This is a genomic window from Zwartia vadi, assembly GCF_030410375.1.
Lineage (GTDB): Bacteria > Pseudomonadota > Gammaproteobacteria > Burkholderiales > Burkholderiaceae_B > Zwartia > Zwartia vadi.
The window spans coordinates 57,672-115,342 of the sequence record NZ_JAUHHE010000008.1; the positions used below are offsets into that span (position 1 = coordinate 57,672).

At 50.8% G+C, this 57,671-nt stretch carries 52 protein-coding genes (2 of these 52 cut by a window edge); 28 read left to right on the forward strand and 24 right to left on the reverse strand.

The window, feature by feature from the left end; translation table 11 throughout:
• On the forward strand, positions 1-572 hold the 3' portion of the coding sequence (locus QWY27_RS08470; protein WP_290196669.1) for a Bug family tripartite tricarboxylate transporter substrate binding protein. The gene continues 397 nt to the left of window position 1, outside the view; 572 of the gene's 969 nt are visible here — the last part of the coding sequence; its start codon lies off the left edge, out of view; it ends in the stop codon at positions 570-572.
• 23 nt (positions 573-595) lie between these two features.
• Here QWY27_RS08470 and QWY27_RS08475 read toward each other — a convergent pair whose 3' ends face one another.
• From QWY27_RS08475 to QWY27_RS08500, 6 genes are all read right to left on the reverse strand, one after another.
• Positions 596-1,486: a methyltransferase domain-containing protein gene (locus tag QWY27_RS08475; protein WP_290196671.1), complete on the reverse strand. Its 891-nt coding sequence runs from the start codon at positions 1,484-1,486 to the stop codon at positions 596-598.
• Positions 1,487-1,587: 101 nt separating this feature from the next.
• Positions 1,588-2,526 carry a Bug family tripartite tricarboxylate transporter substrate binding protein gene (locus tag QWY27_RS08480; RefSeq protein ID WP_290196843.1) on the reverse strand — a complete coding sequence of 313 codons (939 nt, stop codon included), beginning with the start codon at positions 2,524-2,526 and terminating at the stop codon, positions 1,588-1,590.
• Between the two features lie 134 nt (positions 2,527-2,660).
• Positions 2,661-3,527, reverse strand: coding sequence for a methyltransferase domain-containing protein (locus QWY27_RS08485; protein ID WP_290196673.1), 867 nt, complete (start codon positions 3,525-3,527; stop codon positions 2,661-2,663).
• Positions 3,528-3,567: 40 nt separating this feature from the next.
• Complete coding sequence (locus QWY27_RS08490; RefSeq protein WP_290196675.1) at positions 3,568-4,647, reverse strand: ABC transporter ATP-binding protein; 1,080 nt, start codon at positions 4,645-4,647, stop codon at positions 3,568-3,570.
• Positions 4,644-6,338 carry an ABC transporter permease gene (locus QWY27_RS08495; RefSeq protein WP_290196677.1) on the reverse strand — a complete coding sequence of 565 codons (1,695 nt, stop codon included), beginning with the start codon at positions 6,336-6,338 and terminating at the stop codon, positions 4,644-4,646. Before QWY27_RS08495 ends, QWY27_RS08490 begins: the two co-directional genes overlap by 4 nt.
• Positions 6,339-6,375: 37 nt before the next feature.
• Positions 6,376-7,674 carry an ABC transporter substrate-binding protein gene (locus QWY27_RS08500; protein ID WP_435433466.1) on the reverse strand — a complete coding sequence of 433 codons (1,299 nt, stop codon included), beginning with the start codon at positions 7,672-7,674 and terminating at the stop codon, positions 6,376-6,378.
• Between the two features lie 165 nt (positions 7,675-7,839).
• On the opposite strand from QWY27_RS08500, the gene QWY27_RS08505 reads away from it, so the two are divergent.
• Positions 7,840-8,664 (forward strand): mechanosensitive ion channel family protein, encoded by an 825-nt coding sequence (locus tag QWY27_RS08505; RefSeq protein ID WP_290196679.1) that lies wholly within the window; start codon positions 7,840-7,842, stop codon positions 8,662-8,664.
• A 278-nt stretch (positions 8,665-8,942) separates the two neighbouring features.
• On the opposite strand, the gene QWY27_RS08510 is transcribed toward QWY27_RS08505, so the two are convergent.
• Together QWY27_RS08510 and QWY27_RS08515 are read right to left on the reverse strand one after the other, a co-directional pair.
• The gene (locus tag QWY27_RS08510) at positions 8,943-9,968 is read right to left on the reverse strand and encodes a methionine synthase (RefSeq protein WP_290196681.1); all 1,026 of its coding nucleotides are present in this window, start codon (positions 9,966-9,968) and stop codon (positions 8,943-8,945) included.
• 188 nt (positions 9,969-10,156) lie between these two features.
• The gene (locus QWY27_RS08515; protein WP_290196683.1) at positions 10,157-11,761 is read right to left on the reverse strand and encodes a class I adenylate-forming enzyme family protein; all 1,605 of its coding nucleotides are present in this window, start codon (positions 11,759-11,761) and stop codon (positions 10,157-10,159) included.
• Positions 11,762-11,859: 98 nt separating this feature from the next.
• Between QWY27_RS08515 and QWY27_RS08520 the strand changes: the two genes are divergently transcribed.
• From QWY27_RS08520 to QWY27_RS08530, 3 genes are all read left to right on the forward strand, one after another.
• Entirely contained in the window at positions 11,860-12,837 is a 978-nt protein-coding gene (locus QWY27_RS08520; protein ID WP_290196685.1) for a Bug family tripartite tricarboxylate transporter substrate binding protein, read from the forward strand.
• Positions 12,838-12,861: 24 nt separating this feature from the next.
• Positions 12,862-13,758 (forward strand): NAD(P)-dependent oxidoreductase, encoded by an 897-nt coding sequence (locus QWY27_RS08525; RefSeq protein WP_290196687.1) that lies wholly within the window; start codon positions 12,862-12,864, stop codon positions 13,756-13,758.
• 112 nt (positions 13,759-13,870) lie between these two features.
• Entirely contained in the window at positions 13,871-14,851 is a 981-nt protein-coding gene (locus QWY27_RS08530; RefSeq protein ID WP_290196689.1) for a Bug family tripartite tricarboxylate transporter substrate binding protein, read from the forward strand.
• On the opposite strand, the gene QWY27_RS08535 is transcribed toward QWY27_RS08530, so the two are convergent.
• Entirely contained in the window at positions 14,848-16,203 is a 1,356-nt protein-coding gene (locus QWY27_RS08535) for an MmgE/PrpD family protein (RefSeq protein ID WP_290196691.1), read from the reverse strand. The genes QWY27_RS08530 and QWY27_RS08535 overlap by 4 nt on opposite strands.
• A 104-nt stretch (positions 16,204-16,307) precedes the next feature.
• Between QWY27_RS08535 and QWY27_RS08540 the strand changes: the two genes are divergently transcribed.
• The 8 genes from QWY27_RS08540 (at position 16,308) to QWY27_RS08575 (ending at position 24,918) form a co-directional block, all read left to right on the forward strand.
• Positions 16,308-17,654, forward strand: coding sequence for an MmgE/PrpD family protein (locus tag QWY27_RS08540; protein WP_290196693.1), 1,347 nt, complete (start codon positions 16,308-16,310; stop codon positions 17,652-17,654).
• A 24-nt stretch (positions 17,655-17,678) separates the two neighbouring features.
• On the forward strand, positions 17,679-18,581 hold the full coding sequence (locus QWY27_RS08545; protein WP_290196694.1) for an NAD(P)-dependent oxidoreductase: 903 nt from the start codon (positions 17,679-17,681) through the stop codon (positions 18,579-18,581).
• A gap of 73 nt (positions 18,582-18,654) precedes the next feature.
• A complete protein-coding gene (locus QWY27_RS08550) occupies positions 18,655-19,662 on the forward strand; it encodes an ABC transporter substrate-binding protein (RefSeq protein ID WP_290196696.1) in 1,008 nt (335 codons plus the stop codon).
• A 62-nt stretch (positions 19,663-19,724) separates the two neighbouring features.
• On the forward strand, positions 19,725-20,504 hold the full coding sequence (locus QWY27_RS08555; RefSeq protein WP_435433467.1) for an ABC transporter ATP-binding protein: 780 nt from the start codon (positions 19,725-19,727) through the stop codon (positions 20,502-20,504).
• The gene (locus QWY27_RS08560) at positions 20,497-21,378 is read left to right on the forward strand and encodes an ABC transporter permease (RefSeq protein WP_290196699.1); all 882 of its coding nucleotides are present in this window, start codon (positions 20,497-20,499) and stop codon (positions 21,376-21,378) included. The genes QWY27_RS08555 and QWY27_RS08560 overlap by 8 nt, the downstream gene beginning before the upstream one ends.
• 52 nt (positions 21,379-21,430) lie before the next feature.
• On the forward strand, positions 21,431-22,396 hold the full coding sequence (locus QWY27_RS08565; RefSeq protein ID WP_290196701.1) for a Bug family tripartite tricarboxylate transporter substrate binding protein: 966 nt from the start codon (positions 21,431-21,433) through the stop codon (positions 22,394-22,396).
• Between the two features lie 30 nt (positions 22,397-22,426).
• Positions 22,427-23,206: an SDR family NAD(P)-dependent oxidoreductase gene (locus QWY27_RS08570; RefSeq protein WP_290196704.1), complete on the forward strand. Its 780-nt coding sequence runs from the start codon at positions 22,427-22,429 to the stop codon at positions 23,204-23,206.
• Between the two features lie 86 nt (positions 23,207-23,292).
• Positions 23,293-24,918 (forward strand): MFS transporter, encoded by a 1,626-nt coding sequence (locus QWY27_RS08575; protein WP_290196705.1) that lies wholly within the window; start codon positions 23,293-23,295, stop codon positions 24,916-24,918.
• A gap of 33 nt (positions 24,919-24,951) precedes the next feature.
• Here the strand turns inward: QWY27_RS08575 and QWY27_RS08580 are convergent, their stop codons facing one another.
• Positions 24,952-25,845, reverse strand: coding sequence for a DUF6279 family lipoprotein (locus QWY27_RS08580; RefSeq protein WP_290196707.1), 894 nt, complete (start codon positions 25,843-25,845; stop codon positions 24,952-24,954).
• Between the two features lie 89 nt (positions 25,846-25,934).
• Here QWY27_RS08580 and QWY27_RS08585 point away from each other — a divergent pair, with 89 nt between their 5' ends.
• Positions 25,935-26,861, forward strand: coding sequence for a histone deacetylase family protein (locus QWY27_RS08585; protein ID WP_290196709.1), 927 nt, complete (start codon positions 25,935-25,937; stop codon positions 26,859-26,861).
• A 113-nt stretch (positions 26,862-26,974) separates the two neighbouring features.
• Positions 26,975-27,475, forward strand: coding sequence for a cupin domain-containing protein (locus QWY27_RS08590; protein WP_290196711.1), 501 nt, complete (start codon positions 26,975-26,977; stop codon positions 27,473-27,475).
• 91 nt (positions 27,476-27,566) lie between these two features.
• Here the strand turns inward: QWY27_RS08590 and QWY27_RS08595 are convergent, their stop codons facing one another.
• The 5 genes from QWY27_RS08595 to QWY27_RS08615 form a co-directional block, all read right to left on the reverse strand.
• Positions 27,567-28,520 (reverse strand): TAXI family TRAP transporter solute-binding subunit, encoded by a 954-nt coding sequence (locus tag QWY27_RS08595; protein ID WP_290196713.1) that lies wholly within the window; start codon positions 28,518-28,520, stop codon positions 27,567-27,569.
• Between the two features lie 241 nt (positions 28,521-28,761).
• On the reverse strand, positions 28,762-29,949 hold the full coding sequence (kch, locus tag QWY27_RS08600) for a voltage-gated potassium channel protein (protein WP_290196715.1): 1,188 nt from the start codon (positions 29,947-29,949) through the stop codon (positions 28,762-28,764).
• Positions 29,950-29,988: 39 nt separating this feature from the next.
• The gene (locus QWY27_RS08605) at positions 29,989-30,993 is read right to left on the reverse strand and encodes an extracellular solute-binding protein (protein WP_290196717.1); all 1,005 of its coding nucleotides are present in this window, start codon (positions 30,991-30,993) and stop codon (positions 29,989-29,991) included.
• Between the two features lie 15 nt (positions 30,994-31,008).
• Positions 31,009-32,676 carry an ABC transporter permease gene (locus QWY27_RS08610; protein ID WP_290196718.1) on the reverse strand — a complete coding sequence of 556 codons (1,668 nt, stop codon included), beginning with the start codon at positions 32,674-32,676 and terminating at the stop codon, positions 31,009-31,011.
• A 10-nt stretch (positions 32,677-32,686) separates the two neighbouring features.
• On the reverse strand, positions 32,687-33,760 hold the full coding sequence (locus QWY27_RS08615; RefSeq protein ID WP_290196720.1) for an ABC transporter ATP-binding protein: 1,074 nt from the start codon (positions 33,758-33,760) through the stop codon (positions 32,687-32,689).
• Between the two features lie 119 nt (positions 33,761-33,879).
• Between QWY27_RS08615 and QWY27_RS08620 the strand changes: the two genes are divergently transcribed.
• Together QWY27_RS08620 and QWY27_RS08625 are read left to right on the forward strand one after the other, a co-directional pair.
• The gene (locus QWY27_RS08620) at positions 33,880-34,995 is read left to right on the forward strand and encodes a DSD1 family PLP-dependent enzyme (RefSeq protein ID WP_290196721.1); all 1,116 of its coding nucleotides are present in this window, start codon (positions 33,880-33,882) and stop codon (positions 34,993-34,995) included.
• A 77-nt stretch (positions 34,996-35,072) separates the two neighbouring features.
• Positions 35,073-36,062 (forward strand): Bug family tripartite tricarboxylate transporter substrate binding protein, encoded by a 990-nt coding sequence (locus QWY27_RS08625; RefSeq protein WP_290196723.1) that lies wholly within the window; start codon positions 35,073-35,075, stop codon positions 36,060-36,062.
• Positions 36,063-36,101: 39 nt separating this feature from the next.
• Here QWY27_RS08625 and QWY27_RS08630 read toward each other — a convergent pair whose 3' ends face one another.
• The 3 genes from QWY27_RS08630 to QWY27_RS08640 form a co-directional block, all read right to left on the reverse strand.
• Positions 36,102-37,607, reverse strand: coding sequence for a tripartite tricarboxylate transporter permease (locus QWY27_RS08630; RefSeq protein WP_290196725.1), 1,506 nt, complete (start codon positions 37,605-37,607; stop codon positions 36,102-36,104).
• Positions 37,604-38,047, reverse strand: a complete 444-nt coding sequence (locus QWY27_RS08635) for a tripartite tricarboxylate transporter TctB family protein (protein WP_290196727.1) — start codon at positions 38,045-38,047, stop codon at positions 37,604-37,606. Before QWY27_RS08635 ends, QWY27_RS08630 begins: the two co-directional genes overlap by 4 nt.
• A 73-nt stretch (positions 38,048-38,120) precedes the next feature.
• The gene (locus tag QWY27_RS08640; RefSeq protein ID WP_435433468.1) at positions 38,121-39,098 is read right to left on the reverse strand and encodes a Bug family tripartite tricarboxylate transporter substrate binding protein; all 978 of its coding nucleotides are present in this window, start codon (positions 39,096-39,098) and stop codon (positions 38,121-38,123) included.
• A 265-nt stretch (positions 39,099-39,363) separates the two neighbouring features.
• On the opposite strand from QWY27_RS08640, the gene QWY27_RS08645 reads away from it, so the two are divergent.
• From QWY27_RS08645 to QWY27_RS08665, 5 genes are all read left to right on the forward strand, one after another.
• The gene (locus tag QWY27_RS08645) at positions 39,364-40,209 is read left to right on the forward strand and encodes a putative selenate ABC transporter substrate-binding protein (protein WP_435433469.1); all 846 of its coding nucleotides are present in this window, start codon (positions 39,364-39,366) and stop codon (positions 40,207-40,209) included.
• Positions 40,210-40,217: 8 nt separating this feature from the next.
• Positions 40,218-41,057, forward strand: a complete 840-nt coding sequence (locus QWY27_RS08650) for a phosphonate ABC transporter ATP-binding protein (RefSeq protein ID WP_290196850.1) — start codon at positions 40,218-40,220, stop codon at positions 41,055-41,057.
• An 8-nt stretch (positions 41,058-41,065) separates the two neighbouring features.
• Positions 41,066-41,917 (forward strand): PhnE/PtxC family ABC transporter permease, encoded by an 852-nt coding sequence (locus QWY27_RS08655; RefSeq protein WP_290196729.1) that lies wholly within the window; start codon positions 41,066-41,068, stop codon positions 41,915-41,917.
• Between the two features lie 44 nt (positions 41,918-41,961).
• The gene (gene phnE, locus QWY27_RS08660) at positions 41,962-42,762 is read left to right on the forward strand and encodes a phosphonate ABC transporter, permease protein PhnE (protein ID WP_435433464.1); all 801 of its coding nucleotides are present in this window, start codon (positions 41,962-41,964) and stop codon (positions 42,760-42,762) included.
• Positions 42,763-42,852: 90 nt separating this feature from the next.
• On the forward strand, positions 42,853-43,773 hold the full coding sequence (locus QWY27_RS08665) for a DUF6268 family outer membrane beta-barrel protein (RefSeq protein WP_290196732.1): 921 nt from the start codon (positions 42,853-42,855) through the stop codon (positions 43,771-43,773).
• A 5-nt stretch (positions 43,774-43,778) separates the two neighbouring features.
• Here the strand turns inward: QWY27_RS08665 and QWY27_RS08670 are convergent, their stop codons facing one another.
• From QWY27_RS08670 to QWY27_RS08680, 3 genes are all read right to left on the reverse strand, one after another.
• On the reverse strand, positions 43,779-44,198 hold the full coding sequence (locus QWY27_RS08670) for a VOC family protein (RefSeq protein ID WP_290196734.1): 420 nt from the start codon (positions 44,196-44,198) through the stop codon (positions 43,779-43,781).
• 9 nt (positions 44,199-44,207) lie between these two features.
• On the reverse strand, positions 44,208-46,100 hold the full coding sequence (locus QWY27_RS08675; protein ID WP_290196736.1) for a TRAP transporter permease: 1,893 nt from the start codon (positions 46,098-46,100) through the stop codon (positions 44,208-44,210).
• A gap of 204 nt (positions 46,101-46,304) precedes the next feature.
• A complete protein-coding gene (locus tag QWY27_RS08680; protein WP_290196738.1) occupies positions 46,305-47,381 on the reverse strand; it encodes an ABC transporter ATP-binding protein in 1,077 nt (358 codons plus the stop codon).
• 71 nt (positions 47,382-47,452) lie between these two features.
• Between QWY27_RS08680 and QWY27_RS08685 the strand changes: the two genes are divergently transcribed.
• Entirely contained in the window at positions 47,453-49,045 is a 1,593-nt protein-coding gene (locus tag QWY27_RS08685) for an ABC transporter permease (protein WP_290196740.1), read from the forward strand.
• A gap of 77 nt (positions 49,046-49,122) precedes the next feature.
• Complete coding sequence (locus tag QWY27_RS08690; RefSeq protein ID WP_435433465.1) at positions 49,123-50,190, forward strand: extracellular solute-binding protein; 1,068 nt, start codon at positions 49,123-49,125, stop codon at positions 50,188-50,190.
• Between the two features lie 134 nt (positions 50,191-50,324).
• Here QWY27_RS08690 and QWY27_RS08695 read toward each other — a convergent pair whose 3' ends face one another.
• Positions 50,325-51,701, reverse strand: a complete 1,377-nt coding sequence (locus QWY27_RS08695; RefSeq protein ID WP_290196741.1) for a hypothetical protein — start codon at positions 51,699-51,701, stop codon at positions 50,325-50,327.
• A gap of 251 nt (positions 51,702-51,952) precedes the next feature.
• On the opposite strand from QWY27_RS08695, the gene QWY27_RS08700 reads away from it, so the two are divergent.
• Together QWY27_RS08700 and QWY27_RS08705 are read left to right on the forward strand one after the other, a co-directional pair.
• Positions 51,953-52,564: a YeeE/YedE thiosulfate transporter family protein gene (locus tag QWY27_RS08700; protein WP_290196743.1), complete on the forward strand. Its 612-nt coding sequence runs from the start codon at positions 51,953-51,955 to the stop codon at positions 52,562-52,564.
• A gap of 39 nt (positions 52,565-52,603) precedes the next feature.
• Complete coding sequence (locus tag QWY27_RS08705; protein ID WP_290196744.1) at positions 52,604-53,149, forward strand: YeeE/YedE thiosulfate transporter family protein; 546 nt, start codon at positions 52,604-52,606, stop codon at positions 53,147-53,149.
• Between the two features lie 80 nt (positions 53,150-53,229).
• Here the strand turns inward: QWY27_RS08705 and QWY27_RS08710 are convergent, their stop codons facing one another.
• Complete coding sequence (locus tag QWY27_RS08710) at positions 53,230-54,831, reverse strand: flavin-containing monooxygenase (RefSeq protein WP_290196746.1); 1,602 nt, start codon at positions 54,829-54,831, stop codon at positions 53,230-53,232.
• 193 nt (positions 54,832-55,024) lie between these two features.
• On the opposite strand from QWY27_RS08710, the gene QWY27_RS08715 reads away from it, so the two are divergent.
• Positions 55,025-55,831, forward strand: a complete 807-nt coding sequence (locus QWY27_RS08715; protein ID WP_290196748.1) for an enoyl-CoA hydratase-related protein — start codon at positions 55,025-55,027, stop codon at positions 55,829-55,831.
• On the opposite strand, the gene QWY27_RS08720 is transcribed toward QWY27_RS08715, so the two are convergent.
• Positions 55,825-57,060, reverse strand: coding sequence for a serine hydrolase domain-containing protein (locus tag QWY27_RS08720; protein WP_290196750.1), 1,236 nt, complete (start codon positions 57,058-57,060; stop codon positions 55,825-55,827). The two genes, QWY27_RS08715 and QWY27_RS08720, sit on opposite strands and share 7 nt — an antisense overlap.
• A 198-nt stretch (positions 57,061-57,258) precedes the next feature.
• Between QWY27_RS08720 and QWY27_RS08725 the strand changes: the two genes are divergently transcribed.
• On the forward strand, positions 57,259-57,671 hold the beginning of the coding sequence (locus tag QWY27_RS08725) for an ABCB family ABC transporter ATP-binding protein/permease (protein ID WP_290196855.1). 1,318 nt of this gene lie beyond the right edge of the window; only the first 413 of its 1,731 coding nucleotides appear in the window; its start codon is at positions 57,259-57,261; its stop codon lies beyond the right edge, outside the window.

Genomic DNA, 57,671 nt, shown 5'->3' on the forward strand with positions numbered 1-57,671 from the left:
TTGGTGTGAAATCGGTACAAGGCTTGATTGATTACGCCAAGGCTAACCCCGGCAAGCTGAACTTTGGCTCCGCGGGGACAGGTGGCGCGGCTCACTTGGGTATGGAAATGTTCAAGTCTCAAGCGAAAATCGATGCCGTTCATATTCCTTACAAAGGCACATCACAAGTCATCGCTGACTTGGCTTCTGGTGAAGTACAGGCGTTATTTAGCAGCATGCCTTCTTTGAAGCCACTGATCGATCGTGGCGCTGTCGTCGCAATTGGTATGAGTGGTCCAAGCGCGGGTGCTGAAAAAATGGGCATCCCTGAAATTTCCAAGGCAGGCCTCGCCGAGTTTGGTTACACCACCTGGTATGGACTCTTCGCTCCTACAGGTACGCCTCAGGAAACAGTTGAGAAACTGAACGCAGTATTGAAAAAAGTGCTCGCCAGCCCAGCCTTGGCGGAAAAGCTTAGTCCTCAGGGACTCGATGTGCGGTATAGCACCCCCGTAGGGCTAGGTGAGTTGGTTCAGTCTGAGGGCGCTGCATGGTCCAAAATTATCAAGGATGCCAATATCAGTATTAAGTAAATTAAACGTTGCGACAGTGCTCATCATTGGACTTTAGTCGCGGTGATGACACTGCCCGGAATTTGTTTGATCGTCCCATGTATTCTATTGCCACTGACAATCCCGTCAAAACTCAAACGTTGATTATCACGATCCTGATAGTCGAAGGTGAGTTGGGCACCCCTTAGACGACCTTCGATGCGTTGCTTAAGCGAATCTTCAAAAATTAAGTCCCCATCAAATTTTTGACTTTTTTGTGTGAGTTTTATTTTTGCTTCCGGCCAGCCCGGTAAGCCACTAAACGACCAGTTTCCATCGACCTTGGCTGGCACGATCCATAAATAACCCGACACATCTCCATCTGCGATGATGTTCTCGTCCGGCTCCCAAGAGCCCATTAAGAATGTGTTGGAAACAATTCTGGTCCCCGGCTTCATGGACAACAAGCTTGGTTTGAGTTTGATGTTGAGTTTGGTGAGGAGATAAAGCGTCACGACAGTCGCATTTGAAAAGTCCTCTTCAAAAATATCGCCAGTGACAATTGTGACGCGATCTGAAACACCTGCCTGTTGCGCATGACGTCGAGCAAGAGCTGCGAGATCGGGGTTGAATTCAATGCCGACTGCGCGCGCACCATAGCGTCTTGCGGCCTCGATCGGGATTTTTCCATCCCCTGAGCCAAGGTCATAGACCACGTCTGTTTCATTCACCTTGGCAATCTCAAGCATCTCGGTGACTAAGTTATTGGATGTCGGCATCCACATGACATCTTTGCCGCTTTGGGCAAGCAGCGGTTGATAGAACTCGGTGCCTGACTGCTGCGTGGAACAGCCGCCAGCGATGAGTCCTGTCAACAGTACGATGCTCCAATTCAGACGACGGCAAGAAAGAGCCCGACAAAATCCTTGCGAATGATTCTTGAAAAAGTGGAGCATGTTGATGGCTGCTTATTTAAAAAAAACAGGCATCTCTTTTTGAGAGATGCCCGTGCTAGATAAGACTCTGCGGAGGAAGTAAGCTTGGTAAGGTTAAGCGATCACTTTTGTGCCGCGTTTGAGTCCTCGACTACTTTCTTCCACTTAGCTGTTTCTTTTGCCATGAAGTCCGCGAAAAACTCTGGTGACTTACCAACAGGATCCGCGCCAGCAACGATGAAACGCTGTTCGAGGTTAGGCATGATGGCATTGACTTCTTTGTTCAGCTTGTCAACGATCGCCTGAGGCGTACCCTTAGGTGCAAGGAGTCCGAACCAGGATCCGGAGGAGTAGCCTGGAAAGCCACTTTCAGCGATGGTTGGGACCTCAGGCATGGAGCGTGATCGCTCAAGGCTGGAGACCGCGATCGGGATCAGTTTGCCGGCTTTGATCGGAGTAATGACGGATGGAATCGTGGCAAACATAAAATCAGTGCGGCCAGCCAACAGGTCATTCAAGGCCTCAGCGCCCTTGTAAGGAATGTGCTGTGCATCAATACCCATACGCTGCATCAGCATGAAGCTTGATAAGTGAGCTGACGTACCCACGCCGGTAGAGGCATAGTTCAGTTTGCCTGAGTTGGCTTTGACATAAGCTTCAAACTCTTTGAAGTTTTTGATGCCTTTCTCAGGATTGACTACCAAAACGTTCGGAACGTCGGCAACCAGAATGATTGGCACTAAATCTTTAAGTGGATCGTAAGGCAACTTTTGCAACGAAGGATTGATCGTCAGCGGACCGACAGAGGCCATCAAAATGCTGTAACCATCCGGCGCTGCTTTAACGATGTCAGCCGTACCTATGTTGCCACCTGCACCAGGCTTGTTTTCAACGATGAAATTCGCACCTTTCATGCGCGTGGGCAATTCATTGGCAATCGCACGTGCGATCACGTCAGTTGTGCCCCCTGCAGTAAAGCCAACCATGATCTTGACGGGGCGGTCAGGATAGTTCGCTGCAGATTGCGCCTGCGCGGAAAGGGTAGCGCCCGCAGTCAACATCCCAAGAGCTAAGGTCGTGGCGAAGCGTTTAAATTTAGCGTGGATCAAAACAGTCTCCCGTATGCTTAATAGGTACGTAAATGCAAAACATTAACTCATCGATTCATTGAGTATACGTGAGGATGAATGTATGTTTAAGAGGTTTTTTTTGCTGAGATTGAAAAAGCAGAATTGTTTTCCATATGCCCGCTGATCACCCCATTTTCAACTTTTCCTGTAAATGTCTGAGTGATTCCGTTCATATCCCGGTATTCGAACTTAATGAGATTGCCGTTTAGTCGACCAGTGATTGGCACGCTTTTTGATTGCGTGGGTGCCTGGAGCGACCCCTGGATCATTTGAAACTGTTGCAGGATAGTGAGTTGAACGGGTTGCGTAGTTGGCAAACCAGGCAAACCAGTGATCGTCCATGTTCCGTCTACTCTGGCGGGGACAATCCAGAGGTAGCCCATGTGGCCGCTGTCGCCTTGCACAGTGTCATCGGGTGCCCAATTGCCCATGGTGAACGTGTTTGAAACGACGCGCGTGCCAGGTTTCATCGCCAGTATTGTGGGTCTGAGTTTGATGTTAAGTCCGGGCAGTAAATACAGCGTGACAACACTGGCCTTGGAAAAATCTTCTTTGAAAATATCGCCAGTGATGATGGTGACCTTGTCAGCGACGCCTTCACGCTGGGCATTTTTTCTTGCGTACTCGGCCATATCAGGATTGAACTCAATACCGACTGATGTTGCTTTGAATTGCTTGGCAGCAAGGATCGCGATTTTTCCATCACCAGCACCGAGGTCGTATACGAGATCGTTCTGCGTGACCTTGGCTGCTTTAAGCATCCGCTCGGCGAGATCCGTGGGTGTCGGGATCCACACAACATCCTTGCCTGACTGCGCGATGGTAGGCTTGTACTCGTTTGCGGCTGGCGTGGTTGTACCGCAGCCCACCAGGGCAAGAGACAGCGCGAGTGCGGAAAGTGCCAGTCGAGTCTGTGTGAAGAATGGGCGCATGCGTGTGTATCCGTTAATGTGGGTAGAGTGATGAATTAAATCAGGCAGTCACAAATCTAAGTTCCTGTGAGGGAATGCGCAAATGAATAGGCGATCCAATCTTGAGTGGTGCCGCACCACGGGCGTGGGGGATGTCTGCTTTGACCAAGGCCTGGCCGACTCGTACTTCATAGCGAATAAACTCACCGAGAAATTCAGAGTCTTCTATTACGCCTTGAAGTACCAGATTATCTTGTAGCTGTTCGTTTGCGGTTTCTACAAATTTTACGGCGTGAGGTCTAAACGCCAAGTCCATCTCAGTGCTTTGGAGTTCCAGCCCTTTAGGAAGTGTCAGCATGCCAATGGATGGTGAGTCAAAACGCAAGTGATCGCCCTCGGTTATGAATCGTCCGGCAAAGAGATTGACTGAACCGACAAACTGCGCGACAAAACGATTGACAGGAAAATCAAAGAGGTCCATCGGTGAGCCGACTTGCTGGATGACACCCTGATCCATGACTGCGATGCGATGGCAAGTAGTCAGCGCTTCTTCTTGATCGTGCGTGACGAATATTGTCGTGATTCCAAGTCGTCTTTGAAGTTGAACGAGTTCTTGACGTGTTTGGGTACGAAGCTTGGCGTCGAGATTTGAAAGCGGCTCATCGAGCAGTAACACCTGTGGTTCGATGGCAAGTGTTCTGGCGATCGCCACACGTTGTTGCTGTCCGCCAGAGAGTTGTCCGGGTCGGCGATTAGCGAGACCCGCCATATCGACAAGTTCGAGCGCACTGGCAACTTTCGAACGAATTTGATCCGCGGGCAACTTGCGTGCTTCAAGACCAAAGGCCACGTTTTGGGCAACAGTCATATGCGGCCACAAGGCATAGTTTTGAAAAACCATGCCTACGTTACGCAGCCAAGGTTGGGTACCCGTTACATCTTTACCATCGATGAGCAGTTCGCCATGCTGGTGTTGGTTAAAGCCTGCAATCAAACGAAGCAGTGTGGATTTGCCAGATCCTGAAGGTCCTAACAGTGCAAAAAATTCACCGGGCTCAATCGTCAACGAAATGTCTTTCAGAACGGCAGTTGACCCAAATGATAAAGCGATGTTTTTAATCTCGATACCAACCGATTTCATGTTCGATTCCCAACGTTTTGGTGTGGCGTAGCGGTTGCCGCCAGACGATGTGTAATGTAAGTGCCGAGCGCGACGATAGAGATGGCTACGACACTGAGTGCTGCGCCAGGACCTCTACCCGCGATCGATTGAAAATATAAGTAGATGCCATAAGACATTGGCGCGAGACTCTCTCTGCTGGTGAGCAAGATCGTTTCGGAGATTTCAGCAGCAGCTGTAATAAAGCTCGTCACAAAACCTGCCAGCAGACCTCCCATCATCAGAGGGATCACAATCTTGCGGATTGTCCGTCCACGACCCGCACCGACGTTTTCTGCGGCCTCTTCCAGTGCAGGGTGTACTTGAGTCAGGGCTGCCATACAAGATCGCAGTGCATAGGGGAGTCTACGGACTGAATAGGCCACGACAAAGATCACCCAGCTTGCAGTGAATGCTCCTGCTCCAAACGGCAGTTCGATGCCACGGAATGCACGCAGATAGCCGATACCTAGGACCAGTCCTGGCATCGCAAGAGCGACCGTCACAAGGTGATCAAGGATTTGGCGTCCTGGTATCGTGGTCCGAATGACGATGTAGGCAATGGCACCACCTATCAGGATGTCGATGAAGGCAGCCAGACCGCAATACAGAATAGTGTTCCAGATCATCTGTTTTGCATCGGTAAAGATTGTTGCGTAATGCATGAGAGTGAACTGCTCAGGCAGAACGCTAAAGCTCCAAACCTTGAAGAATGACATCAACAGAATGCCAAGGTGGGGGGAGAGCACCAGCATCAAGACGCCAATGATCCAGCCGTAAGCCAAAGCAGTCTGCCATCCCGTCAGCTTGCGTTTTGGAGCCTGAGCGCCACCGCGTGAGACGAGTGCGTAGTCGCGGCGTTTCACGAACCACCATGAGCCAGCCATCGCGGCAATCGAAAACAACACAAGAATCACACAGATGACGTAACCAATCGGATCCTCGATTCCAATGGAGGTCACGCGCAGATAGGCTTGAGGCGCCAACATGTTGGTGACATTTAGTACAAGAGGTGTACCCAAGTCATCAAATACTTTAATAAAGACTAGCGAGGCGCCGGCGATATAGCCAGGAAGAGCCAATGGGAAAATAACTTTTCTGAAGAGGCGCCATCCCGAGGCGCCAAGGTTTTGACCAGCTTCTTCCATCGAGGAATCAATGGTCGCGAGAGATGCCGAGAGATTGAGCAATATGAAAGGGAAGTAATGCAGAGTCTCGACAAAAATAATGCCACTCAGACCTTCCATGACTGGAATGCTGAATCCAAAGTTATCCATCAGAATCAGATTGACTGCGCCTGAGCGTCCAAAGATCAATTGCAGTGCGGCGGCACCCACAAAGGCGGGCATCACCAAAGGCAACACACCAAGTGTCTGGATCAGCACCGCTCCGCGGAACTGAAAACGCATCGTCAAATAGGCAAGTGGGATGGCGATGATTGTGGCGCAGGCGACCGTTGTACTGGCAACAAACAGGCTGTTTGCGAATGACTCGCGCATTAGTGAGATTTCAGCGAACGCAAGAAAGTGCGTCAACGTGAAACCACCATTTCCATCCGTGAATGCCGTGTAGACGACAGTCAGGATGGGGCCAATCAGAAAAATAAATAAAAATAATGCGATCGCGATTGCGATCGCAATGAGACCGGGGTGGTTACGCTTCACGGTTGTCATGCACCTTTAGAAAAGGCCCCGAAGGGCCTGAGCTGACTTACTTTGCTGAGTTGGCGAGAGTGATGGCGCGAGCGTAATTCGCTTTTGCTCGGCTGGCCCATTCTTCTTCAATCTGCGCTTTGGCCCGGGTAGCGTCGGCATCAGATTTTTTGGCTTTGAACAGAGCGAGCAACTTAGGATCTTTGATCTGGTTTTCATCAACCGCGGGTGAGAAGGCAAGCTTGCGGGCTTCGTCTAGCTGTGCACTCGGACGTCCGCCTAGACGCTTTTCAGCGTCTTGAATAGCTTTAGTCGCAGCGACGAGTTCCTTATGGCGGAAGGTGATCATCTGATCAAACAATGAACGCACCACCATGTAGCGTGACTCAGAGAGATTGGAGTCGAAATTCACTTTGGCTTGAATCTTGCCGCTAAAGGGATTGGGATAGTCGGCCGGAGCGTCTTTGTAAATGGCGGGCAAGACGGGAAGGCGACTAATGTCTTTTTGGAGCAGCAGTTTTTGGCCTTCGTCGGACAGTGTGAATTCGATAAAGCGCTTGCCGGCCTCAGGGGATTTGGCACCTTCGATCAAGGCGATGTTTGCCGGAACGATTGAGGTCACCGAAGGATAGACAAAGTCAACTGGCATACCGGAGTTTTTAGCGGCAAGACCGAAAAAGTCGATCACCAGACCGATGCCGAACTGACCGTTGGACACGCCATCGGGCACGCCAAAGCTGCGCTCAGTAATCGCTGCACTGTTGCCACCGATCATGAGCACTTGTTCCCAGCCCTTGTTCCAACCTTCACCTTGCAGGATGGTCTCCACAGTCAAATGTGTCGTACCTGAACGCGAAGGGCTTGAAATGGCCAGATGACTAAAGTAGACGGGTTTGACCAAATCCGCCCATTCCTTGGGTGCGGGCAGCCTGTTGGCCTTCATGTAGCGGGTGTTCCACATCATGCCGTACCCGGCAAGCGCCTGACCACGGTAAAAGCCCTGTGGATCATTGACTGGATAGTTACCCACTTTGGCAGGAATGTCGGGATTGCCGGGACCAATGTTGACAAGTAGTTTCTGCCCGGCGAGCACTTCAAATGCGTCGGGTGCAGAGGCCCAGAACACTTCCGGACGCGAGCCGGCGGCTTGTTCTCTGACGTAGGCAATACCAGCCGAGGTGTTTTTATTCAGAATCTCGACTTTGTCGTTAGGGTACTTGGCCTCATACGCTTTTTTGTAAGCTGTCGTGAGCTCCTTGGGAAACGAGGTCACAACAGAGATGGTTTCTGCCTGCGAGGCAATCGGCATGAAAAGAGCGAGAAGGGCGGACGCGACCGCACAGCGGGTAAAAGAAATTTGCATGTTTGCCTCGTAATAATTAGTTTGACGGACGCAGAAATCTTAACAGGAGACTTGTTATTTTGGACACAGATGAAGCATTGGGCGTATCCCAATAAGCGTATTGAGAATTATCCACAAACATTCTACCGTTTCGCCATTATTAAATGGAGTTTTAAATCAATGGATAAGGCAGAATTTACCCGTTATCAGGACCTGTTTATCTCGACAGCGACTGATGTAGGCATCAAAGTATTGGCGGCGATTGTTTTTTGGGTGATTGGTCGCTGGCTGATCGGAACAGCGGTTTCCCTCGTGAGACGCTCGCTAGAGAAGCAAAAGGTGGATCCTACGGTTTTACGTTATGTGGGATCTGTGATTACCGTCACGCTTAATGTGTTGTTGGTGATCGGTATTCTTGGTTATTTTGGTATCCAGACCACAACCTTTGCCGCGTTGATCGCCGCGGCGGGCGTCGCCATCGGTGTGGCATGGTCTGGTTTGCTCGCAAATTTTGCGGCAGGTGCGTTCATGGTGGTGTTGCGTCCTCTCAAGGTTGGCGACTTCGTGACAGTTGCAGGGGTGACAGGTACGGTGATGGAGCTGGGTTTGTTTACCACCACGATCAACACGCCCGACAATATCCAAGTGATGGTGGGTAACAACAAAGTCTTTGCTGACAACATTCAAAACTACAGCCATAACGCCTATCGTCGCGTGGATCTTAAGTGTCAGTTGTCAGGCGCGGCAGATCACAACGCCGCAATGCAATTGTTGCGTGAAAAGATCGCTGCAATCCCGAATGTCTTAGCCGAGCCTGGCGTGGTTGTTGAAATTCTGGAGTTCTCGCCGCTTGGACCCGTATTGGCAGTACGTCCGTTTTGCACCAATGATAATTATTGGCAGGTCTATTTCGATACGAATCGTGTGATTCGCGAGAGCCTGATGGCAGCCGGGTTTCCATCACCAATGCCGGCGCAAACTGTGTTTGTTTCGCAGCAAAATTAAATTAGTTTTTATTAGTGTTTTTGTCGAGGTTTGAAATGGAGTGTTTGGTTTTGCTGAGCAAAATCCAAATCACTCCATTTTTTATATTTCAATCAACTCTGATCCTGCATAAAAAGTAAAAAAACGAGTGCTTTAAATTGTGCTCAAAAAAATAGAAACTCCGTTTTTATCCTTCAATAAACTCCAACCTTTCATAAGAAGTGAAGAACGGAGTGATTTGGATTTTGCTCAGCAAAACCAAACACTCCGTTCTTCACCTCACCTAAAAGAGAAAAATATCAACTAAGTTCTTTAGAAACAATCTCCGCCCCAGCAACAAGCGCCTGAAGCTTGGCATTCGCCACCGCACGGGACAGAGGAACCATTCCGCAATTCGTGCAACCATAGAGATGCTTGGGCTCTACAAATTTGAGCGCACGGCGCAACACATCGGCAACCTGCTCGGGTGTTTCGATCTTGTTAGTCGCCACATCAATCGCGCCAACCAGCACATCTTTGCCGCGCAATAACTCAATCAGATCCATTGGAACACGCGAGTTTTGGCATTCCAAGCTCACTTGATCGATCGTACTTTGAGCGAGAAGCGGAAATACTTTTTCATATTGTCGCCACTCGTCGCCTAGACTTTCTTTCCACTTGATATTGGCTTCAATGCCATAACCGTAGCAAATATGAACCGCACTTTTGCAGGTCAGACCTTGTGCTGCGCGTTCAAGAGTTTTGACACCCCAGTCACGCACTTCGTCAAAAAACACATTGAAAGCGGGTTCATCGAATTGAACAATATCCACGCCCACTGCAGCCAACTCTTTGGCTTCTTCGTTCAAAATCTCAGCGAAAGCCCAAGCCAGTTTTTCACGGCTATGGTAATAGTCATCGTAAAGCGTATCAATCATGGTCATGGGTCCAGGAAGGGTGAACTTGATCGGCCCCTTTGTCAGCATACGAAGACGCTTGGCATCTTCGACAAAAACCGGACCGCCACGGCTGACACGGTCAACAACAACAGGAACATCAGCGTCGTAACGGTTGCGGATACGGACAGTTTTACGATTGACGAAGTCAACACCTTTTAAACTGTCAATGAAAGTCGTGACAAAGTGCTGACGCGTTTGCTCTCCATCGCCAATCACGGTAATGCCTGCGCGTAACTGATCGTCCACCGATAAACGCATCGCGTCGACCTTTGCTTGCGCAAGTGCCTCGCCTTGAAGTTGCCAGGGTGCCCAGAGCTTTTCAGGCTCGGCAAGCCATGCAGGTTTTGGGAGGCTGCCTGCGATGGCGGTATTGATTATTTTTGACATGATTTTTTTGTGTAATGAGTGTTGAGTGTTGAGTGATGAGTGATGCGTATAGAGCGTTGAGTGTTTAATAGTTTCGATTAAACAATAACTTGGCGACTCAAGTCGCAGAGCCATGCCAAGCCTAGGGTAATCCCCTCCCTCCAAGACACTCTTACAGGAAATCCGGGTGAATCTTCAGTGCTGTGTCCTTAGCGCTGAGTCGACGACTGGAAGTCGATGGCTTTGGCGCGAACGTTCGGATCGGCCCTGAGTGCTGTTTTGAGTATTTTGTGGGTTGGCGTCAAAGGCAGTTCCTGGAGGAAACACACAAAGCGAGGGACCTTGACCGCAGCGAGTCGTTCGCGGCACCAGTCGATGACATCTTGCTCGCTGAGAGAAGCGCCAGGTTTTTTAACAGCGGCGATCAGAATATCGTCCTCACCGAGTTCGGAAGGCACCGCAATGGCCGCAACTTGATAAATGCCCGGAAGCTCAGCAATCACCATTTCAAGCTCTGCCGCCGCAATGTTTTCACCTCGTCTGCGGATAATGTCTTTCTTGCGTGATAAGTGATAGTAGTAACCATCCTCGTCAACCTTCACCAAATCGCCTGTTTTGAGCCATCCGTCTTGGAAGGCTTGTTGTGTTTGTTCGGGATCCCTGAAGTAGCCTTGCATCACGATCGGTGTCTTGACCCACAATTCGCCAGCGATTCCAACGGGTACATCTTTGCCTTCGTCGTCGACAACTCGACACCTTGCCCAGGGTCGTGAGGGGTCGGGGTGTCTGCCCGGTAAACCCATGCTGCCAGGTTTGTCAGGACCCTCCCAAGGATTGCAAGTTACCCCTGGAATCTCGGTCATGCCAAATCCCGAGAAAAGCTTGTGGATCCCGAACTCTTGACGAAAGACGGGTGCCGCACCTTTGCGTACGCCATAGGCGGCTCTTAATTTATGATCGGGTCGGTATTCGCTACGATCGCGCGCACATAGAATTGAGCCGATCGCTTCGATGACATTGACCACCGTTGCGCCTTGATCGGCTGCGATCTGCCAAAACGTTGACGCGGAAAATCGAGGGACAAGAATCATGCAGGAGCCGCTTGCAAGCACGCCGCTTAGGGAATAAAAAACTGCGTTGACATGAAAGAAAGGCAGGATGATGAGAACACGGTCTTCTGGTTGTAAGTGCAGGCGTTCGACATTTGCCTCGCCCGCTGTGACCAGATTGAACTGGCTGTGCATGACGCCTTTTGGAAAGCCCGTTGTACCTGAGGTGTAGATGATGATGCAGGTGTCTGATGCTTGACCATGCGGCGGATATTGCGCCGCACAAGATGAGGCGATCGCGCCTTTTAAGCCGTCTTCGTCTTCTACATGGGCATCCAGCCTGAGCAGCCAGGGCGAGATATCAAGTTTATTCAAGGCACTTTGAACCAATGGGATGACAGAGGTGTCGGCGATAACGCCACACACTTCGGCGTGTTTGAGAACGTAACTTGTTTCACGTTCACCAAACTCAGGGTTCACAGGCACCATGATGGCACCTAGATATGCGAGCGCGAAGAGTGTCAATACATGCGCAGCATCGTTTTTGCCCATGATGGCGACACGCATGCCGTGACCTACTCCTTTTTGATGAAAGGCTTGCGCTAATTTTTTGTAATCTCTTTCGAATTCAGACCAAGAGATGCTTTGTTCGTTCTGGATAATGAATGCTGCCTGGCCTTTGACTTCGCAACGACTGGCGAACGCATCGTGCAAGGTACCGTTATGTGGGCGATAGGTGTTGAGTACAGCAAGCGGGCTTTTCATTTGGATGCGAAGACTTCGTTGTGTTCTGGTCGGCAGTTGCGTAAGCTTAATACAGGTTGGATCGGTCTCAGTGATCACAAAAATACTTGGAGATAAAAATGTATCGTAAGGTCTCGGCTTTGTTAGTTGGCATGATGCTATCGATTGGTGCGGTTCAGGCAGGGCCTGCGGATAGTTATCCTGAGCGTCCCATCCGCATTGTTGTGCCATTTGTGGCAGGCGGTGGTGGAGATTTTATTGCCCGAGCGTGGTCAGACAAGTTTTCTGAAACACTCAAGCAGCCAGTAATCGTTGAAAATCGGGGCGGCGGTAATACCGTTGTTGGGACCGAGCTGGTGACTAAAGCCGCACCCGATGGCTATACCCTTTTATTGGTGAGCCCGACTATTTCTACAAACCCGACTTTGCTTCCTAATCTACCTTACAAAACACCCGATGCTTTTGCACCCGTCGGTCAGGTGATCACTTATGCGATGGGACTCGCGGTCAGCAGTAATTTGCCTATCAACAACATTGCCGAGCTTGTGGCGTTTGCCAAGAAAAACCCCGGCAAACTCACCACCGCGACCTCCGGTGAGGGCTCTGCCACCGATTTGGCTGCGGAGCTCTTTATGTCGGCGACTGGCACGCAGATCACAAAGATTCCCTACAAAGGTGCTGGTCAAGGAGTTCTGGATGTTGCAAGTGGGCATGTGGATATGTTGTTTACGGGGATGTCTCAGCTCAAACCCCATCTGGATAGCCAGCGAATCAAGCTGATCGCAACGTCTGGCGCCGAAAGATTGAAATCTGCTCCAGATACCCCGACGATCGCTGAACAGGGCTATCCAGGTTTTCAGGCGGTTGTCTGGTGGGGTGTGTTGGCGCCAGCTGGCACACCTAAAGAAATTGTTGCAAAAATCAACGACGCCTTACGCACGAGTTTGTCCCAGCCCGAGGTGACGAAACGCTTGGCTGTGATCGATGGTGTCGTGGCAGTTACGAAGCCAGCCGAGTTTGATGCGTTTCTGCGTAAAGAGATTGCGACGTGGAGTCAGTTGCTCAAGCCATCTGATTCAAACAAAGCAAAAAAATAATCTAAGCACGGTGAGGAGTCGCACATGAAATTGGGTCTGATAGGCTTGGGAAATATGGGCGTGCATTTCGGTACGCGTCTGCTTGCGTCAAAATATGATTTGACGGTGTTCGATATCAATCCTGACATGGTCAGGCGCTTGCAGGACAAGGGAGCAAAGGTTGCCAAGAGCCCGGTGGAGTTGGCAAACACTTGTGAAGTTGTTTTGCTCTGTTTACCCATGCCCGCAGCGGTGTCAGAGGTGGTCACAGGCAATGATGGTGTGATGCATGGTTCGACTGTCAAGACCATCGTTGATTTGTCTACAACGGGTCCCTCTGTGACAACAGAGGTGGCTGCGCGGGTTCAAGCGAAAGGCATCGATTTCTTGGGCGCTCCCGTTAGTGGCGGAACGGTTGCTGCCGAAAAGGGCACGTTGACAATCATGGTTTCCGGCAAGCAAAGCCTTGTGCAGGCACTCGATCCAGTTTTTAAAACTTTAGGCAAAAATTTGTTTTACCTAGGCGAGGATCCCAGTCTTGGTCAAACGATGAAGATCATCAACAATACTTTGTGTGCTGTGGGGATGGTCGCAAGTTGCGAAGCACTGGTGTATGGCGCTAAAGCGGGGCTGGATTCTAAACTGATGCTTGATGTGTTGAATGTTTCAAGTGGCCGTTCCTTCGCCACCCTTGAAAAAATCCCCCAGTGTATTTTGAACAGAGAGTTCCCCACTCGCTTCACGACAGAGCTTATCCACAAAGACATCAAGCTTTGCATCGAGGAAGCAGAAAAGCTCGGGGCACCGATGCTGGTGAGTCAGGCTGCTCGCGCATTTTTAGCATTTGCAATCACTCAGGGGGATGGCAAAAAGGACTATGCGCATACCATCAAGCATTTTGAGGGCTGGGCTGGTGTCGAGTTTGGACAGTCAAAAGCATAGCGGTTCTTAGGGGTGTGCTTGACAGTTCAACGACGCAAACCTAAGATCATTTCAGGTGCGTTGCAGCTAAATTGTTATAAAAATCGCACAGTTAAATATGGAGAATTGAAAAATGAAAACAATTAAACGCGTCGCACAGTTGGCATTGGTTGCCTCGCTGGCATGGGCCGCCGCACCGGTCAGTGCGTTGGCACAAAGCTTTCCTGACAAGCCTATCCGCATCTTGATACCTTTTCCTCCTGGTGGCGGCACTGATTTTGTTTCCCGCATGGTCGGTACAAAACTGGCTGAACTCACAGGCTGGCAGGTGATTTTGGAAAACAGGCCAGGCGCGGGCGGCAACTTGGCAATTGAAACCGCCTCTAAAGCTCCAGCGGATGGCTATACATTGGTCATGGGTCAGACTGACAATATGATGTTGGGACCCTGGCTCTATCCTTCCCTGACGTATGACAGCGTCAAGAGCTTCGCGCCGATCGTTCAGGTCTCTGTGACACCTGCAGCCATTGGGAGCGCAGCCAACTCCTCAATCAAAACCCCTATGGATATGATTGCCAAGGGTAAGACTCCTGAAGGTCTGAAGTGGGCGACAGCAGGTGCCGGGACGTTGGGTCACTTGGTAGGCGAGGATTTTAAAAAGCGTGCGGATATCAACCTGCTTCAAGTGCCTTACAAAGGCGCCTCTCCAGCAATGACTGATGTGATGGGTGGTCAGGTTGATGTCTATATCGGCTCGCTCGCTTCTTTGCTCCCACACGTCAAGAGCGGCAAGCTCAACGCAGTCGCAGTGACGACAGCTAAGCGTGCTGCGCAAGCACCTGACACCATGACAATGCAAGAGGGTGGTGTGAAAGACATGGACGCAAGTATTTGGGTCGGTCTGTTCGCACCCGCTGGCACACCTCCTGATGTGGTTGAGCGTATCAACAAAGAAGTCAACCGTGTGTTGAAAACACCAGAAACCGCGCAAAAAATTGAAGCGGGTGGCGTGAGCGTTGTAGGTGGTAGCTCAAAAGAGTTTGCCGAGTTCGTTAAAAAGGACTATGCAAACTGGGGTCGTATCGTGAAAGAGTCGGGCGTGAAGCTCAACTAATTGACACGCAGTAAATCAGTCAAGGGCGTCACGGAAGACAAGTCTCTGAAGTGACGCACTGTTTCGCGGATACGTTGGATTTTTTTTGAATCCAAACCCGACAGTGGCATGAGGTGGTTGAATTTACTTTCCACCTCATCCCAGGTCACGCCAGTCGGTCCAGAGCCCCTTGCAGCCCGACAAGTGTTGGATATTTTTCGACCATCTTTGAGCTCAATAATTACCGTGCCGCCATGACGATGCGTAAATCGGTCGGGCAGGGGAGCAGGATTGGGATCGAACACGACCTTGTCTTGAATTACCGCGATGACTGGGTCCAGCATTTTTTCTTTCGTGATGTGTTTCCAGGTAAATCCCCTGTCAACGATTGCAGCAGCCACAAAATAAACAACGCTATGTGCTGCAGTGATGAGATCTGTGGGATGGTGGGGGGCCATCCAATCTTTCATTTGTGCCGCGGAGATTACAATTCTCTGGATATTTTCCGGGAGGACATCGCCTTCGGTTGCCGCATTGGCAGCTGCTTGCGCGACTGCATGGAATGGATGCGCGCCGGGCATCAGCTTGATCGCCATGTCAGTACATATATCCCACGACTCACCGAAGTCTTTAGTGATATCTTCTATCGCAGTGCCACCAAGGGCGCTAAGAAAGCCTCGCGGCGCTTCGAAAATACGGGTTTCAGATTTAAAGCCACGCTTGGCGGCTAAGGCGGCTTGTACCCCTGAGCTTGCTGCCATGCCAGCGTGATATTCGCGTGCGCAACTGGTGTCGGCTGCGATCGCCATGCCGCCGATCGAGGTCGCAGCGATGGCGATCGCTTGCGTCATTTGTTCCTCAGTCAGTTGCAGCAGCTTGCCGACAGCAACCGCTCCGCCAAAGACTGTTGAAAAGCTTCCGTGAAAACCGTTTCTCATTCGACCCGGGGTCAGAGATTCGTCAATGCGGCCTGCGACCTCGTAACCAATGATCATTGCTTCGAGGACTTGCGCACCAGAGGCACCGATGTGTTCGGCCATCGCGATCGATGTCGTCGAGATAATCGTTCCGATATGGGCGATGCTTCTCATATCGCTATCGTCGGAAGCCGCTGCGTCGCTAGTCAGAGCATTGACGCGAGCTGACGCCGTGACGGGCAGTTTATGTTTGTTAAACCAGACGGTTGCTTGCTGTGCGCCGCCATCCTCTAACGCGAGCTCCCTAATGATGCGGGCTGATTCGATATTCACACCTGCCGCCACACTCGCAAGCGTACTGGAAATACACATTTCAGCGCGCTCGAGAGCGAGTGGAGGCAGATCCACAATGTGAGTTTGAACAGCAAATTTTGCCAGGGTGCCGGCGATTGTCATTTGTATCCTTCGTTTTATTTGTTAGGATGACAGGCTAGTCGTGAAAATCACGCACTTAAAGACAAAGAATAATTAAATTACGAGACGCAATCAAGGAAGTCGTTATGAACACCTCGCAAGTATTGTGTGAGAACGTGCACGCCAGCCGCTGGGAAAATATCGTGCCGGCTGTCCGTCATGAAGCCAAGCGATCGCTCTTGAATTATTTTGCAGTGGGTTTTGCGGGCTCACATGATCCTACGATTGACAAGCTTGTGAGCCTGTACACGAGCTTTTCAGCAAATCAGCAGGCGTCGATTGTGGGTCGCACTGAGCGCACCGATATGCTCAATGCAGCCGCGTTAAATGCGATGAGCGCGAATGTTTTCGACTACGACGATACGCATTTGCAGACAGTGATCCACCCCACTGCGCCAATTGCTGCCGCCCTATTGGCGTATGCGGAAATCAATCGCGTGACGGGCCGTGACTTTCTCCAAGCTTTGATTTTAGGCATGGAGGTAGAGTGTCGTGTCGGTAATGCCATCTCGCCCTATCACTACGGTCGAGGTTGGCATATCACTTCAACGTGCGGTGCGCTCGGTGCAGCGATTGCTGTCGGTTGGCTGTTGCGTTTGAGTCCCCAACAGCTAAATTGGGCATTGGGTGGTGCAGCCAACCAAGCATGCGGAATTGTTGAGACTCTCGGGACCATGGTCAAGAGTTTGAGTGTCGGGAATGCCGCCCGTAATGGGATGTTGTCCGCGTTGTTGGCAGCGCAAGACTTTGACGGACCGATTGCGCCTCTTGACGGCGTGCGGGGATTTCTGAATGTGATGGGTGAACAACCCGATTTGGATTGCATCAACGAACGATTTGGTGAGCACTGGGAAATGTCCCTGAATACTTACAAACCCTATCCTTGTGGCATTGTGCTCAATCCTGTGATTGAGGCTTGTTTACAGTTGTCTTCTCGTCAAGAGCTGGTGAACAATCATGGACAGCGTATAGAAAGCGTGGAGGTGACAGGTCAAAAGCTTTTGCGTGACCGAACGGATCGACCTGGCGTTAAATCTGGCCGTGAATCACAAGTGAGTGCGCAGCATGCTGTACCAGTATCTCTTTTGAGGGGGCGAGCGGGGCTTGCAGAGTTTAGTGATGAAGCGGTGAATGATCCGATTATTCGCGCTCTGGGTGAAAAAGTCAGATTCACAGTGGACGACACGATGTCAATTGATGCAGCCAAGGTAACCCTGCACTATATTGGTGCACCCTCTGTCACAGTATTCGTGGAGCAGGCGAGAGGATCGACAGGCAGACCATTGACCGATCAAGACTTGGAAGAGAAATGTAAGGTGCTATCTGCTCAAGCCAATGCTGATTGTGATGTTGACCGACTCATCCGCACGGTTTGGGAAATAGATTCAATTGAAGATGCAGGCACATTAATGGCGCTTGCGCGCCAGTCTTGACGTTCACTTGATCAGGGGGCTCATATGGATACATCCAGCATCGTTCATTTTATCGGCGTCGGAGCGATGGGCGGGCCGATGGCTCAACGACTGCTTGAAGGCGGTTACAAAGTTTCTGTTTTTGATAGCAATCCCGAACGGGTGCGGACGTTTGTTGAAAAACACGGCACGCAGACTCAGGGGGCACCTGAGCAAGTCGGCAAGGATGCCGATTATGTGGTCATGATCTTGCCAAATAGCGGGGTCGTGCGAGAGGTGTTGTTCGGTGCGAATGGTCTGGCAAAGCGTTTAAAAAAAGATGCGCTGGTGGTGGACATGACCTCGGGACAACCAGAGATGACCTTGGAGATGGGTACGCGTTTGCAATCACTCGGTGCAGCGTTGATTGATGCGCCGGTTTCCGGAGCTGTCCCCCGGGCGCAGAGTGGCACGCTTACCATCATGACCGGTGGTGAAACTGCTCTGATCAATCGGGCTGAGCCGCTTCTTTCGTGTATGGGGACTGTCACGCGAACAGGTGTGCTGGGATCTGGTCACGCTATGAAAGCGCTCAATAACCTGGTGTCTTGTGCTGGTTACCTCATCGGCATAGAAGCGTTGATTATTGGTTCTAAATTTGGTTTGGATCCTGAAGTGATGGTTGATGTGCTCAATTCATCGACGGGTATGAACAACAGTACGCAGAAAAAATTCAAGCAGTATGTTCTTTCCAGAAAATTTGATTCAGGTTTTCCTTTGCACATGATGGTTAAAGACATCGCCATCGCGATGGGACTTGCAAGAAGTCTTGACGTGCCTGCACCGTTTGGTCATTTGTGTCTCGATATGTGGAATGGCGCAAAGAGCATGTTAGGCCCCAATGTGGACCACACTGAAGTTGCTCGCCTAAGTGAGAAGCTTGCGGGCTGGGAAATCCCCGAGTCCTGAGGTGTGAATTGGTTCTCGCACTTTTTTAGTAATTACTCTATAAAGTAAAAAATATTTCAACAAGGAGACAAAAATGAAAAAAGCGATCTATGCGCTCGCACTTTCAGCGCTGACTGTATTGCCACTGGCCGTCAAGGCGGATGTGACTGAATTAAAGGTTCCGCTTGGCGCGGGCGGTTTCGGTTTTCTGCCTTTGCACATCATGAAAGAGCATAATCTGATCGAGAAACACGCTCAAAAACTCGGTCACACAATGAAGGTGAATTGGTCGAATATCGGCGGCCCCTCCGCCATGATTGACGCACTACTGTCAGGCTCTGCCCATTTCATCGCCGCAGGTCCGCCATCTTTTCTGATCCTGTGGGACCGCACGAAAGGAAATGCAAACGTCAAGGGTGTTGCGGCGATGAGCTCGATGCCAATGAATCTGAATACGCGCGCCGAGCACCTCAAATCGATTGATGATTTGCGTCCGACAGACAAGATCGCAGTCACGTCCGTGAAGTCTTCCATCCCCTCGATCATCATGCAAATGTATGCTGTGCAAAAGTACGGCAAGGATCAGGCTTTTAGATTTGATCCCTACACAGTCAGCATGAACCATGGCGATGCTGCCGCGGCCTTATTGTCGGGCAGTAGCGGGATAACCGGACACTATGCTTCCGCACCTTTGGATCAGTTGGAAAGAAAGTCTCCGGGTGTGCGTTCCATCATGAATACGGATCAGGTTATGGGCGGTTCAACCACCTTTACGATGATCTCCGCACGTTCTGATTTTCAGCAAAAAAATCCCAAAGTCTACGCAGCATTCGTGAGTGCCTTGAAAGAGGCTCAGGAAATGATTGCGAAAGACAAAGGTGCCGCAGCGGATATTCTGATTGCTTCCATGGGTGGTTCCAGCAAATGGTCTAAAGATGACATGGTTGCAATGCTGAATGATCCATCGATCAAATACACCACCAAGCCCGAGAATGTCATGAAGTATGCAACATTCATGAATCAGATCGGCTCCTTGAAGAACAATCCCAAGTCCATCGATGAATTGTTTTTTGCTGGTGCGGATGTGGCAGGCGGCAACTAAGACTCTAGCTCCTGCGGTTAAAGCCGCAGGATTATTTTGTTTAATTGGCTGAGTCCATCATGATGCAATCATCTTCAACACCCTTGCTTTCCGTTCAAGGTGTGACGCTTCGCTATCGCACCAAAGAGCATCTGGTGACGGCGACCTATCGCGTCAGTTTTGACGTGCTCAAGTCCGATCGTTACGTCATTCTTGGTCCCTCTGGCTGTGGAAAATCTACGTTATTGAAAGCCGTCGGTGGTTTTTTAAATCCAGTCGAGGGTCAAATAAAACTCAATAATGTCGACATTCATAAACCAGGACCTGATCGTGTCATGGTTTTTCAAGAGTTTGACCAGTTGTTGCCCTGGAAAACGGTCAAGCAAAATGTCGTCTTCGCTTTGACTGCAAGCGGAAAGCTAGGGCGCAAAGAAGCAGAAGAACGCGCGATGCACTACATCGATAAAGTCAATCTTACGGGTTTTGCCGACAGTTTGCCGCATACGCTTTCAGGAGGAATGAAGCAGCGGGTTGCTATCGCGCGCGGGATGGCGATGGAGCCTGAAATTTTGTTGATGGATGAACCCTTCGCCGCATTGGATGCCTTGACGCGAGGAAAAATGCAAGAGGAGCTCCTGCAGCTTTGGGAGGATACGAAGTTCACGGTTTTGTTCGTGACCCATTCTATTCCCGAGGCCGTTCGGATTGGCAGCAGGATTTTGCTCCTCAGTCCGCATCCCGGACAAGTACGGGCCGAGCTGAATTGTCACGGCATCGATACGATGGGGCCAAATGGTCAACCCTTATCCAAGCACATCGAAGAATTACTGTTTCACGATCACGAGAGAATCGCACATGCATGAGCATAAAAATGAACGCGCTCAGAGCACGCGTCCGGAGAGAATCAGTGAAATCGAGCTGACTGGTTTTGGGGTGATTGAAAAACCGCTCAGCACGTTTGAAAGACTGATGGGTAATGGCTTGCTCAGAAAGACTCTAGTCTTATTGTTCCTGGCGGCGGTTTGGGAGGTTTACGCAGTCTGGTTGAATAACCCGCTCTTGTTTCCAACCTTTTCGGCGACGGTTCAGGCATTTGTCGCCGGGCTCGTAACTGGAAAGATCATCATGGCAACGTGGTCTTCCATCACGGTGCTTGTTCAGGGGTATGCCGTCGGCTTAGCGATTGCAGCCCTGTTTACTGCTTTTGCCAGCGCGACACGGATTGGTTCAGATATTCTGGAGACGTTGACCTCAATGTTTAATCCTTTGCCTTCAATCGCATTATTGCCATTGGCCATGATTTGGTTTGGTTTGGGTGAAGGCAGCATTATTTTTGTGCTGATTCATGCGGTGCTGTGGGCTGTTGCCCTGAACACGCATGCCGGATTTAAAGCCGTGAGTCCGACTTGGCGCATGGTTGGTAAAAACTATGGCTTATCCAATATCGCTTATGTCACCAAGATCCTCATTCCAGGCGCGTTTCCAAGTATTTTGACTGGAATGAAAATCGGCTGGGCGTTTGCTTGGCGAACCTTAATCGCTGCTGAGTTGGTTTTTGGCGCGAGTTCAGGCTCGGGGGGCTTGGGTTGGTACATTTTTCAAAACAAAAATATGCTGGATATTCCAAACGTTTTTGCCGGGTTATTAACGGTGATCATTTTCGGTTTGCTGGTTGAAAACTTAATTTTTAAAACAGTTGAGAAAAAAACCATCAGTCGCTGGGGCATGCAATCCTGACAGGTCGTCAGGTCTTTTCATCACGTTACTAAAATATATTCCGGAGATCAAAATGAAGAAAATTCTTGCGCTACTGGCTTTATGCTTGGGGGTCGCCTCACCCGTTTGGGCTGACTCCGCGTTTAATCCTACCAAGCCCGTCAAAATTATTGTTCCCTTCCCACCCGGGGGCGGAACAGATGCTGTCACCAGAATTTTGGCTGAAAAACTCGGTCAGATTTGGAAACAACAGGTGATTGTCGAAAATCGCGCAGGTGCTCAAGGTAACGTGGGAACAGCCTATGGCGCCAAGGCGCCGCCTGATGGCTACACGTTGACGCTCGCACACCAAGGCGCTTTCACGGTCAATCCACATATTTATAAAGATCCGGGCTTTGATCCGATCAAGGATTTCATTCCAGTCACGCGTGGCACCCAACAACCTTTTGTTTTGGTCGCGAATCCTGGCTTGAACGTGAAGGATCTCAAAGAGTTTATTGCCTTGGCGAAGACTCAGCCCGGCAAGTTGTCGTACGGTTCCAGTGCTTCGGGTCCCCAACTCACTGGCGAGATGTTCAAGGCTCTCACGGGCGTCGATATGATGCACGTGGCATATAAAGGAGCCGGTCCAGGTATCGTTGACGTATTGGCTGGCCACATTAATTTATTTGTTGCCAACCCGACCTCAGTTGCACCGCATGTACGTGCTGGAAAACTCATCGGTTTAGTGATGTTCGGACCCGATGGCGTCTCTGTTTTGCCTAATACTCCGACAGCAGCGCAAGCAGGTTTTCCCGATCTTGGAAAAATGCCTGAATGGTACGGTTACGCTGTTCCCGCAGGTACACCTGCCAAGGTAGTCGACCAACTCAATAAAGATCTGACCGCAGCCTTGAATGATCCTGCTGTCAAAGCCCGACTCGATGGTCTGGGACTGAATGCATCACCGAGCACCCCCAAAGAGTTTGCTGACCAAATTCAACGGGATCTGACGGCTTCGAAAGATCTCGTGAAGAAATCCGGCATGACGTCTCAATAATTGTTTGTATTGAATGGATAGGAAAGATAAATGCTCAAGGGTAAAGCGGCGCTGGTAACAGGTTCAAGCGGTGGGATTGGTTTGGCAATTGCACAGGAGCTGGCCGCTGCAGGGTGCCATGTCGTGATGCATGGCCTTGAAGACAACAGCACCGTGACGGAGCAACTCGCCTCCCTTCGCGCGCATGGTGTGGATGCGATCTATCTTAAAAAGGATTTGCAAAATCCTGTTGAGTCTGCGGAGTTGACGTCTCTCGCCCTTGAGCAGTTTGGTTGTATCGATATTCTGGTCAATAATGCCGTCACCCGACACTTCTCTCCCATCGAGACATTTCCTAGTGAACGATGGGATGAAGCGCTGGCCGTAAACCTGAGCGCGCCGTTCTATTTCGTCAAAACATTTTTGCCTTTGATGAGACAGGCGGGTTGGGGTCGAATCATTAACATGACTTCAGTTTACGGGTCGCGCGGCACGCCTAACCGTATCGACTATGTCACGACCAAAAGTGCCTTGATCGGAATGACTCGAGCAATCGCTTCAGAGGTGGTCGGACAAAATATCACCTGCAATGCCCTGTGTCCGGGGTCAGTACTGACGCCCAATATAGAAAGCCGCATTCGAGCCTTGATGGAACAGAAAAAACTGGATTGGGACACGGCAGTTCAGGAGTTTCTACAAGGAAAACAGCCAGGCGGAAAGTTAATTCCTGCAAAGCATCTTGCTGAGTTGGCACTGTTCTTATGCACACCTGCGGGCGGGCAAATGAATGGCACGGTGCTGCCCATGGAAAACGGCTGGTTGGCACTTTAGCCAGACGAGAGCCCGGTCAAGGGGCGATCAAATCCTCGTGATCAGTTATTCTGCGAAAAGTGATGTTCTGATTGAGGATTTAAAAAATGACCCTGACCCTTTGGCGTTGGATAGATCGCAATATCCTTGAGCTCGGCCGGGAATTGCGCTGGTCTTATTTGCCCCCGCTCATGGTTTATATGGCTGCGGGCATCTCCAGTCTGACGGGCATAGTGGGAACATTCTTCGTCAAAGATTATCTTAATCTTTCTGTCGCTTTTTTGGCAGCCTTGAGTTTTTGGGTCGTCATTCCCTGGTCACTCAAAATGGTGTTGGGCCATTTGATTGATTTGCTTTGGCGCTGGAAGAGGGCGTTGTTATTTTTGGGCGCAAGTCTGATTGCAGCCAGTCTATTGATCATGATCGGCCTGATTGGAAACCGCGAGGCAATGGCCGCGATCTTTCCAGTGGAAAGCTGGTATGTGGTGAGCGCCTTGCTTGCCCCCATTGGTTATGTGCTGCAGGATGCCGTTGCGGATGCCATGACGGTTGAAGCTGTGCCACGTGTGGACGACGATGGACAGCTGATCGATCCAGAGCGCCGCAAACTGATGCACACCACCATGCAGACACTCGGTAGGGTGGCCATTATTGGTGGTTCAGTATTTGTCGCGCTCATCAATCTCTATGTTTTTGCTGGCGTGCAGCAGCTCGACGAAGCTCAAAAAGTCCAAAAATATCTTCAGGTGTATGTCATTTCGATGGCAATTCCCCTGATCTCTGTGCTGGGCGTTGTGTTGGCCTCTGCCATCCAGGCGCGGGCGCATAGGCGCTTGCTTGCCCGAGGAATAACGAAAGAACAAGCCCGGAGCCTTTTGACGGGTGACATAGAACCGACCAAGCCAAACTGGGTGATCTTGGGCGGCAGTTTGGTCTTTGTGATCTTTACCATGACCATGGGACTCGCGCAGGTGCCATACGGTCAGGAAATTATCTTTGTTGGCTCCATGGCGATCGTGACGTTTCTGATCGCCAGGCTGACGCGTGATCTTGAGCCGCAAATGCGCTCAACGCTTGTCGGGACCGCGATTGTGATTTTTGTATTTCGAGCAATCCCGAGTCCCGGACCCGGGGTGACATGGTGGATGATCGATGAGCTTAAATTCGATCAGCACTTCTTTTCCATGCTTTCTCTGATCGCGAGTACCTTGTCTTTGCTGGGCATGTTCATTTTTCGCCGCTTTATGGCGGAACGTTCAATCGCCTATGTGGTGGGTACGTTGACCTTGTTTGGAACTTTATTGTCCTTGCCGACTATTGGTATGTATTACGGTCTACATCATTGGACAAGCGCCATGACGGGCGGTGTCGTCGATGCACGCTTCATTGCCTTGGTGGATGCCGCGTTAGAATCGCCTCTGGGACAAGTGGCGATGATTCCGATGTTGGCCTGGATCGCGCGCTCCGCACCTGAAAATCTCAAGGCAACGTATTTTGCAGTCATGGCGTCGTTTACCAATCTGGCGTTGTCGTTGAGCCAGCTTGGGACAAAATACTTGAATCAAGTTTTCACGGTCACGCGAGAGGTGCGCAACCCTCTCACAGGCCTTGTGGAGGTCGCGGCTAACTACAGTAGTCTAGGTTCGATTTTGGCAACTTCTATCGTGATCGGTTTTACTTTGCCAATGCTTGCGATTCTATTTGTCAAACTGACCCGTTTCAGAACAGCTTAAAGCGAGCGGTTGTTTAAGCTGTGGTGAATGAATTCAGTTTTGTGCGATACGCTTGGGTGTGAGCGCTGCGAAGTCTTGCGCATAGCCGCGGAGTTTCTTTTGTAAAAATCTTTTTTGATCTGGGCTGGCGAGATTCAGGATCTCGGCTGTGGCTTGCGCCCACTCCATTCGTAATTGGTCGCGTTGAGCGCTCAACTTCGGTTCTCTGTACTGACCCAGGCTCGCAAGATAAGTCGCAAGGGCCTGCTGAGCTTGGTTGGGTGGAGCATCGCGTTGGGCTGCAATCAGGTTCAGTAATGCCTGTTGTCTTAGTTTACGCTCTTCGTACCAGGCCGAAATGATTGGAGCGCGTGCATCGGAGACACTGATGAGAATGCTTTTTTGCTGAGTCGAGAGAGTGCCCAGCCAGTCTTCAAAGCGTTTGATGACGCGGGCATGACGTTTTTTGACATTTGCTGGACTATTTTGGTTTTTAAGATAGTCCGAAACGTATTCCTCATTACTATCATTGAATTTTGTTTGAAGTTGCTTGAGCTGTTGAGGTCCGAGCGTCACAATAAGAGGAGCAAGCTGCACAGCCGCACGTGCGCCGACGGTCTGAAGTTGTTGTTCGATCGTCTCCTGGATACCAAGGATCTCGGTTGCAGAAAAAGGCTGGGAACTCGCTAGGCGCGTCGCCCATTGGTTCAGTGTGGTCGTATAGCGGGGGAGTGCTTGATCATGCCAGGCAGCAAACGTGGCAAGCTCCTGATCCAGCAGCGCTTGCTGTGATTCATCTAGATTCAGGTATGTATTCATGCGATAGGCGATCAGTCCTGGCGCATAGTTGTACGCGAGTTGCAGTGAACTGCAAGCGGTGAGGGTCAGGATCGTCAGCGCGACAAGACTCGATTTAAGCAGTCGCATCAGGGAATTTGAGGCACGCATGATTGTTGCCAGTTAGTATTTGCAATGAACTTTCATTTTGCCACCGAATAGTGTTTTTTCGACGGATAACAGGGATCGGAGACGGTGATATGGACGCGTTTTATGCGGATCATTTTGTTTTACCCTTGCCAGAGGGGCATCGTTTCCCGATGTCTAAGTATCGCTTGCTTCGAGATGGTATTGCAGGCGCTCCAGGGTTGCGGTTATGCGAGGCACCCGCTGCTACCGACACTCAGTTACTCTTGGCGCACGATCCCGTCTATGTCCAAAAAGTTCTGAATGGCACCCTTGAGCCCAAGGAGCAACGAGAAATCGGCTTTCCATGGACGTCGGAAATGGTTGAGAGATCCAGGCGCTCTGTCGGCGCGACGATCGCCGCCTGTCAGTCCGCGTTGCGAGACGGTATCTCCGTCAATCTTGCCGGCGGAACGCATCACGCTTATCGGGACAAAGGAAGTGGCTTTTGTGTGTTTAACGACGCTGCAGTCGCGGCGCGCTTCATGCAACGTCAATCTGCATCAGATCTCGCTGTGGCCATCATTGATCTCGATGTTCACCAAGGTAATGGGACGGCTGCTATTTTCAAAAATGACCCGACCGTTTTCACCTTATCGTTACACGGCGATAAAAATTTTCCTTTTAGAAAAGAGCCAAGTGATTTGGATGTTCCTTTGGCGGATGGCGTGTCGGATGAGGCGTATCTGGAGGCTCTTGTGGATGCGCTGGCGCAGTTGGATAAGCTTTTCGAGCCCCAATTGCTTATTTATCTCGCCGGGGCTGATCCACATGAAGGCGACAGACTCGGTCGTCTGAAGTTGACAAATGCAGGCATGCTTGCACGCGACAGGATAGTTTTTGAGCATGCAAGACGCTTGAATGTACCTATCGCGCTATCAATGGCCGGAGGGTATGGCGTTGATATTGAAACGACTGTCGCCGTTCATCGTCAGACTGTTATCGAAGCGCTCCACTATAGTCAGTCTCTCAAAAGAGTTCCATTTGTAACTGCCTCTTGATCTTCATCAATGTGTTTTTGAATTGAACGGAGTTAGAATCAATAAAGGTAGTTACCAAAGTAGCTGCTTTTGGATAGCGTCTTTCTTATCAATAACTTCAAGGAACACACTTCATGGCTCACACACTTCAACAATTTGCTAGTCAATGTCATGATCTGTTGAAAACATATCCAGGTCCAGTCGGTCGTCAAAAGGTTGCGGATCTTTTAAAAGAGATTTTGGTGGATAAACAGTTTGTTGAGGCGAATCTTGGTTCGAATGTCGGTGAGCGAGAAGTGATTTACGAAGATCCTGAGTTGGGGTTCTGTATCGTGGCTCATAATTATCAGGGTGCTAAAAGCTCAACGCCACATGATCACGCGCACTCTTGGGCGATTTATGGTCAAGCGCGAGGTGAAACTGAAATGCGCGATTATGCATTGATCGAGCCAGCAACGGCCGACAGGCCTGGCAAAGTCAAGCAAACAAAAACCTATAAGCTCACTCCCGGAGTGGCCCATGTCTATAACGAGGGTGATTTGCATGCGCCAGAGCGGACTGCTTCTACGAGTCTGATTCGCATCGAAGGCACTAACATGGCAAAGGTCAAACGCGCGGCTTACGAAATCGTTTGAGCAACTATCTAGGAAAATTTACTTCAAATGTAAGCCACCAGAGACGGCGTGTCTCTGGTGGCTTTTTAAAGAAAACTCATCGAATGTGAGTTTATAGAGCGCCAACTTCTTTGAAGTACTTCACTGCACCGGGATGCATAGGGATCCCTGCATCTGCCGCCATCATTTTGGGAGTGAGTTCGCCAATCGCTTTGTTCACGGCAGCCATAGCTGGAATGTTTTGAGCCATGGTCTTGACCATGTTGTAGACGACTGCCTCAGGCATATCGCAACGAACGATCAAATGTGTTTGATAGCCGATGACCGGGACGTCCTTGTCCTGCTTGGGGTATGTGCCAGCTTTGATAATGAGTTTGCTGTAGCCAGCATTCATCTTGCGCATACCTTCCATGGTTTTGTCATCGACAGGTACAAGTTTGATATCACGCCCGCTCGCAAGATCCATCACGGCCGAAGCGGGTGCAGTCGTACCAAGCGTAAAGACATCCACATGTCCGTCTTTCATCATAGACACGGCATCGGTATAGCTCGCTTGGAAATTCATGCGCGCGAGACCGCTGTAGTCAAAGCCATTGAGCTTGAGCACGGCGGCGGTGATAGCCTCCGCGGTGTTTCCTTTAGACTGGGCAACCAGACGTTTTCCTTTGATATCGGCATAGGAGTTGATATTTGAGGAGTTGGTCGCAACCACCTGGAAGTACTGGGGATAAATGTTTGCCATCTGGCACACATTGCTTGTTTTCTGTTTAAAAGGTGGAACGCCCATTGCTCCATCCACCGCGCTGCTCGAGTTTGAGAAGCCGATCTGTGCTTTGCCTTGTTCAACACCAATGACGTTGGCGACGCCCGCACCGGGTTGTGCTGTGATTTGAAGGCCAGGAATCGCTTTTTCCCACATGCCTTTGAGCGCGCCGCCCAGGGGTACCCAAACGCCGCCCTGAGGACCAGTCATCAGCGTGACTTGTTGGGCGGAGGCCGGGGCTGCGGCGAGCAGGGCGGCGCCCAGCGCCGCGGCTGACAGTGCGAATTTTGCGGTTTGTTTCATGACATCTCCGAATAATTATGCTTAAAAGACGGTTGGAATGATCGTGTGATCAGTGTCACCAAGCGTATTGTTGAGGCGATCTGTCAAAAGCTAGACCGTTAATTGATTTTATACACCAGAGTGCTAATGGTGAATAAGCCAAAACCCAGCCCTTTGAAGGGTCAAGCAGCTGAAAAGGCAAAATTTCTGTCAAACATCAGGGTTAACCATGAAAAATAACTTTGACATAGGAACGCAATCATTATTCGGTCTTTTTATTTTCGTTAAAAAACAATTGCATGATCGTACTTTCATCGATGACCTCCCCAGCGAGCGTGCGGGTCAAAATTTCACTCCCCAACCGTTGTGGTGAAAAGATGATGTCGGGGCGAACGCGCTGAATTTTTGATAGATGCGCAGAATCATTGACTACGCAAACGGTCTTGACCGGACTCTCTCCCAAAAGTTCTTTTGCTGTCAAAATGATGAAAGCGTTTTCAGCATCATCTTCTTTTAAGGCTAATAAATATAGGGCTTGCGGTAAACAAGCTTCTTTCAGTACCTCGAGAGTGGTGGGATCTCCAATCAGTACATCAGTATGTTCTGGGTAATGATGATTGCCGCCGGGAAAATCGATCGCTGTCACATTATGTCCGCGCTTGATCAGGCCTGCCACGACATTCATGGCGAGGGGCGTGGCACCACAGACGATGACATGATTTTTTCTCATGGATAGCAAGGCCTTCTTTTGAATGAATTTTCTGAGATTACCGCCAATAACTGGACCTGCTAATGCGCTGATCGACGTTGCGAAAACAGTGATACCAAAAATGACAATTGAGACTACAAACAGACGCGCGGTCGGCTCAACTGGCAAAATGTCGCCATAGCCGACTGTTGCCATCGTGATCACGGAAAAGTAAAAAGCGGAAACCAGATCTTCGATAGGTGGCTTGAACTGGTCGCCAAGATAAAGTGTTCCGAAAACAGAATAAAACAACAGCCAACTCACGCTGACAATCGTGTACATACTGCTTGCGGCAAAGCTTGAGCGACCAAAGACCTGCCAGTGCCTGATCATTAACACAAACAACACGACGTTTAAAGCCATCACGCTCAGATGGTCGCGCGAAGTGTAAAGGTCGATGAGCAGTGCAAAAAAAAGCAAAAACAGAGAGAGTACCCAGGCGATTCGTGCGCGCCAGAGTAGGCCAACCGACATGATCATCATGCCCAGACCCAGCGCCAGTCTCGGCAACTCTATCAAGCCGACCGTGTCGATAATATCTTGCCAGCTTTCGTTCAGCAGCCAACCATGATGCTCGGAGGCGATGATGCGCTTGGCGAGAGGCCAGATAAACATCCACGCATAAATGAAAACAAGGATTCCCAGCCATAAATTGGCCGGGAACAATTTGTTGAATTTTTGCGCGTGATGTTTTTTTAGCACGTGAGAATCAGGTCAGCCGTGAGGATTGATAGCGGCGTATTATTTACCCGCACTCTTAAGCGCTTCCTTCCACAAATCAATCACCATCTTGTAGTCCGCGGCTGCTTTGGCGGGATCCGTCCCAACCACCTTGATGTTGCTCAGGTTGGGAAGTTTGGTGAGTTTGGCAACATCGATGTCGGAGCGTGTCGGACGACGAAAGTTTTGTGTGAGTTCGGCTTCCTGGACTTCTTTGGAAAGCAGGATGTCGTAAAGCTGTTGTGCAGCGGCTGCGCCATTCTTGGGATTTTTAATGATGGCAACAGCTTCTGGTGCGACAAAGGCACCCTCTTGCGGATAGACCAGCTCGATTTCCTTTTGTCCGCCTGCGACATAAGAGTAGGCTGCGTATTCCATTGTGATGCCAATTGGATACTCACCATTGGCGACACCTTTGTAGACTTGCGCGGAGCTTTTGGAAATCACGACGTTTGCGGCCAGTTTTTTCAAGCCTTCTGCGCCAAAGAGTTGATATATACCGTAGACCTGATCATAGGCGCTACCAGAAGTAGCAGGGTCGCCCATGATGATTTTGTTTTTCCAGGCAGGCGCGAACAAATCAGCCCAGCTTTTCGGCGCAGGAGTGCCTTTGAGCTGTTTATTATTGACCATGACAATCATCACGTGCGCATTGGATCCGACCCACAAATTGTCGGGACCTTTGAACTGCGGCGCAATGTCCTTTGCTTGAGGTGAGTCATAGGCCTGGAAATTTTGACGAAAGGCGGCCATCGTGCCAAAGCCCGCACCCCAGACAACATCACCGAGAGGATTTTTTGCCTCGGCTTCGATACGTTTCATCAGGGCACCTGTACCGGATGTCACTTTTTGAATATTGAGTCCCGGTGCTGTTTTTTTGGCAACATCTGTCGCGGTGTCGATGACTTGAACATTATTGGAGGTATACATCACCGCATTGTTGGCCAAGGCGGCAGAAGCCGTAAATATTGCAAGGGCGCCGAGGGCGGTTGGCGCCAGGCGACGAATGAATGCTGAGTGGGTCATTTTTTAACTCCGGATTTAAGGGTTGCGACTAGAGAACAGATCAAGCTTTAAAAAGCGGATGGCTAGATAGACAGGAATCAAGATGACCGTCATCAGGATGACGCCATAGGCAGAGGCCCGGGCCAGGTAGCCTGAGTCAATCTGGCGATACATCTCAATCGGCATGGTTTCCATGCCACCGAAATACAAAACAATGGTAGCTGATATTTCAGATAACGATGTGACCCACATCAAGATCGCGGCCGCAAGTATCGCGGGCTTCATGATGGGCAGAATCACTTTAAAAAAACTTTTGATGGGTGACACACCCAGATTGATTGAGGCCTCTTCGATAGAATCAGGGATGCTGTAGAGCGAGGCAGAGGCAGAACGGATTGAAAAGGGGACTTTGCGAACAAAGTAGGCTGCGGCCATGATTGCCCAAGTACCAGTCAGGATAATCATTCCACTGTTATAAGTTTGGATCAATGCGATACCAAGCACTGTCCCGGAAATAGCCAGCGGAAGCATCACCACATAATCCAGAATCGAGACGAGCCACATTCTTTTCTTGACGATTAAATAACTCACGATCGTCGCAAAGCATGTGCCGATGAGTGTTGCGATACTTGCAAGAGTCAGGGAATTGAAAATAGGTCCGGGTGCTTGTCTTAAGGCGCGATCCATATTCTCTAGCGTGAACGTGCCATATTGCATCACAGGTCCGCTCGCTTTGGTAAAGGCGCCGATCAAAACAATCACAGCCGGTATGAGCGACAGCGCGACAAACACCAATACGGCTGCTGTAAGCAGCCATGCGGCAAAACCTTTAGCCCGTATAGGTTTGGGTGCGCGACCTTGTTGCATGTGATAGGTTTTACGCTCCACTATTGTTTTTTGTAGAAAAAGCACGAGTCCGACCAACAGTACCGAAAGCACCGCTAACACGCTTTGCATTGTGGGATCTGAACCCATCTCAGATAAGAAGGTCGTATAGGTGAGCGAGGAAAGAACATCGACCGAGCCGCCTAAAATCATCGGGATTGAAAAGTTATCAACCGCTAACGTGAACACCACCATTGAATTGATCAGCAGCGCAGGAGCCAGCACTGGCAGAGTGACGGTCATTGTGCGGCGTAAACCTGTTGCGCCCAGGTTGGTGGCCGCCTCTTCAATCGTGCCATCGATCGCTTTAAGAGCGGCGAGCATGCCTATATATGCATAGGTGTAATCGTTGAGGATGAGCGTGTAAGTCATGCCAAACCAGCCATAAAAGCTTGGCAGTTCGATTCCGATAAATTCCAGTGCGTGACGCACCAAACCGTTATTTCCTAATAGCATCAGCCAAGCTTGGGAGACAACAATATCAGGCAGCACGATCGTTGCAAGCGGTAGGAGTGCCACGATGGATTTACCTGGAAAATCGAACCGAGTCACCACGTAAGCAAGCGGAGCGCCAAGTAACATGCATCCAAGCGTAGCTGTGACACCCAGTCGGAGGGTGTTGAAAAAGGCCTCGACATAACGGGGATTATCTAAAAAAGCCTGAAATCCAGCCAAGCTGAAGTCACCGGTTTTTATGTCGACCACGCTATGGTAGAAAAGGGACAGAAGCGGCCAAACAACGAAAAATGTCAGAACCCCCAGGCATAAAAGCGCGGGCAGGAACCAGGGAGAAATGCCTTTTTTGAAAAGAAGAGACATGTTGAGCAACCTAAGCCAACACTAAACGGCATTTTGGGGAGAAGCTAAGCATCACGGAATCTCCCGCCTGTTTGCGCGGATCCTCTGCAGCCGGAACATCCGCCATCAGTGTTTGACCATCCGTCAGCCGCAGGCAGTAGGTCACCTTAAAACCCAGGTAGCGTCTGAACACGATCTGAGCCGCAATCCCTGGTGAGGGGGATGCAGGTGAAACATGATCAATAAAAATGTGTTCGGCTCGAGCGGCAAGTTGTTTTGGCTGTATGTCTTGAGTGGCTGTGTGAGCCAAACCATCAATCAGGATGTGGCCACCCGCGATTTTGACCTCGGTTTGGTCACCCCGTTGTGCGAATTGCTCGACATGTATCAAGTTTGCGCCACCGATAAAGTCGGCGGCATACGTTGTGAGTGGTCTGGAATAAAGACCCTCGGGGGTATCAAGCTGATCGATCCTGCCGCTACGCAGAAGCGCGATGCGATCCGACATGGAGAGCGCTTCTTCTTGATCGTGTGTGACGAAAATAGTCGTGATCTTTGCTTCTTGCTGGAGTTCACGAATCACATCCCGCATCTGTATACGCAACTTAGCATCGAGATTGGAAAGTGGCTCATCCATCAGCAGAATGCGTGGCTCAATCACGAGCGCCCTGGCCAGTGCCACACGCTGCCGCTGCCCGCCAGATAGCTCGCCCGGGTAACGTTTTTTAAGGTGAGCCAATTCAACCCGTTGCAAGATACGATCGACTTTCTCGTCAATTTTCTGTTTAGAGAAATTGCGAACGCGCAAACCATAGGCAACATTGTCAAAAACGGTTTTATCAGGAAACAAGGCGTAATCTTGAAACACCATTCCCGTTTCTCTTTTGTGGGCGGGCAGGTGTGTCACGTCTTCGTCGCCGATAAAAACCTGACCTGAATCAGGGATGATAAAGCCTGCGATCATGCGAAGAAGTGTCGTTTTTCCGCAGCCACTAGGACCCAAGAGCGTGAAAAACTCGCCATGTGCGACCTGAAGAGAAAGTTGGTCGATGATGGTGACGTCGCCATATTGCTTGACAACGTTTTTGAGAGTGATGTCTGCCATGTTTACCAAAATATAAAAATTTGGAGTTCAAATCGCTTTTGACCGATTTTCTCCGAGTTGTTAATGGTAGCCTATTCATTTTGGAATGACCCTCTCATTGTTAAGAGCGAGAAATACACATGTCCCCTTGGAAAGCCGCGCATCCCGGAGATGCTTTTGAAGAAATCGACACACCTGCCTTGGTGCTGGACCTCGATGCGTTTGAACGCAATCTGGCGCGTATGACCCAGGCACTTGCCGGGAGTAAGATGCGTTTGAGGCCGCATGCCAAGAGCCACAAGTGTCCGGATATTGCGCTGCGTCAAATCCAGCAAGGTGCGGTTGGTATTTGTTGTCAAAAGGTGAGTGAGGCCGCGCGGTTTGTCGAGGCGGGCGTGCAAGATGTTCTGATCACGAACCAAGTTGTCGGCGCTAAAAAAGTTGCCCATGCCATGGATCTTGCCGCACGCGCAACGATTGGTGTGCTGGTTGATCATCCGAGCCAGGTTGCCCAGTTCGCACAGGCGAGCAATCAGCGCAAAACAACGATAGATATTTACATCGAAGTCGATGTCGGGATGGGTCGATGTGGCGTCAGTTCAGTCAAAGAAGTGACAGACTTGGCTGAGCAGATTACTGCCGAGCCCTTTCTCCGGTTCATGGGTCTGCAGTGCTATCACGGCAGTGCACAGCATTACAGGCAACCTGAACAAAGGCAGGCTGCGATTCGCCAGGCCAGTGACATCGCTCTGACGATGCGTGGGGCCCTGGAAAAACTTGGTATCAAGGTTGAGCGCATTACAGGGGCAGGCACTGGCTCGGTTGCTCTTGAAAGGGATTCGGGCGTCTTTAATGAAGTCCAATCCGGTTCATATATTTTCATGGATGCGGACTACGCCAAAAATCAACAAGGCCCCTCGGACATTCAGTTTGAACATGCATTGTTTTTAAAAACAGCAGTTTTGAGTCGTCCAACAGCTGGGCGCGCAGTCGTCGATGCTGGGCTGAAAGCCTCAAGCGTTGATTCAGGGATGCCTGTGGTGTGGCAACAGCCAGGCGTAGAGTACATCAAGGCGAGCGACGAACACGGCGTTTTGCAAACCGCTGAGGCAAACAATCCTGCCCTTGGCGATTCCTTGCTCCTTATTCCAGGCCATTGTGATCCGACAGTAAATCTCTACGACGAGTTGATTTGTTATCGCGGAGATCGGGTCGAGGCCGTCTGGCCGATTTCGGCCAGAGGCGCGGCGTTATAGTGGCACTTCAAAAAGCGAAAACAGATATGAATTGAATCGCAATACGTTCTTATTAAAAACAATATTTGGAGACAACCATGCAAAAAATTCAGGCACGCGCGCGTTTAGCGATTGCGACAACATTATTAGCGATGGCATTGCCGCAATTAAGTGTTGCGCAATCGGCCTCTGCTTATCCCCAAGAGGCAGTTAAGTTCATCGTACCTTACCCAGCGGGTGGTGTGAGTGATGTGTCGAGTCGCGCGATTGCAGCAGCACTGGGCAACAAGCTTGGTGCCAATATGGTGATTGAAAACAAGGCTGGCGCAGCTTCAACTGTGGCCAGTACCTTTGTCGCCTCACAAAAGCCCAATGGATATACTCTCTATGCAGCGCCTGTATCCATCGTGATTAATCCTGCGTTGCAAGGGACCGTAAGCTATAAGCCCTACGAGAGCTTTACGCCTATTTCAATGATGATGAAGGCGCCGTTTGTTTTGCAGATAAATAAAGATTTACCCGCTAAAAATGCAAAAGAACTTGTTGAATTAATCAAGAATAATCCTGACAAATATGCGATTGGCACATCTGGTGTGGGATCGATTAACCATCTTGCAGCGGAATACTTTATCAAGCAGTTCGGTTTAAAAATGGTCGTGGCGCATTACAAAGGCGGAATGCCAGCAGCGCAGGACATGATCGGTGGTCAGGTCCAGATGATGTTTTCAGCTGCAAGCGAAGCGATGCCATTCGTGACGAGTGGCAAGACACGTGGTTTGGCGGTGACTTCGATGCAGCGCATGTCCACTCTACCTGACCTGCCAACAATGAATGAAGCTTTGGGGACCAAGGATTTTGAAGCCACATTTTGGCTGGCCCTGATGTCGCCTGCAGTATTGGACAAAGCTTTGCAGACACGTTTGTCCGATGCGATGCAATCCCTTGGAAAGGACGAGGAACTGCGCAAACGCCTGAGTCAACTGGGGATCGAGCTTGACACATCTACCCCCGAAGTCGTGACCAGTAACCTCAAGCGTGATGAGGCGAAGTGGACAACACTGATTAAAGACTTGAAGCTTAAACAATAAAGAATACAGTTCAATATTGTTAGAGCTTATTGTCTTGAACTAACCGCGTGCTTTCAACTTTCTGTAGAGACTCGGTGCAATGATGACGACAAGCGCAGCGATCCAGAGACCGATACTGATTGGGCTTTGAAACAAAATCCCGATTTCTCCGTTGGTAATGGAAAGCGCTCGGCGCAGGTTTTGTTCCATCATTTCACCGAGCACCACGCCTAAAACAAGTGGTGGCATTGGAAGGCCCATTTTACGCAGCAAGTATCCAATCACACCGATTGCGACCACCAATCCTAGATCAAATGTTGCAGAGTGCAGTGCAAAAACTCCGACAAAACTGATGGTCAAAATGCCTGGAACAAGCAGCCAGGGCGGCACTTTCAACATCGACGCAAACACGCGAACCATCGGGATGTTCATGAACAACAGCATGAGGTTGGCCACGAATAAAGAGGCGATCAAGCCCCACACAAGTTGAGGCTGTTGATCGAACAATACAGGTCCAGGCGTGATGTTGTAGAGTGAGAGCGCACCCATCATGACTGCTGTTGTGCCTGAGCCGGGTACACCAAGCGTGAGCATGGGAATGAAGGATCCTGTGGCTGCACTGTTGTTCGCAGCCTCGGGTGCCGCTAGACCGCGGAGATCTCCACGACCGAACTTGGCATCAGGGTCTCTGTTTTCGTAGTGTTTCTTTTCGTATGCATATGTCACCGCAGAGGCGACACTTGCGCCTGCGCCTGGTAACACACCGATAAAGAAGCCCATCACAGAGGCGCGCATCGTGCTCCACCAGGTGAATTTAAATTCTTTAAAATTAAACATCTTGCGGATGCTCGGCGGCACATTGATCGATACTCCGGTCAAAGAGTTTTCGAGCATTTGCAGCATTTCAGCGACGGCAAACAGACCGATAACAACCACCACAAAGGCGATGCCATCGGAGAGGTTGGGGTGGTCAAAGGTATACCGATAAACGCCAGAGTTGGCATCTACGCCAACTGTTGAAATTGCCAGACCGATCATTGCTGCAAGCACACCTTTGACAGGTTGATCCCCGAGCAAACTTGTGAGCGCGCAGAAAGCAAATACCATCAAAACAAAATATTCAGCCGGACCAAAAGCTAGCGCCCAGGAAGCAAGCACGGGCGCAAAGAAAACGATACCAATCACGCCGATCAGCGATCCGACAAAAGAGGACCAGGCCGAGATGGACAGGGCGACGTTTGCCAATCCCTGGCGGGCAAGGGGGTAGCCATCCAAGGTGGTCATCACTGCGGCGGCTTCGCCCGGGACGTTGAGCAATATCGAGGTGATGCGTCCGCCGTATTCTGCGCCAACATACACTGCGGCAAGCAGAATCAGAGATGTTTCGGGTGGAAGATTCATCGCGAAGGCGATCGGGATGAGCATTGCCACACCATTGATGGGTCCTAAGCCTGGCAGCACACCGACGATGGTGCCAAAAAAGGATCCTATGGCCGCCACCATTACGTTGAGCGGTGTAAACGCCACGCCGAAGCCAATGCCAAGTTGTTCAAAAATGCCGTTCATAGGAACGCTCCAAGAATACCTACGGGAAGAACAACATCAAGCAAGCGATCAAAAAGTATAAAAAACAGAATACCCATTCCAAAACCGCCAATGAGGGCTTTCAGCCAAGTTCCTCCGAAGAGACGTGCGACCAAAGTCGTCATCAGAGCAGTTGAAATGATGAAGCCCAAAAGTTGGAAGGTGATTGCGTAGCCACTTAGAATCGCAATCATGAGCCAGATGCGCGCGTTGGCGGCGCTGCTATTTGGTTCAACACGATTGCCACCTTTGATCATGAGTATGAGCCCGCATAAGGCGATGATCACTGAAATTGCTAATGGAAAGGCGCGGGGACCAATCGGTTCATAAGAGAAAGCCGCTTCAAGGCTGTAGCCGTACCACGCTAAAAATGCTGCGAGTGCGAGCGCGAGCGCTCCTAATTTGCGATCATCGAGAGCCATCGTGTACCTCTTCTTGCCTGAAATAAAAAAAGCGCTGAACAGACTTTTAGTCTGTCCAGCGCATTCGCATCAATTACTTTTTAATCAGACCGAAAGTGTCTGCGAGCTCTGCATACTCTTTGACTTGTTGTTTCACGTAACGATCAAGCTCGGGACCCGTCATGTCGAAAGGAAACAAACCTTGTTGTTCGCGTAACTTTGCATACTCTGGCGAAGCCATCGTCTTTTTAAAGGCGCCGACCCACCAGTCGTAATCCTTGTCAGAGACCTTTGGGCCAAGATAGAAGCCACGAATAATTGGCCAGTTGATCTTGTAACCTTGCTCGGTTGCAGTGGGGACATTGGCAAGCTTTCCAGGTAGACGCTTGTCATGGTAGATGGCCAATACGCGCAAAGGTGCGCCGCTGTCCAGCAAAGTGGCAGCTTCAGCCGCATCGCCCATCATGACTTGAATATGTCCGCCGCGTAGCGCAGTGGCCGTTTCACCGCCGCCTTCGAAGGCGACAAAGCGCATTTTCTTGTAATCGACACCCGCTGCCTTTGCTGTCAAAGCGGCCTTCATCCAGTCCTGGCTACCAACTGACCCGCCTGCACCGAATACAACTTTAGTCGGGTCTTGTTGTAGTGCTGTCATGACACTTTTCAAGTCTTTGAAAGGTGAGTCATTACGCACGATGATCACGCCAAAGTCAGCACCGATCGCGGCAAGCCAGCGAACGTCGTTGACGTTGTATTTACCAAACTTACCTTGTGCCAGGTTGAGCAAAGAGCCACCAGAGAAGGCGACGATCGTTCCGCCCTCGCTTGGTCGCTGAGTGACGATCGTGTTGTAGGCGACCGCGCCAATGCCACCGGGCATATATGAAATACGCAGCGGATCCTTGAGAACCTGCGCATCCTTCAAAGCTGATTGTGCGAGTCGGCAGGTCAGATCAAATCCACCACCCGGCTTAGCAGGCGCGATGCATTCTGGTTTAGCGGGTTGAGCCACCGCACTGAATGATGTCACGGACAGTGCAGCAGTCAGGGCGATCGCGCCCATAGATGCCATAGTTTTTTTGAGCACAAAGGCCTCCGATTAAAAATGTCTGGAAGCCTATTATCTCGCAACTCGGCAAACTTATGAAAATGAATATCTTTAAGCGACAGCGGGTTAGTTCGCCAAAGACTTGCTATATTGCGATGCAACAATTCGTTCGTGTAAAAGGGTTTATCAGCGGATTTGTCATCCGCCTCTCCTATACTGGTGACCTTAAGACCGTTTTCAGGTGACTTCTTTGTACACATCTTTGACTTTTCGCAGCGCTCTGCGCGCAATTCTTCTCTCCGCAACCCTCCTGACCGTGCCTTTTTTCTCAAGCTTGGGGCATGCGCAACAGACTCTGAGAGTGACGACCATTCCAGAGGAGGCGGCAACCGAGCAGATGCGAAAATTTGGTCCGTTGACCAAATATCTCGAACGCACGACCGGGATGAAGGTGAGCTTTGTTCCCGTCAATGATTATCCCGCTGCCGTCGAGGCTTTAGTCAATAAACAGGTCGATCTCGTATGGTTCGGCGGATTTACGTATGTGCAAGCTCAAATTCGCTCTGGCGGTAAGGTTGTACCCATCGCGCAGCGAGAAGAAGACACCAAGTTCCGCTCTGTGTTTATCGCACAAAAAAATTCGGGCATCACCCAGCTCTCTGATCTGAAGGGTAAGCAGGTGAGCTTCGGCTCACAGTCGAGTACTTCGGGTCATTTAATGCCACGCTCTTTCCTGCTGGATGCAGGGATCAATCCCGATCGTGACTTCAAACGCGTCGCTTATTCGGGGGCGCACGATGCCACCATCGCCTCGGTTGTCAGCGGACGTGTTGACGCCGCTGCACTGGACATCACCGTTTGGCAAAAATTCGTCAATGAAAAAAAGGTGGACACAAGCAAGGTCGACGTTTTCTACACCACACCACCTTATTTCAATTACAACTGGTCAGTTCATGCTGATATGCCGCCCGCATTACGTGAAAAAATCACCAAAGCTTTACTCGACCTGGATATGAACTCGCCCGAGGGTAAGGAAATATTGACGCTCAATCGCGCCAGCCGATATATACCGACGACTCCCGAAAACTACAAAGGTCTTGAGTCGGCAGGCAAAAGTGCGGGCTTGATTAAATAATGTCTGGATTGCGCCTGGAGTTGGCTGACGTGAGTGCGCGTCACCCCGCAGCGACAAAGCACGCTCGTCCCGCCATAGAAGGCCTGTCGCTGAGTATTGAGCCTGGCGAGCATGTAGCAGTCATCGGCCCCTCTGGGGCTGGAAAAACCACTTTGCTTCAGTTGTTGGGTGCGGCACTCAAACCCTCCGAGGGCAGTGTTGCTATTGAGGGTCAGTCTGTTTGGCATCTTTCTATCCGAGAGCTGCAGCGGCTGCGTGGCCGCCTGTTTTATGCGCCTCAAACGCCTCCATTACCGCCGCGACAGCGAGTGATTGTCTCGCTGATTGCTGCAAAACTGCCTGAGTTATCTTTATGGCAAAGCCTGAAAAACTTGTTGTACCCACAGCATGTCAAAGAAGTTGCAGATGCGCTCGGGCAATTCGATCTTGAGGAGAAACTCTGGGATCGGGTTGATCGACTCTCTGGGGGCGAGCGGCAAAGGGTCGGCTTGGCGCGTGCGCTGCTTGCTCCGGCCGGACTCTGGCTGGTGGATGAACCTTTGTCTGCTTTGGATCCGACGCGCGCTCGACAGGCCATTGCGACACTTTTGCGCGAGGCGAGTGCGCGTGGCGCCACATTAGTGACGACTTTGCATCAGGTCAAGGTTGCAACGGCTGAATTTCCCAGAGTGCTGGGCTTGCGCGACGGGAAACTGGTCTTTGATTTACCCGGACACGCTGTGACAGAAGAAATTCTGGCCAATCTTTACGCTCAGTTTGAGTATGAACTGGCTCAAGTCGATGTATCCCTGCCTCGTGAAGATAAGCTCCCAGCCGCCAACCGGGAAGTCCGCGTAGGTTGCTCCTGAGTAAGCTGATGACGAATGCACGCGTTTTAACCTCAGAGATGAAAGACCCCGCGCTGCGTGATCCGGCGTGGACACGTCGGGTGTTCTGGTTTGTCGTGGCGTGCGTGATTCTCTGGCCTGCGCTAGTGAGTACGGAGTTTCGTCCATGGGTGTTTTTTGAAACAGAAAATCTGAAGGTCACTACACGGTTTTTGGCTGAATTTTTTCCGCCAGCACTCAATCCCGAATTTTTAGAGTTAGTTGCGCGCGAGGCTTGGAGAACCGTGGCAATTGCCACGGCGGGTACTTTTCTCGCTCTTGTTCTCGCTATTCCTTTGACGCTACTGTCGACCACGGTGCTTTCGATATCATCTTTATCCGGGCGTATGCGCGCACTACCTTTTATTATCAGACAACTGATCCGTTGGCTGTTAATTTTATTACGCAGTGTGCCGGAGCTGATTTGGGCGCTCGTCTTTGTGCGTGTCGTGGGACTTGGTCCGGCAGCAGGGGTTCTGGCGATCGCATTGACTTATGCTGGGATGCTTGGGAAGGTTTATGGAGAGATTTTGGAAAGTAATGACCGCGAATCCGCCACGTCATTATTACGAAATGGTGCGGGCCGCTTGCAAACTTTTTTCTTTAGTGTCCTGCCCAGTAATGCCAAAGAACTGACGAGCTATACGATTTATCGATGGGAGTGTGCGATCCGCGCCTCCACTGTTTTGGGTTTTGTTGGTGCAGGTGGGTTGGGTCAGCAGATGGATAACTCAATGCGAATGTTTAATGGATCAGAAGTCGCGACAATGTTGATTGTGTTCATTTTGCTGGTCGGACTCGCTGATTTATTGAGTACTTGGATGCGACGTGCGCTGCAATGAGTCAACCTGACAATCGCCCATCGCAGTCATCTCGGGAGCTGAAATTGCCAGAACGCCCTCGACACTGGTTGCGTCTCGACTCGCCTGTTTGCTGGTCATTGTTTGGAACAGTGAGTTTGATCGTATTGAGTTTTTGGTCTCTTGATTTGCAACTCTCCCGCGTGCTGTCAATCGAGAGTATTGGCCGCATGGGCAAATTTCTGGGTGAGCTCATGTCACCCAATCTGGAGCCGGTTTTTTTAAGCAAACTGTTGCGAGCCAGTCTTGAAACCTTGGCGATGTCTGCAGTAGGCACTTTGCTAGCCGCTATGTTCGGTCTGTTGCTTGCGGTGCCTGCTAGCCGCAGTTATGAGGGCGATCCCGCGCGATGGCGGTTTTTGACGCGACTTGTACTGAATGCCTTGCGCGCCATCCCCGAGCTTGTTTGGGCTGCTTTGCTGCTTATTTCTGCTGGTTTGGGTCCGTTTGCCGGGACTCTGGCATTGGCCTTGCATACAACGGGTGTTCTAGGACGATTATTTGCCGAATCAATCGAAAATGCGCCACAGCATGCTGCAATGACCCTCCGGGTTCAAGGTGTTGGCGAAGGGAGAGTGTTCTTGTATGCAACACTTCCGACTGTTTCTCCCCAATTAATGTCCTACTCGTTGTATCGTTGGGAGAACAATATTCGCGCCGCTGCTGTCTTAGGTGTAGTGGGGGGCGGAGGTCTTGGTCAAATGTTGTCTTTTCACATGGGCTTGTTTCAAATGCAGGAAACAAGCAGTATTCTCGCCGCGATGATCATTCTTGTGATTTTCGTGGATACCTTGTCCTACTTTGCAAGACGCGTATTGTCCCGCTGAAGTGGTTGAATAAATTGAATGAGGAGATGACAAGCGCATCGAATAACTGGTGTCGCTCGTTGTTTGATCTGTATAAAAGGATGGTTGAATATGTATAGCATTCCTAGTCCTCTACGCGTGAGTTTTGCGCTTATCCTGTCAGCCTTGTCTACAAGCCTTGTTGCACAACCTCGTCAGGCGCCTGGCGAAACGAGTGTGTCCGTGGGTATCACAGGCTTGAGCCAATTCAACACGCGTATCGTGGATGGAGGAGGCAGTTTTAATTGGCAGGATGGTTCGGCAAACGTGAGCGTCACGAGACAAGTGACGAGTGCCTTTTCAGCAGGTGTGAATGCACGTTACAACTATCAGAAATGGTCTTGGAGTGATCCTCAGGCATTTGGTGGACAGGCCCCATGGACGGCGATTAGTACTCCCGCACTCGGCATGAGTTTTGGCTATTCCCCCAGCCCTGAATGGAGAATTGGTTTTTCGCCGACCGTTGAATGGTCCGGCGAGACTGGAACGGGCACAGGTGGCACCGCGACGTATGGTGCAGTCATGAGTGTCGCCCGGACTTTCTCCAAAGATCTGACCCTCGGTGTGGGAGCGGGCGTGTTCCGCCAAATAGACGAGACAAAAGTCTTTCCCTATCTGCTTGTGAATTGGAATATTACAGATAAGCTGCGTCTAGGTAACTCATTGCCAGCCGGGCCGGCCGGAGGCGCGGGTCTTGAGCTTTCTTACGCAATGACAGAACGTTGGAGTATTGCAGCGGGTGGTGCGTATCGCTCTTATCGTTTTCGTCTAAACGAGAATAGCCCCGTGGCAAACGGAATCGGACAAAATAGCTTTGTCCCTGTCTTTGCACGATTATCCTATGCAATTGATCGGACGACGCGTGTGGATCTGTATGCGGCGGCGACGACGGCGGGTCGACTCTCTGCGACAGACACTTCAGGCACAACTCAGTACAGCACGAATTATCAGACTGGCTTCGCAATGGCCTTGTCTTTGTCCAAGCGGTTCTGAGCGTTTCAATCCACTGAAAAAACCTGTTGAGGATCGGGCATGCCTTTGACCTCAACAGCGTTGCCTGAAAAGTCAAAGACAAGAAATACCGACTGTTCGCGTGGGGTACCAACAAAGATACGGTCGGGCGCCATCGCGAATTCCACTTTCGCGGACATCAGGCTCGCGAGCATGCGATCGTAAATTTCAGGTTTCACAATCACACCAAAGTGACGCAAGGGATAATTGCCGCGTCCGATGGTGATGGATTTGTGAGAGGCCTCGAGCTCTGAAAGCTGCGCTACCATGTGATGACCAAAAAAATCGATATCCAGTCGATCAACCTGCTGACGCGTGATGCTGCAACCCAAAATGTCCCGATAAAAACTCACGGTTGAAGCGATATCTTTAATCGGGATCGACAGATGGATCATGGCGCTATTCATTTGAGCATCCTAGGCAGGGAGTGCCGCATTTTTCTTGTTCTGGTACCACTGCGCGATCGCAACGAAAGCGAGCAATCCAAAACCAATCGTGTCAGTGATCAGGCCTGGTTTGATCAAACAAATCGCCGCGAGGATCAGTAAGACTCGATGAAACGTTGTGGCGTAACCAACGAGCCAACCGAAAAATCCGCCTGCAAGAGCGATCACTCCGATCATTGCCGTCATCACGGACCAGAAGACAGTCAGATATGACGTATCGTCATTGAAGATCAGTAGTAAGGAAGGCTCATAGACAAACATGAAAGGGACGATATAAGCGGGTGCTGCCGCCCGCATGGCTGCGAAGCCCGAGTCCCACATATTCGCTTTCGCCAGACTTGCTGCTGCAAAGACTGCCAACGCAACGGGTGGAGTGATCGCCGATAAGATCGCAAAGTAGAGCGCGAACATGTGCGCGGCAGGCACTGCAACGCCGAGTTTGATGATTGCGGGAATCAGCAAGGAGACCATCACAATGTAAGCAGGCGTTGTAGGCATCCCCATGCCCAGCACGATACCGGCCATTGCGGTGAGTAGCAGGGCGAGGAACAACGAGTTGTTCGCCAGTTCGATCACAACCTGCGTGAAAACAATGCCAAGACCGGTGATCGTGACGCAGCCAATCACGATGCCTGCACATGCGCAGGCCATGGCAACGGACAGCGCATTGCGCGCGCCTTCTTCAAGTGCGTTGATGACGGTCATCCATGTGATGCCTTGACGCGTCAGTTTGCGAGCCAGCGCGACGGGCAGACAGCTAATCGCCGCGACCAAAGCACACAGCGGAGCTGAGAAGCCCATGAACAGGCCGACGAGGATAATCAGAATAGGAATAAATAGATGGCCTCGTTGCCGCATGACTTGGCCAAACTTTGGCAGTTCATTTTCAGGCACGCCTCCTAGCCCGTAACGCTTGGCTTCAAAGTGAACGGCAAAGAAAACAGAAGCGTAATAAAGCAAAGCTGGAATCACAGCCCACAAGGCGACTTGAGCGTAGGGAACGGATAAAAATTCGGCCATCACAAAAGCTGCCGCTCCCATGACTGGAGGCATCAACTGACCGCCTGTAGAGGCGACCGATTCCACAGCTGCCGCGAATGGAGGTCTGAATCCTGTTCGCTTCATCAAGGGAATTGTGATGGGGCCATCAACCATGACGTTGGCAACGGCACTACCTGAAACAGTCCCAAAGAGTGAAGAGCTGACCACTGCGACTTTGCCGGGGCCGCCAGCACTGCGTCCGGTTAATGCCATGGCAAAGTCCATGAAAAGCTGACCGGTTCCGCTCTTTTCCATGAACGCGCCAAAAATTACAAACAACATCACATAGGACGCCGAGACGCCGAGCGTAGAGCCAAAAATGCCCTCTGTCGAAAGATAGAGCTGTTCCATCAGGACTGGCAACTTTACCTGGGTAAAGAAGGCCGCATAGATCACAAAAAGAATCGCGGTGATCGGAAGGGCCCAGCCAATGACACGTCGCGTTCCTTCGAGGACGACGATCACCATGACGAAGGAATAGAATAAATCCGCTTTCGTGAGTTCATCGATGTAGATGATTCGATTGGTGAAGTTTTCGTAGTCGATGAAAATATGTGCGATAGCCGCTAGACCGAGCGCCAAAATCAGCATGTCGTAGGAGCGCGGGATCAAACCGCCCTCGGCTTTCGACGGGTACAGCAAAAAAACCAAGGCTAGTGCGAACATCAAATGGGTGCCGCGGAAAACGACTGCCTCTGGCGGACCGAATCCAGCTACGTACATGTGATACAGAGACATCGTGACAGCGATGACTGTGATCAGCTTTTTAAGAATTTTTGAGCTTGGGTCTACGGCAACGCTTTCGTCGGAAATTACCTGCATGTTGATATCCTTTGGTTTGCGCTGACTGAATGAAAGCTCCATTCGACTTAAAGTTTTTGGAGCAAAGCGTCAGCATTACCGGTTAAGGCTCAGCGATTCTACACAGGCAGAGTGCCCGATTGGGCTGCTTTTGGTTAAATTCAGGGTTTACCTGTAGATGATGCAAGCATCGTGGGTCGATACCAGTATTTAAGGTAGCCTAAATCATTCTTTGTCAGAGAAGGTCACGACATGATCGACACCGAGTCTGATGCCGATCTTTTCTCCCAGCGAGTGATCATGATGGCTAGGCACATAGGCAAGCACTTCCTGACCGGAAGGTAGGCGCAGCGTGTAGAGGAAGTAAGCGCCTCTGAAGGTTTTGCGAACGACTTCAGCTAATTGTTGGCTGTCATCATCATGCTGGATATCATCTGCTCGCAATAGAACATCGACCTCTGTGCCTAAGGGATCATGATGATCGTTGTCGAGCTGGAGTTCACCTAGCTCGATTTTGACCATCGCGTTGGGCTGGATGATGCCTTTGAGGAACACTCCTCGGCCGATAAAGTCCGCGACATAGCGATTGGCGGGCTCGTGATAAAGATCGTAGGGCGTGTCCCATTGCACAATGCGCCCTTCGGACATGACGCCTATATGGTCGGCGATTGCAAAAGCTTCGAACTGGTCGTGCGTGACGAGCAGAGCGGTCACGCCGTTGGCTTTGAGAATATCGCGCATTTCGCTGGCGAGTCTTTCGCGTAAATCAATATCGAGACTTGAGAAGGGCTCATCGAGCAAAATCAAATCGGGTTCGGGTGCCATCGCACGTGCGAGGGCGACACGTTGTTGTTGACCACCACTTAATTCGTGCGGGTAGGAACCTGCTTTGTCAGCGAGTGAGACCCGTTCGAGCCATTGCAGTCCAACCTCTCGGCGTTTGGCGGGCGCAAGGGCGCGTAAGCCGAACATGACGTTTTCTAATACGCTTAGGTGAGGGAAAAGCGCGAAATCCTGAAAGACCATACCGACTTTTCGCAGGTTTGGCGGGACGAGGATGTCCGGCGCACTAACGACCTTGCCATGCAGACTGACGGTTCCTTGCTGTAGGGCCTCAAAGCCGCAAATCGCACGGAGGATCGTTGATTTGCCGCAACCAGAGGGGCCGAGCAAACACGCAATGCTGCCTCGGGCTAGACTGAGGGTTAAATCCCGAACGATCGGTACCCGTCCCGGACCATCCAGACGGGGATAACTGATCTCAACGTGATCCAAGGCAAGCAAAGGTGGCAGGGTATTCATCTTTATAATTTTCTCATTAACAGCAGTTTGATTCTAGAACCCTTTTTTATTTTGAGCCGAGCGCATCGCTAATGAGTCGAGTCGTTGTCCTGATCGCAGTATTGTTGTCTTTGCCGCTGCTTGGCCTGTTCATTCCCTTTTTCAGCGAAGGGAGTAGCGAGACTGCCCAGGAGCTCAGCCGCCAGGGCACCCTGCAGCACCTGTGGGACTACGTGCTGGGACAGTATGTCACGTCCACCCTTTTGTTGCTGGTTGGGGTTGGTTTTGGTGTTTTTGTTCTTGGTGTTGGCAATGCCTGGCTGGTCGCTAATTTCCAGTTTCCCGGAAAAAAGATTTTCGAGTGGGCCCTGATTTTGCCGCTTGCAATCCCGACCTACGTCATGGCCTATCTCTTTGTCGACATCCTTCAGTTCTCAGGACCGATCCAGACAGCCTTGCGTAACATCCTCGGAATGGAGCAGTTGTGGTTTTTTCCGGATCCCCGTTCACTGGGCGGAGCGATGTGGTCCTTTTCTTTTTGTTTATTTCCTTATGTCTACCTGATTGCCCGTACGTCATTTCTGGACCGAAGCGGTCGTTTGTCAGAGGCGGCTGAAACTTTAGGCTATAGCGGTTTTCAAGCGTTCTATCGGTTGGTGCTGCCAATGTCTCGTCCTGCGATTTTCGCTGGAATGGCGCTCGCATTGATGGAGGTGATGGCCGACTACGGAGCTGTGGCGTATTTTGGCGTGGAGACGTTTGCCACAGGTATCTTCAGAGCTTGGTTGTCCTTTAGTGATCGTCTGGCGGCTGTGCAGCTTTCACTTGGATTGCTCGTATTTGTCATTTTGATTTTCTACATCGAGCAGACTAATCGCGCGCGCATGCGCTACGTGAGTTCTGGTGTCGTACAACGTCCCGCACCGCCACGCCAGCTTCGAGGGAAAAAGGCGTTCTGGGCCTTTGCGATATGCGGGACGACCTTGCTGTGTGCGTTTTTATTGCCTGTGGCCGCCTTGCTTAAGCTGTTGGTCGAGCAAGGACTGAGTCTGGATGCCCGCTACCTGGACTGGATGCAAAACTCTTTCGGTTTGTCGGCGATCACGGCACTGATCTCCGTTGCGTGTGCCTTGTTGCTCGCCTATGGTGCCCGGCTCACTAAAAGCCCGACTTTGCAATGGGTCAATCGTCTGCTCGGTTTGGGTTATGCATTGCCTGGAGCGGTGTTGGCTGTGGGTATTTTGTCTGTGTTGGGGCTTTTTCAGATCGCCTGGATTATGTCTGCGACGGTATCTGTTTTGATCTACGCTTATCTAATCAGATTTCTTTCCTCGAGTCTGCAGAGTGTGGAGGCCGGATTGTCTCGTATAACACCCTCCATGGATGGTACAGCCGCCTTGCTTGGGGCGACGCCTTGGCAAACAATGCGGGCAATCCATTTTCCATTGCTCAAACGCAGTGTGTTGACTGCCGGTTTGTTTGTCTTTGTCGATGTCATGAAAGAGCTGCCCGCTACTTTGTTGTTGCGTCCGTTTAACTTTGACACGCTTGCTGTCGCAACCTATCAGCTTGCAGCAGATGAGCGCTTATCCGAGCTTGCCTTGCCCTCTTTGACCATTGTGATCGCGGGCTTGATCCCCGTCATTCTTCTTTCACGCGCCATGTCCAAAGCCAATCGATATTGATAATGATTCGCATTTAGTGATAGAATGTCATTACTCGCTGGTTGAGCGAATGACTTTTACTAGACGGAAAATATCTGATGAACAAGCATGTGGTCTTAAACGCCCTGGCCGTGGGGGTGATGTCGATGACAGTTGCAGTTGCCGCCAACGCTCAGACAACGCAATCAGGGCAATCTGATAAAGCGCTCAATATCTATTCTGCGCGCCATTATCAGACGGATGAGGCTTTATATGGCGGGTTTACCAAGGCCACGGGGATCAAGATCAACCGGATCGAGGCCAGTGACAATGCTTTGCTTGAGCGGCTAAAGAGCGAGGGCGCCAAAAGTCCTGCCGATGTCATTTTGCTGGTGGATGCAGCCAGATTATGGCGTGCTGAAAAAGATGGCATGTTCCAGCCGATCCAGTCAGCCTATATCGACGAACGTATTCCTGAAAACCTCAGAGCAAAGGCCGAAGGCGGTGGCAATGCATGGGTAGGGTATTCGACTCGCGCTCGCGTGATCGTTTACAACAAAGCGCGGGTCAAACCTGAAAACGTCGATACGTATGAAAAGCTTGCTGATCCAGTCAACAAGGGAAAAGTTTGCACGCGCTCCGGTTCGCATCCTTACATGCTGTCCTTGGTTGGGGCGATGATAGAACGCAATGGTGAGGCCGCAACGGAAAAATGGGCAAAAGGCATGGTTGCAAATCAAGCCCGTGCCCCGCGTGGTGGCGATACCGATCAGATCAAAGCCGTGGCATCAGGCGAGTGCGGCGTAGCGTTGACGAACTCTTATTATTTTGTGCGCATGATGCGTTCGACAAAACCAGAGGATCAGGCGCTGATGGCCAAGGTTGGATTCGTATGGCCTAATCAGGAGACGAGCGGAACGCACATCAACATCGCAGGAGGTGGCATCGCTAAAAATGCGCCTCACCCCGAGGCAGCAAAGAAATTCCTTGAGTATCTTGCGACAGACGCCGCACAGGTTTATTTTGCTGATGGCAATAACGAATGGCCCGCGGTCAAGTCTGTCAGTGTGGAGAATCCTGGACTTAAAAATCTTGGCGACTTTAAAGTTGAAAATGTATCTGTCGCTGCGATGGGACGCAATCAGATCAACGCACAGAAAATTTTGGATCGTGCAGGCTTTAAATAAGCAGCAAGTGTAGAAAGTGAAGAAGAAGTGAAGAAGAAGTGAAGAAGTAAAAATCCCGCGAGTTTTTAATCTCGCGGGATTTTTTTACGACAGTAAAACTGAGCCTAGCCGTAAGAGACTAGGTCATCAGGGAGTTAAGCAGAGCCCCAGGGACGGATTGCTGCTTTGAGCTTCTTGTAGCCATCAATGTAGCGTGGACGCTCGCCTGCGTAGATCTTGTCGAAAGTAGCGAGTTGCGCGTCGAGCCAGTTGGCGAGCTCTTTGTTGCCTGGGTTCGCGGCCTTGTAAGCCTCGTTGATCAAGACAAAGTGAATACGGGGATCATAAGGCTGCTTTTCGCCGCCGACGGTTTCGTCACCATCTAGCAAACGTAACAACATGGCATCGGCTGAGCCAAGCGTCTGTTCGTAGATCGGTGCGCCATGCACGCGATACATCACGCTGGTCATGTCTTTACCGTTGGTCATGGTGAAACCCATTTCGGTCCAGAGCTTCTTCATGTCGACCTTGGCGCCGACTTTGTCCAGAACCATCTGGCCCCAGTCACGCAGGACGTCAGGCGCGTCTGCCATTAAGTCGGTGAGGCGATCGCCGTCCAAATCGGTTGCGTAAACGATGCAAGGACGCTGACGAATCATGTCGTGCAACAACAGACCGAAGTTTGTGTCGGAAATGTGCTCGTAGATATCTCCGCCCCAGTTTTCCATACCGGCTTTGAAATCTTTGGGGAGCAAGGCCACGATGGCATCCACGCTGGCGCGGTGCTCTTCGTATGCATCGACGGTGTATTGGCGCTTGAGTTTGAACTTGGTGCCCTTCATCAACCAGCGCATGATGCCTGCGTTGATGGCGTCTTCTTGAGCCTGCGTGGGCTTGGTTGCGACACGACCGATCTGACCGGTCTCGTGCACCATTTTGAGAAAGAGACGAGCGGCATAAGCCATACGAATGCCGGGTGTGTTCATTTCAGAGTGGATCACACCTGTTGCATGATCAACGTTGAATTTCTTTTTGTCCTGCGAATAGGGCAGGCCGGGCATGAAACGGATGCTGGTGATGCCGCCGTAGGGGCGGACGTTGCAATACACGCCTGCTGCGGTACGCAAGGGGGCGTTGGCCGACTTGCCGTTTACGACGACTTTTTTACCGCCTTCGTTGACCATGAAGTCACCGGCTGTTGACCACTTGAGCGCTGTGTAATCGAGCTTGCCAAACCACTCTAGTGACTTGAGTTTGCTGTCGTGACGGAACTGAGCCATCATTGGGACGCCCAAAAAGGGCAAGCCAAGCACATCCAAAGCCATCAGTGTGCCATTCAGCGCGAACATGTCGGTGAACGCATGCGCAACGGGCTTGACGCCACCGTGGGCATTGCCGCCTTCCCAGATGATTGCGTCAGGGCAATCAGCGGGTTTCACCGATGAACGCTTGTAAATGCCATCGAGCATCTTGAAAAGATCGCCGTTCTGTTCTTCTTGGGCGATTTTTAGCAAATCCAATTCTTGTGCCATGAGCGGAAAGCCTCAAATTTGAAGTGAGTAAAAGACATCTGTACAACTAGGGATTATCGCATTAGTAGCCCATGTCACCAAGTTGCCCAAATCGGCTCAGTGGGCACCGGGAGGGATGAGGCCCCTGTGGCACAAACGCGACAGCCAAGAGCTTGCCTCCTTGAAGTGTTCGGTTGACATATATCAAGCGAAGACAAAATCAAACTGATTTATCTATTTAAAGACATAATATTGTTTTATATATTATCTGTGTGCTCAAGAAAGTCACCTGGCAGCACTCATTGAACAGGAGAAAGAACATGTCACAACAACTGCAACAACAAGCGCACTCTGGTGGAAGACTGGCCGGACGCTGGTCACCATATCTGGTTGGTATCGGGATTGGCGTACTCAGTTGGATCGTATTCGTCGTCGTGGCTGCTCCGCTTGGCATCACCACGGCAATTGGACAAATCGCAGGCGGTGTTGTTTCACCAATCATCGGTGCTGAAACAGTAGCAAGCAATGCTTACTGGAAGAGCAATGTCATGAAGCTGGATTACGGAACTTTATTTTTGGTTGGTACGTTTTTTGGCGCGCTAGCCTCGGCGGTGGTCTCAAAGACATTTAAGTTCGAGTCGATCCCCGGTGTGTGGCAAGAACGTTTTGGCACCTCGAAAACGCGTCGATTTATCGTCGCATTCATTGGTGGCGCACTGGCAATGTATGGAGCACGTATGGCGGGTGGCTGCACAAGCGGCAACGGGATTTCTCAATCCTTGCAACTTGCGGTGGTGGGTTGGACATTTTTAGCGGTGATGTTCATTTCCGGAGCGATCACCGCAGCGATTGTTTATCGCGGCTCGCGCTCAAACGCTTCTTAAATTCAAATTCGCCGAATAGAAATTCTCAAGGAGTACGTTATGTTTCCAATTAAAGGTGAAGGCGCCCTCTTGTTGGCGCTTGTGTTTGGTTTCGCATTTGGCTGGCTCTTGCAACGTGGCAAGGTCACTGATTACAACGTGATCGTGAATCAGTTTCGTTTCAAAGATTTCACCGTACTCAAGGTGATGTTCCCTGCGATTATTGTGGGCGGCATTGGTGTGTTGGTTCTCAATAATATGGAGCTCGCAAAATGGCATGTCCGCGATGCCAATATGCTGGGTACGATTATTGGTGCGGCGATTTTTGGAGTGGGGATGGTGCTATACGGGTACTGTCCGGGCACGGGTATCGCCGCGATTGGCACAGGAAGTATCCACGCGCTAGTCGGGGCGGCAGGGATGATCCTTGGGGCAGTTTTATACGCGTTCTCTTTCGAGTGGGTACGCGCCAACATTTTGTCAGTTGGCAAGCTTGGTAAAGTGACACTGCCGCAGATCATGCATATGCCGGCATGGTCAATATACGGCGTACTGATTGTGATTGCGATCGCGCTATTTGCCTGGGTTGAAAAGAGCGGGAAGTAAAAAACAAATCAGCGACTGCATTTGCGAATGATCTGACTCATTGCACGGCTGCTTGATCGATTGGTTTATCGACTACTCGATTAAGCAGATCGAAACACAAAGCCACGATAGTTATCCTTGATCACTTCTTCGCAAATGTCGCGATAGCGACTTAAACCGCCCGCATAGGGCATAAACACTTGTGGCTTGCCCGGTACGTTCGCACCGAGATACCACGAGTGTTTGACCTTTGGAAGCAAGGTAGCGTTTGCAGCCGCATCGACTTCTGCCTGCCAAAGATCTCCCGACGTTTCGGGAACCTCGATACACGCGAGACCTTTTGCCTGCATGTGTTGAATGCAACGAGTGATCCATTCGACATGCTGTTCGATGGCAGGCGGCATATTGCACAATACAGAGGGACTGCCCGGACCGGTGATGGTGAACATGTTCGGAAAGCCTGGAATCTGCAGACCGAGATAGGTGCGTGGACCCGCGTGCCAGTATTCTTTGAGAGATCTGCCATTGCGACCGGTGATGTCGAGCTTGACCAAGGAGCCGGTCATCGCGTCAAAGCCCGTGGCAAAGACGATGATATCGAGCGGATACTCCTGATCGGTTGTTTGGATACCGTTTGCAGTGATGCACTCGATCGGCGCTTTGCGAATATCGACGAGCGATACATTATCGCGGTTGTATGTTTCAAAATAGTTGGAATCCACCGGAGGACGTTTGGCGGCGAATGGGTGATCGATATCCGCTAAAAGCTCGGCAACCTCAGGTTTTTTGACGATTTGTTTGATTTTGTTCCGGATAAAGTTGGCCGCTGTTTCATTAGCCTCGGCGCTGGTGAGGATGTCACGGTACAGGGCGCGGAACTGAAAGCCGCCTTGTTCCCATTTTTTTTCGTATGCCTTGAGGCGCTCTGCCTCGGGCACATCAAGCGCGGACTGATCTTCAATGTAAAAACCATGGCCATTGGTATTGCTGGTCATAATTTTGTGAATATCGTCCGCATGCTCCTTCGCATATTTTTTGAACTCTGGTGTGAGTGGTGCATTGCGTGCGGGCAAACTGTAATTAGGGGTGCGCTGAAAAACGGTCAGATGTTTTGCACTCGCAGCAATTACAGGGATCGCTTGAATGCCGGTCGAACCTGTGCCGATCACACCGACGCGCTTGCCTGTGAAATCGACTCCTTCATGCGGCCACTGTCCGGTGTGATACCACTTGCCCTTAAAGTCTGACAAGCCTTTGATCTTGGGCATATTGGCCGATGAGAGGCAGCCAACGGCAGTAATGAGATATTTCGCGCTGTATTCCTGGCCGTTTTCAGTTTTCACAGACCAACGATTGGACGCCTCATCGAAATGGGCTTGCGACATGCGTGTGTTGAGTTCGATATCAGAGCGCAGTTGCAACTTGTCCGCGACAAAATTCAGATAGCGCAAAATTTCAGGCTGCTGTGGATAGCGTTCGGACCATTCCCATTCTTGAATAATTTCTTTGGAAAAGTAATACATGTAGGTGTGACTCTCAGAGTCGCACCGCGCACCGGGGTATCGATTCCAGAACCAGGTTCCTCCGACGCCGCTCCCTGCTTCAAGGACTTTGGCGGTCATGCCAAGCTTGTCCCTCAGGCTATAGAGTTGATACATGCCTGAAAAGCCAGACCCTATGATGATGGCGTCTAATGTTTGCATGGAATCTTCTGCTGTCTCGTTGGTTTGAATGAATCAAATTATTGTTGAAATGATCCGAAAATAGTACATCAAACTGTGTCGAATGTAGGGATCCCCGAGGCAGTTGACCCCAAGGACGCGATGGGCTTTACGAGTTATGCTAAGTGACACTCAAAAAAACGTAATGCTCTCTCAGAAAGAGAAAGGGGAAATCATGACAAAGGAACTCGGACAAGGCACTGTTTTATGTGATGTGGACGCGCGCGGTGTCGTGACCGTCACGTTGAATCGTCCACAGGTCAACAATGCTTATAACGGTGACATGATCGACGGTTTGCACCAGGCGCTTGACTTGTTGGGTCCCAAGCCCGATGCGCGCGTGGTTGTGATTAAAGGCAACGGACGCCATTTCCAGGCAGGTGCGGATCTTGCTTGGATTTCCAGCGTCTCGCATACGTCTCCCGCCGAGAACGAGCGTGTATCTCGCTTAACCGCCGAGGCGGTACGTCGTTTGGACATTGTCCCGATTCCGACGGTAGCGCTCATTCAAGGGGGGTGTTTCGGGGGTGGAACGGGGATTGCTTCAGTGTGCGATATCGTCGTGGCTGCAGACAATGCAGTGTTTGCCATCACAGAAGCGCGCTGGGGTCTGATCGCTGGGATTATTTTGCCGCAGCTTTGTCAGGCTATGGGCGTGCGCAATGTTCGCCGGTATGCGCTGTCTTCGGAGCGGTTTGGTCCGGATGTGGCGTTGCGCATCGGTTTCGCACATGAGGTCTGCAAGCTTGAGGAATTAGAGGCCACAGGCGCCCGTATCGTCGATGCCTTATTGATGAATGCACCAGTTGCTGTGTCGGCCACTAAAATGCGTACGATGGAGGTCGCTGGCTCCTTTTTGGATGACGCGTTGTTTGATGAGTTGGTTAAACAGCATTCGGATATGCGACAGCAGGCCGAGGCGGCCGAGGGTACGGCTTCATTTATCGAAAAGCGCTTACCAAAGTGGTATCCCGGTCAATAAGTCGGCAAGCCGTTTAGTGTTTGATAGATCCCTGTTTCAAAGTCCGTGAACAGTTTGATGGCGGAGGTATCGACGAAGGGCAGGATTTGCATCATCAATACGCCTGCGATCTTGCGGGCAGGATCAATCCAGAAGTAGGCGTTAGGTAATCCGGCCCATGCCAGACTGCCAGCCGATCGACCAGTGGGGGCGAGCGCTTCATTAATCATGAAAGTTAGCCCCCAGGTTTTTTCCACGCCAGGGAAAAACTCCGCATCGAGCGACATGTTTGGATTGACGGTGCGCAGCATCTTGACGCGCAACGGCCCCATCGCATTGTGTGACATGAGCGCGATTGTTTCAGGCTGAAGAATCTGATGACCGTTGGCATGTCCATCGTTGAGTATCATGCGGGTAAAGCGCAGATAATCGCTGGCGCTCGAGTACATCCCGCCGCCGCCTGGGTCGACCTCTGGTTGTTGAGGGACTTCAAAGTCCAGCAGGCTGAGTGATTGATCGGCAGGATTGCGCAAGTGAACGCTGGCGATGCGCGCACGCATGTCCGGTGTGATCTTGAAGCCTGTGCTGTCCATACCCAAGGGACCAGTGATATTTTTCTGCAGGTATTCACCCAGTCTCATTCCTGTGACTGCGGAGATTGTTAAACCAACCCAGTCTATGTTGATGCCGTATTCCCATCGCTCACCAGGATCAAACGACAGTGGAATATTCAGCGCGTCGCGCTGTCCCGAGCCCGCGCGCGGCAGTTTGTGCAGTTTCAGATAGCGTGATGAGTTTTCACTCCAGATGTCAGAGGTAAAGCCAGCGGTGTGCGTCATGAGGTGACGCAATGTGATAGATGTTTTGGGTGGACGCAGTATCGGTTGCCCCTGTGCATCCCAGCCTGTGATGACTTTGATGGCATCGATCTCAGGTAGTACCCGGGCAATCGGATCGTCGAGCTTGAGTTTTCCCTGCTCCACAAGTTGCATGGCAGCGGCACCAACCAAAGGTTTGGTCATGGAGGCGATCCACATCACCGTATCGATGGTCATCTGTGCAGGCTTTCCTTGCGCCCGCACGCCAAAAGCGCCTTCATAAAGCGTGTCCCCAGGAGTCGTAACCGCTGCAGCCACACCAGGAATCTTGCCTGTGGAGACTGCCTCATTCAGGATCAGGTCAGCTCGGACACTTATCAGATCGCGTAGTCCAGAGGCGGAGCTTGTGGTGCTAGCAGTCTTGGTATTCATGGGAGGGACAGTAAAAAGAAGGTGAAGGGAATTTATACACGAAGGTCTATTGAGACGGTCAAGTTGTTTCAGCGATAGAATCTGCACATGAGACACTCCACCCGCCGTTCCACCGAATTTGTAAACGATCCAAATCGCCCGCAAGGCCCGCGTCAGCGCAGTGACTGGCGCATTATTGGTGACTTGTTGCCCTATTTGATGCAATACAAGTTACGAGTAGCCTTGGCCGTTGCCTGTTTGCTTGCAGCAAAATTCGCCAACTTGGGTATCCCAGTGATGCTCAAGCACATGGTGGATGCGCTGGATGTGCGAAACAATGCGCCAGGTGCGCTCCTGGTTGTACCGATCGCACTCATCATTGGCTACGGTTTGCTTAGGTTTTCTTCTTCGCTATTCACGGAGCTGCGCGAATTATTTTTTGCGCGTGTCACGCAGCATGCCGTGCGTCAGATTGCACTTGAAGTATTCCAGCATTTACATGCACTTTCGCTGAGATTTCATCTGGCCAGGCAGACCGGAGGTGTCAGTCGCGACATTGAGCGAGGGACACGGGCGATCCAATCCCTGGTTTCTTATTCGCTCTACAGCATTGTGCCGACATTGCTCGAATT

Excerpts from the sequence above, each read along its gene's own strand:
- QWY27_RS08705 (WP_290196744.1), top strand. The coding sequence starts at position 52,604 with ATGTTTCCAATTAAAGGTGAAGGCGCCCTCTTGTTGGCGCTTGTGTTT.
- QWY27_RS08570 (WP_290196704.1), top strand. The coding sequence starts at position 22,427 with ATGCTCAAGGGTAAAGCGGCGCTGGTAACAGGTTCAAGCGGTGGGATT.
- QWY27_RS08720 (WP_290196750.1), bottom strand. The coding sequence starts at position 57,060 with ATGAATACCAAGACTGCTAGCACCACAAGCTCCGCCTCTGGACTACGC.
- QWY27_RS08615 (WP_290196720.1), bottom strand. The coding sequence starts at position 33,760 with ATGGCAGACATCACTCTCAAAAACGTTGTCAAGCAATATGGCGACGTC.
- QWY27_RS08490 (WP_290196675.1), bottom strand. The coding sequence starts at position 4,647 with ATGAAATCGGTTGGTATCGAGATTAAAAACATCGCTTTATCATTTGGG.
- QWY27_RS08535 (WP_290196691.1), bottom strand. The coding sequence starts at position 16,203 with ATGACAATCGCCGGCACCCTGGCAAAATTTGCTGTTCAAACTCACATT.
- QWY27_RS08530 (WP_290196689.1), top strand. The coding sequence starts at position 13,871 with ATGAAAACAATTAAACGCGTCGCACAGTTGGCATTGGTTGCCTCGCTG.
- QWY27_RS08475 (WP_290196671.1), bottom strand. The coding sequence starts at position 1,486 with ATGCTCCACTTTTTCAAGAATCATTCGCAAGGATTTTGTCGGGCTCTT.
- QWY27_RS08510 (WP_290196681.1), bottom strand. The coding sequence starts at position 9,968 with ATGTCAAAAATAATCAATACCGCCATCGCAGGCAGCCTCCCAAAACCT.
- QWY27_RS08620 (WP_290196721.1), top strand. The coding sequence starts at position 33,880 with ATGTCCCCTTGGAAAGCCGCGCATCCCGGAGATGCTTTTGAAGAAATC.
- QWY27_RS08675 (WP_290196736.1), bottom strand. The coding sequence starts at position 46,100 with ATGCAGGTAATTTCCGACGAAAGCGTTGCCGTAGACCCAAGCTCAAAA.
- QWY27_RS08505 (WP_290196679.1), top strand. The coding sequence starts at position 7,840 with ATGGATAAGGCAGAATTTACCCGTTATCAGGACCTGTTTATCTCGACA.
- QWY27_RS08690 (WP_435433465.1), top strand. The coding sequence starts at position 49,123 with ATGAACAAGCATGTGGTCTTAAACGCCCTGGCCGTGGGGGTGATGTCG.
- QWY27_RS08685 (WP_290196740.1), top strand. The coding sequence starts at position 47,453 with ATGAGTCGAGTCGTTGTCCTGATCGCAGTATTGTTGTCTTTGCCGCTG.
- QWY27_RS08680 (WP_290196738.1), bottom strand. The coding sequence starts at position 47,381 with ATGAATACCCTGCCACCTTTGCTTGCCTTGGATCACGTTGAGATCAGT.
- QWY27_RS08595 (WP_290196713.1), bottom strand. The coding sequence starts at position 28,520 with ATGAAACAAACCGCAAAATTCGCACTGTCAGCCGCGGCGCTGGGCGCC.
- QWY27_RS08610 (WP_290196718.1), bottom strand. The coding sequence starts at position 32,676 with ATGTCTCTTCTTTTCAAAAAAGGCATTTCTCCCTGGTTCCTGCCCGCG.
- QWY27_RS08495 (WP_290196677.1), bottom strand. The coding sequence starts at position 6,338 with ATGACAACCGTGAAGCGTAACCACCCCGGTCTCATTGCGATCGCAATC.
- QWY27_RS08665 (WP_290196732.1), top strand. The coding sequence starts at position 42,853 with ATGTATAGCATTCCTAGTCCTCTACGCGTGAGTTTTGCGCTTATCCTG.
- QWY27_RS08540 (WP_290196693.1), top strand. The coding sequence starts at position 16,308 with ATGAACACCTCGCAAGTATTGTGTGAGAACGTGCACGCCAGCCGCTGG.
- QWY27_RS08560 (WP_290196699.1), top strand. The coding sequence starts at position 20,497 with ATGCATGAGCATAAAAATGAACGCGCTCAGAGCACGCGTCCGGAGAGA.
- QWY27_RS08695 (WP_290196741.1), bottom strand. The coding sequence starts at position 51,701 with ATGGCACAAGAATTGGATTTGCTAAAAATCGCCCAAGAAGAACAGAAC.
- QWY27_RS08515 (WP_290196683.1), bottom strand. The coding sequence starts at position 11,761 with ATGAAAAGCCCGCTTGCTGTACTCAACACCTATCGCCCACATAACGGT.
- QWY27_RS08640 (WP_435433468.1), bottom strand. The coding sequence starts at position 39,098 with ATGGCATCTATGGGCGCGATCGCCCTGACTGCTGCACTGTCCGTGACA.
- QWY27_RS08715 (WP_290196748.1), top strand. The coding sequence starts at position 55,025 with ATGACAAAGGAACTCGGACAAGGCACTGTTTTATGTGATGTGGACGCG.
- QWY27_RS08550 (WP_290196696.1), top strand. The coding sequence starts at position 18,655 with ATGAAAAAAGCGATCTATGCGCTCGCACTTTCAGCGCTGACTGTATTG.
- QWY27_RS08590 (WP_290196711.1), top strand. The coding sequence starts at position 26,975 with ATGGCTCACACACTTCAACAATTTGCTAGTCAATGTCATGATCTGTTG.
- QWY27_RS08525 (WP_290196687.1), top strand. The coding sequence starts at position 12,862 with ATGAAATTGGGTCTGATAGGCTTGGGAAATATGGGCGTGCATTTCGGT.
- QWY27_RS08520 (WP_290196685.1), top strand. The coding sequence starts at position 11,860 with ATGTATCGTAAGGTCTCGGCTTTGTTAGTTGGCATGATGCTATCGATT.
- QWY27_RS08555 (WP_435433467.1), top strand. The coding sequence starts at position 19,725 with ATGCAATCATCTTCAACACCCTTGCTTTCCGTTCAAGGTGTGACGCTT.
- QWY27_RS08605 (WP_290196717.1), bottom strand. The coding sequence starts at position 30,993 with ATGACCCACTCAGCATTCATTCGTCGCCTGGCGCCAACCGCCCTCGGC.
- QWY27_RS08580 (WP_290196707.1), bottom strand. The coding sequence starts at position 25,845 with ATGCGTGCCTCAAATTCCCTGATGCGACTGCTTAAATCGAGTCTTGTC.
- QWY27_RS08630 (WP_290196725.1), bottom strand. The coding sequence starts at position 37,607 with ATGAACGGCATTTTTGAACAACTTGGCATTGGCTTCGGCGTGGCGTTT.
- QWY27_RS08585 (WP_290196709.1), top strand. The coding sequence starts at position 25,935 with ATGGACGCGTTTTATGCGGATCATTTTGTTTTACCCTTGCCAGAGGGG.
- QWY27_RS08670 (WP_290196734.1), bottom strand. The coding sequence starts at position 44,198 with ATGAATAGCGCCATGATCCATCTGTCGATCCCGATTAAAGATATCGCT.
- QWY27_RS08565 (WP_290196701.1), top strand. The coding sequence starts at position 21,431 with ATGAAGAAAATTCTTGCGCTACTGGCTTTATGCTTGGGGGTCGCCTCA.
- QWY27_RS08485 (WP_290196673.1), bottom strand. The coding sequence starts at position 3,527 with ATGCGCCCATTCTTCACACAGACTCGACTGGCACTTTCCGCACTCGCG.
- QWY27_RS08625 (WP_290196723.1), top strand. The coding sequence starts at position 35,073 with ATGCAAAAAATTCAGGCACGCGCGCGTTTAGCGATTGCGACAACATTA.
- QWY27_RS08545 (WP_290196694.1), top strand. The coding sequence starts at position 17,679 with ATGGATACATCCAGCATCGTTCATTTTATCGGCGTCGGAGCGATGGGC.
- QWY27_RS08575 (WP_290196705.1), top strand. The coding sequence starts at position 23,293 with ATGACCCTGACCCTTTGGCGTTGGATAGATCGCAATATCCTTGAGCTC.
- QWY27_RS08710 (WP_290196746.1), bottom strand. The coding sequence starts at position 54,831 with ATGCAAACATTAGACGCCATCATCATAGGGTCTGGCTTTTCAGGCATG.
- QWY27_RS08635 (WP_290196727.1), bottom strand. The coding sequence starts at position 38,047 with ATGGCTCTCGATGATCGCAAATTAGGAGCGCTCGCGCTCGCACTCGCA.
- QWY27_RS08655 (WP_290196729.1), top strand. The coding sequence starts at position 41,066 with ATGACGAATGCACGCGTTTTAACCTCAGAGATGAAAGACCCCGCGCTG.
- QWY27_RS08480 (WP_290196843.1), bottom strand. The coding sequence starts at position 2,526 with ATGTTGACTGCGGGCGCTACCCTTTCCGCGCAGGCGCAATCTGCAGCG.